We start from the raw sequence: 57671 nt of genomic DNA on the forward strand, positions 1-57671 counted from the left end.
CAATCCATTCCAGTCTGTAAAGCTGTAGTACATGCCGCTGATCGTTGGAATAAGCAGGAAGATGGCGTAAAAGATCAGTGCCGGGGCAGTAAACGCCAGCAGCATGACGTATTTTTTGTAGATTTTAAAAGGCATGGAGTCTCTCCCTCCCGATGTCATTCTGTAGGTTCCCGCTACTTGTTCACTTTGTTATACGATTTCCATGCCTTATCCAGCGCTTTAATGACGTCATCCTGCGAGAGCTGGCCAGCATAATAGGATTGTAGCGATTTGCCTGCCTCATCCTTAACCGCCTGTGGGATGGATGGATCTTGATACGACTTGCCTGCTTTCACATATTCGGTAGCATCATTAACCCAAGGATAGCTTTTGAACGTATGCACTTTGGAGATAGGATTAAATTTCAATGCTTCATAGAACGCGCTGGAATCCTTGTCGTCCAACACATAGTTAACAAAATCGAGTGCGACCTCCTTATTCTTGCTTGTAGAGGATACAGCCAGCGAAGTCGAAGTGGACAGATTGATCAAGGTCGCATTCGGATCGTCATTAATCGGTAGCGGGGCTACTCCAAAGTCCATCTTCGGATCCGATTTTAAAATCGTTTCCGCAAACCACGGCCCCTGAATCCACATCGCCGCTTTACCTGAGGCAAAGGCCGCCGACCCATCATCCCCACCAATTTCCAGCGCCTTATCTGTACCATTACTGTTCACCAGATCAATAATATCGAACATGCTCTTCATTTCCGAGAATGAGCCTTTGTCCTGATTCATCCGTTCGATAAAATCCTTATTCTGTGTGTTCATCATTGCACCTGCAGTGAGCGGCACGAACAACTGTGGAATCCAGGATTCCTTGTAGGACAACAGGAACGGTTTCACATGATTCGCTTTCAGCTTCTCGACGACAGCCTTCATTTCGGTCAACGTTCCCGGCGGCTTCAAATCCAAATCTTTAAATATCTTTTTATTGTACAGATAGCCCCAGGAGATCGTTTCCAAAGGAACCGCTAAAACCTTGCCGTCTTGAGTTGTCACCGAGGGCTTAACGCTGTCCATCAATTTGCTGACAAATGGCTGACCGGACAAATCCTCCAAGTATCCCGCTTTGTAAAACGGTGGAATTTCATTCACCGCATGCAGTGCGAATACGTCCGGTGCATCGTTGGAAGCGAGTCTTGTCTTCAAAATTTGTGCGGCATTGTCAGCAGGCGGCATCTCCAGTTGAACGGTAACGTCGATATTTTTATCTTTCTTCTCTTTGGCTATAAATGCATTAATGTATTTATCGTAGTGTTCTTTCAAACGGGGCTGAGCAATAAACATTTTGAGATTTACGGTTTTGCCGTCTCCACTGGCACCGCTGCTGTCACTGCCTGAAGAATTCGCTCCACATCCGGCCAACAACGTGCCAACCAGCATCGTACTCAATACACCTTTCCACATCTTCATGCAAAATGACCTCCCCTAAGTTGAAAATAACGATTTTGTATACGCTTTCATTATAGGATGGGAGACCACTTCTGCCATTGGACACCGTTAGCATATTGAATTGGATTTTTTTAAACTTCCTTTCTCATTTCACCGGGGGCCATGCCAAAATGCTTTTTAAATACCCGATAAAAATAAGACACATCCTCGTACCCAGCCATCTCTGCAACGGCTTTAATTGAAATCTGTTTATTGGCCAGCCATTCCCGCGCCTTTTCCATTCTCCGTTCTACAATGTAGTCCGTTACATTCTGACCGTACTCCTGCTTAAATACCTTGCTCATATACTCTTTGCTCACAAAAAAGTTTTTTGCCAACTGCTCCAGTGTGATCGGCCCTGCATAGTAACTATCGATATACCGCCGTACCTCCTCCAAATTCAGCTTGTTTTTGTATTTCCGCTGCCGAATCAGCTGATCCAGTTCCTGAACATAGCATGACGATACGAATTCCAGCGCATGTTCTACAGAGGATAGAACAGCCTGCGAAAGCGGAAATCCACCCTTTGCCGTAGAAGTATTCAGCCCGTTATCCGCTGACAGCTCTTTCAGCAGAGAAAGCAGCTCCTGCACCAGCCTGCCCAGCATATGTGGAGTTGGTGCTCCATAACTCTCCAACTCCTGCACAACCTGTCTGCATGTTAAGTTCACCCCGTCACGATTCAGCTCATTAAAATAAAGACGCAGCAGTTGCTTATACCGGGTTAACTTGTGAAAAAACTCATAATCCAGTTCTGTTGCTTCTGGTTGCTGTTCGGCCAACTTGACCTCCAGATCGTTTTTGCATTTGAGCAGCACCGTATTCAGCTCGACAGGATTGACAGGCTTTAGCAAATAATCAACAGCCTTGTAACGGATCGCATGTTTGGCATACGCGAAGTCATCATATCCGCTCACGACAATGATTTTCACATCAGGACATTGGTTATTTAGCGCTTGCAGCAGCTCCACTCCGTCCGCACCTGGCATGTGCATGTCCGTAATCACAATATGGGGAGCTAACTCCCCGACCAGCCTGAATGCTTCATCTCCGTCCTCTGCCTCACCCACCACCACCATTCCAAGCTTTTCCCATGTGCCAAACGTCTTCAAAATATCGCGGTTCCACGGCTCATCGTCAACGATTAATACCTTGATCATACTTTGCCCTCCTCTGCTGAGGTGAATGGAATACGAATAGTGACACATGTACCGACTCCCTGCTCACTATCTATCGTCACTCCGTAATGCGCTCCAAAATTCATCCGTATACGTGAAGACACATTGCTTAATCCAATATGACTGCCCTGCGCCCAAATTGGTTCCTCCGATGCGTTTTCCAGCCTAGCTCGAACTTTTTCCAGCTTGTCGGGGGGCATACCGTTACCATTATCGCTGACCGTAATGCACACATCTTCTTTCATAATCTCCACGCGGATTGCCATTCGCCACGCCCCTGCCTTGCGATCAAGACCATGCTGAAATGCGTTTTCCAACAATGGTTGAAGCGATAGCTTCGGCAAACGAATATCCGTTGCCTGCTCTTCTGTCTCCACCTGAAATACCAATCTTTGCGGAAAACGACGCTGCTGGATGCGCATATAATGTCCCACATGATCGAGCTCTGCGCGCAGAGAGGCCATATCCTGAGGCTCCCGTACCACGTAACGGAACATCTCACTCAGCGAACGAATGACTTCATAGGTATCCTCCGGCTTTTGGGAAAACACCATACTTCCAATCATTTGCAACGTATTTTGCAGAAAATGAGGATGAATCTGCGCCTGGAGCGCTTTCAATTCAGCCGTCTTTTTTTGCAAATTGATACTGTATTCTGTCTGGATATGTTCGCGTATTCGGCCTGCCATCCCATGCAAACTTCTTTCCAGCAACCCAATCTCATCCGGTCGTATACTTGGTTCTCCAACCGGTCCCTTGATCATATCCAGTTCCTGCACCGAACGCGCCAAACGGACAATCGGGCGTGCGGTCCTCCATGCGATGAAAACGGCGATGCAAATGGAAACCAGGATTGAAATTACGCCTACGACAATACCATACAGCATGGTTGAAAAGGCACTGTGGTTAATGGAGGAAGTCGGTATGATTTTGACCAGTTTCAGTCCAACCACATCCAGATCATTGTAGAACACATAATGCTCGGCAGTTTGAAGCATCCCCGGACCCGGCTTAACGTCACGAAGAGCAGCCAGCACTCCTGCAGGAGGAGGCGATTGCCGAGCCTGCACTGGATACATAACTCTGCCATCCCTATCTGTAATCAACACTTGATGCTGATCCCATCGTCCCAGCAGACCCAGCGTCTGATCGAATTGTGACCACAGCACCTCCAATGAAATAGCCCCCGTCTGCTTCTGGTCTTCAAAACGCCGAATACTGCGTGTCAGTGTAAAGCGTTCCGGGTCAGCGGAGCTTGGTCGAATCGAATAATCCTTATTCGCTTGCCACATCTCAGCATACTGCGGGGGAATACCGCCCACTGTCGTAATTTCATTTTGCATACTATTGAAGGTGAACACGGTTTGCGATTGCTTCAAATATAGCTGAATACCGATGACATGACTCCCGGCTGAATAATACACATTCGCCAGCGTATTCAGCATTTTTCGCTGGGCATTAAATTGGCTAGAAAGATTGTCAGGCTCTCGTTCATTCAAATAATCGCTTAGATCAGGGCTGATCTGAATGCTGTAAATCAGATGATTCAGACGATCTAACTGGTCGCTGATATAAATGCCCGTCCATTTCATGTTGGACATGTTCGTCTCGACCACTTCGGTTTCCATAGACGATCTGCTTTTCTCCGCAGCCAGCACCGTGACAGCAATGACCGGCAGCACAGATAGAACAATCATCGTCAAGACTAGCTTGAGCTGAATGCTACGTCGATACGGGGCCATCAGCGCCCGAAACCAGCGGATTGCTCGGGTTGGCATAGCGATGCACTCCTCTATTCAGCCATATGCGAAAACGCCCCGCAATTCGCAGGGGCGCTTCACTTGCCGGATACTACCGGCCGATACTATATAAAATGATTCGTACGTCGGTTTCAGCTCACTATTCATCATTTACGCTTCTTCGATAATTATAACACCCCAAGGCTCCAATTGGAGCATCTGTCCTTGGGTAACCCTCTGCTCTCCGATCAGCTCCTTGCCGTCTCCGTGCGGATATATCACCGAGCCTGCTTGTTCGGAATAGTTAAAATAGTACCGGATCGTTCGCCCCAAATCATTCGTACCGGATTTGACAATGATCGGATAAGAAGCTTCCTGATCTAGTCCCCATACGCCTGCCTTTTTGGCTACAGAGCTTAATAATTCGCGGATGACCGCCGAACTGACGATACAGCCTATGTAGGTCGCCGTGCCCTGACCATAGCGATTTTGCGTAATCGCGGCATATTTGCCCCAATGCGGGTGATTATAATAAGCCAATACTTCCGCAGTCGTTGGGGTAATCAGCTCCATCCACGTATCTACCTGATTGTCCTCTGCTGCCACTTTAAAAGGATTATCCTTAAGCGTCACGTTCTTTGGCTCCACAAACAAGCTGTAATGAATGCCGCAGGCTTCGCTAATCACACCCGGCTGCTGGGAAGTTCTTACCTGCACATGCTCATTCGTAAATCCGCTTCGGGATGTGTAAACTACATGACCGCCTTGTTCGACATAGCGGTTCAGCTTCTCCAGCAGTGTATCTGGCGCAGAATAGAGGCTCGGGACGATCAAGAGATCGTAGTCATCAAACGATTCCGTACCCGGATGGATAATATCCGTCCCGATATTCAGCTTGTACAGCTCGTCATACAAACGGCGTACGATATCGTTGTAATTCAATGGACTGTTCATATTAAACTTGAACCAGCTAATGGATGTCAACGCTTCGTTGCTGACCAGGATGGCTGTTTTATTTTTCTTTTTCAAATTGACCAGATGTGGGGATAATCTCGCAAAATCCTTCCCTATCGTCTGTGCTTCCTCATACACAGGATTCGGTTCAAAATCATGGCTGAGCAGACCTTTCCAGTAGGTTTCGAAGGAATTATGAATGGAATGCCAGTGCCAGTAAGCTACCATATTGGCCCCGGAAGCCAGATGGCTGAACGCTTGCAGTCGCAATTGTCCCGGATAAGGAACCCAGTGTGTAAACGCCTGCGCCTCCGTTTCCAGCACCAGGTAATTATTCTGTTTTGTTGAACGTGCCACATCACCACCAAAGGAAATCTCAATTCCAGTCAGATCATCCTGGGATGGATGGTAAATATCTACACCTGTCACATCAAACGCTTGAGATGCAGCAAAGTGATCCACATCCGGCTGAATCCCAAAGGAATGACCTCTCCACTCAAAATCAAAATTTTGCGTAACGAATTGGTCTTCCCGCTTATATTCATTGACAAGCGCAACCTGCCAGGCCAGGAAATCCGTTACCAGCTTGCGCTGGAATTGGGAAAAGGCTGCGCCCAAGCTTCCATTAATCGTTCCGACCACCGAAGGGAAGTCCTCCCAGCTATTAATGCGATTGCTCCAGTAATCCAAGCCAAATTTGCGGTTCAGCTCATCCAGTGATTCAAACCGCTCCCGCAAATACTTCACAAATTGTAATTGCACATTGGGACCGCTCGTATGGTAATGCTTCGTCTCATTGTCTGTCTGAAAGCCGATGACCGCCGGATGCTGACTCACCCGTCCAATCAGCTTGCGTATAATTCGCTCAGCATGGAACAGGTACACCGGATTCGTAATGTCCATAATCTGGCGAGCTCCGTATTTGCCCGGCCCCTGAGGCGTTGTCGCCAATACATCGGGATGCTCCTTCACCAGCCATGTGGGCACAGCATAGGTCGGCGTGCCCACTATGACCTCAATTCCTGCCTTATGCATGGCGTCCAGCACCCGATACACAGAGGTGAAATCAAACACTCCGTTCTGTGGTTCATGCGTACTCCAAGTAGATTCGGCTATCCGCACCACGTTAATTCCCGCATCCTTCATCATTTGGATATCCTGGTCCAAACGGTCATAAGGCATATATTCATCATAATAGGCAACACCGTACAGCAGCTTTTTCATCGAGTCGTCCTCCTATAAGTTCATGGTAATTGTCATATCCCATTTCGCCTACTCCGTTTTCCATGGGATTTTTTTCGTGTTCAACTTATATAGCTTTGTTTCAAATACCGTGGCTGTTATGCGGCTTTTTCAGGGATGGAACAGATATCGTATTACCAGCAACATCCTGCTTCGTGAGATCCGCCTGCTGTTGATTTTTTTTCGCACTTGCCAGCCAGCCCTCTACGTCTTTTTCCTTAATCTTGTACAGCCATGCGAACAGGCCTGCCGTAATCAATGCTCCCACACCAGGCACTACCGCATAAAGCGCAAATATCCACGTAAGCACCTGTCCAGTCTGCGGTACATTCGGAATATAGCCGGCAAAGGCAAGCGCATAGGCAACAATTCCACTGGCTGCTGCTCCTCCCAGTTTTCCTGCAAACGTTTGGGTAGCAAAAGCGGTTCCGCTGGCACGCACCCCTTTTTTGAATGCGCCATATTCCACGCAATCGGCGGTAAACATCGGTACCATAAGCTGCGGCGCGGAACTGAACAGGCCAAAAAGAACTGCAAATACGCATACTACAATGGGGTTGCTGTAACCGATTGCAAATAAGGACAGGCCTGTAGTAAACAATCCAAGCAAGCTGATGACATTCACTTTCCACTTGCCAAATCTTTTAATAAACGGCGGTAAAATTAATGCGGTGAGCAGCTGCACACCCAAGGAAATGAACATGAGAATTGAAATATAGATAGGATTTTTCAAGTTATATAAGGCAAAGTAGCTGACGACAATCCCTTGCAGATTGGTCATGGACAGTGTCATAAACGACATCAGGTAAAATAAAAGCTGCTTGTTTTGCATGGGATACGTCACAATCTGCTTGAGCGTAACCTTCTCTTCCTTGTTGGAATAACGCTCTTTGACATTAAAGCGAGTAAAGTTCATTAAAATCAAACCTGCTACAGCAACGATTAACGCCAAAATTGGCCAGGAGATCTGATTGGCTACGGCTACCGAAGAGGAGGAGATGACCATAAATGCCAAGAAGACCATCGTCCGACCTCTGGACATTAATAGATCACGTTCATGCGTATTTTTCGTCATCAGTGTAGCCAAGCCAAACCCAGGCGCATCGCTGATCGTGTAACACATTTCCCATACCAGATACGTGACGGCAATATATATCACCTTGACGGTGAGTGACGCATCACTCGGAACGAGAAAAATAAGTACAGTAAGTATTGGCAAAATAATAGAAGCCAGATTCGTCCAGGGTTTGAACAAGCCACCCCTTAGGTTGGCCCGGTCTATGATCACACCGAAGATCGGAGCACTAAGCGCATCCCATATACGGGCTAGTACGAATAAAGTACCAATAATAGAAACAGATATGCCAACATAATCCGTATAAAATAGCATTGCAAAAGAGGCAACCAGACAGAGAATTGCGTTACTCCCCAAAAAGTAAACGTAATATGACACACGTTCTTTCGATGTTGTTTCCATAGCTCCTCCTAATTACAATATGGCATCGCTTTCAAAATCACTACATATAAGCGATTTTTTTTATGTAAAGGCTTATACTAGAACACTTGTAAGCGCTCTTTTATTATAGATAAATGTTAGGTACAATGAGATTGTCTAAGCGGTGTAAAATTTGCCCTAATCGAAGGTGATCTGATGATATTAAATCCTGATGTTGATCCAGCTCTATTCCACGATTGCCAATGGCTACCTATTATTGATTGGAATGTGAAGTTTTTTGGTGCCCATATTCATCGGGTCAAAGCGGATTGGTGCATGCCTGAGGAGTCCCATATCGGTTTTGAAATTGCACTCATTCTAGAAGGTCGTCAGGAAACGATGATGGAGAATAACGTATACTCGGTGGGGGAAGGCGATATTTTAATTATTCCGCCGGGGTTCAAGCATGTGAGTCAGTGTGTATCCCCTGATGGAATGTATTATTTTAGCACCCATTTTAATGTCGATGATCCATTGTTCCGTCAAGAGATGATTAAAAGCAATCAGCTCTTTTTCCCGGCAGGCACTGAAACCAATACCAAGCTGCAGAAAGTTGTCCATAGCTGGATCAGCATGGTGCGGGAGAACGGAGAATATACGACAGCGGACCGCTTTCGCATGCAGATTGCTTTGTTTGAGCTATTCGGGATATTCTCGCAAATGATTTCTACGGGATTGGAGCCGAGAATTGCACCTTCATCCGTTCAATATGCCAAGGCCATTATGGAAGCTATACAATCGAGGTTCAAGCCTTATCGAGAGGATGAATCTGGCGAGCAGACGTTCCGGCTTGAAGATGTGGCGGCTTCCCTTGGAATCAGTCCAGGCTATGCCCAGGAAGTGTTCCGCAAGGTTTACGGCTATTCACCACGTCACTATCTATCGGAAACCAAGCTGCATGAGGCTAAGGTGCTGATCCAGCAGCCCAATCTACCGCTAAACAAGGTAGCTTCCCTACTGGGATACTCCAGTCTGGCTCATTTCAGCAGACAGTTCAAGCGCTGGACAGGCACCAGCCCACTTAAGTACCGCCAGACGTTAAAACCGATTACTGATGAGCAGAGGAGCTAGAATAAGGAAGGATAGCAATGGCTCCACTGCGTTAATATCATATGAAAAAGAGCGCGACACCCTATATTCGGCTGTCGCGCTCTTTCTATTTTATTTTCTAATGAGTTTCATTGCCTTAATAATCTAAATTGATGGTGAAGTTCCTATCCTGCGAATCATAGCCTGATATCTCCTATGTGCTGGTGTACAACATACATCATCCCTATCAGGAATAAGGCCAAGCCCATATAACCGATACCGAATTTCCAGCGTGATGATGCGGGTACTTCGTAATAATTATCATTTTCAAACGGAATGTAGTCAATCCCACACAGCAATCTGAGCTGATACGCATCTGGGGTCGGTAGATGTTCTACACCGTTCAGCCATACATGCTGGACAAGACACTGCTGTGGCAGCAGAAGCGTATGCTCCACATCCAGACTCTCCATATATACCGTTACATATTGCTGCCCCTCCAGATCCGAGTAGGTATTAAAGGATAATCTGCGCGTATGCTCCGGTCCTGGTAGCGGATATCCTTGCTCATACAAATGCTGTACGTTAACCAGCGGCTTCTGTAATAACGACTGAACCTTGACGCCTTCTTTATTGCGTTTGACATATTTTTTGTATAAATCATAGGCAAATAGTGCCCAAATTAAGAAAAATAAAATGGATTTCAAATACACGATGACTACAATCCCACCCAGTAGACCCACCAGCCATAACCAGCGTGTCACTGCTGTAGAAATCCGTCCTCCATCAAGCGGATGAATCGGCAGCAAATTAATCAGGTTCAGGAAAAAACCGATATATGCTAGTGCATACAAAAGTGGACTGTCTGTTGCATACGCTCCTGCGTATACGGCCATAGCCCCAACTGTCCCCAATAACGGGCCGCCCATGGCCACGTAAGCCTCTGTCTGGGCATCCAAAGGCTGTCGTTTCATGGTGATTAACGCACCGAGAAATGGAATAAATAACGGTGTCGACACCGGAAGCCCCTTGCGTTTGGCAGCCAATACATGCCCCAACTCATGCACAAATAACAACAACACGAACCCAACTGCAAATCCCCACGGGTATATGATCGCATACGTGCCAATCGTAAATGCCATAGATATCAGCGCACCGCCAAATTTACTGAATTTTAAAAGGGCAAGTAACGATTTGCCTTTCAGCAGTAGCAATGCTGCTGCACTACCAAGATACCATTTGGATGAGCCGGATTTGGAATCGGTCTTATTGTCTTCTTTTTGCAAACGTATCCGTCTCCTTTCTCTAATACTTCCATTGTATCCTGCAATGTGCAGCTTGTAAAAACTTCTCTAACCCACAGATAAGCGAACTGGGGAAGCCATGTACATTATTCCGCATATTGTAGACATCCTCCAATGTCGGATGGTATATTAGGGCTGGGTTAGATACCCTATTTTGTAAAAGGAGGTTTGCTCACTCATGTGTACTCACTACATGCGTCTCAGATAAAAGGCTAGACTTCTCAATGAAGCTCAACCCGTTTTTCACATGAAGGGTTGAAGCTTGTTTAAGTTACCTTTTTTAAGACCAAATCTGAACAATGAGGTGTGTTTCATATGACTGAAAAGCGTCCCTTGACTAACCCGAATGACGTTAGCGATATATTGGCCCTTGCCCAAAGCAATGGGCTTCACATACAACATGAAGGATTGGAACTCAATGAATCCGGGCTGGATTTCCGAGCCGTATTCGCCAAAGACATCCACGATACCCCTTGGGTTCTACGTACACCGCGACGAGCAGATGTGATTCAATCTGCCGTTTACGAGCATAAGGTGCTTCGGATGATTCGTGATACTCTTCCTATAGCGGTACCTGATTGGCAAATATATAGTCCAAAGCTCATCGCCTATCCTCAGTTGGGGGGAACTCCCGCTGCTACTATTGATATGGAAACAAAAAGCTATGTATGGTTCATCAACCCTGACGCTCTGACGGATAGATTCGTTGCTTCACTCGCTAAAGCCTTAGCCGCGTTGCACCGGATAGATTACCAACGGGCAGCTGATTTCGGTGTTCGCGTAAAGCAGCACGACGAAGTTCGGCAATTAATGGCTCAGCGAATGGAAGAAACACGGCGCGTCTTTGGTGTATCCGAGGAGCTGTGGCAACGATGGCAGACGTGGCTAGCTGACGATAGCTACTGGCCGGCATATTCCGCATTTGTGCACGGCGATCTGCACCCAGGTCATATTCTAGTCTCTTCGAATACAGAGGTTACTGGAATACTAGACTGGACCGAGGCCGAAGTAGCTGATCCGGCAATTGATTTTACGAGTTACTATACTTTATTCGGAGAAGCAGAGCTTGCTCGTTTATTGAAGCTTTATGAGACAGCAGGCGGACGTGTATGGCCGCGTATGAGCGATCATATCGTCGAATTAACTTCAGCTTACCCTGTGCTTATCGCCGAATTCGCCCTTAAGTCTGGTGTGGAAGAGTATATGGATATGGCACGTAATGCGCTGGGAGTTCATGAGCAAGGAGAAGGGTTGCCCGACATATAATATAGCTATAGCCACCTGGCAGGCTTTGGTTCAATGACGGACCAAGACCTGCTTTTTTTCTTCTCTTCTTTTTCCTAAAGTTACGTTCCGCACTCCAGTGTCCTTCACCCGGTCTGTTCTGTTATCATGTAGAAAACGGAATAACTCAGGAAAGGATTACGAACCATGAGTTTTGAACTTACCCGGCGAGCGATCAGACAACTATGCAGTCAATCTGCTTATGACGACGGGGATGCCTATTATCGGGCCAAAAAGGTGGCCTTTACACAAATAGATCATAATGAAGGTGTGTATGAAGCTACAGTCAAAGGAAACGGCTTTTATGCCGTTGCTGCAATGATCCGGCCCAACGGCAGTATCCGCGCGGAATGTACCTGTAGCTCATTTCAGACCACCGGACGTTATTGCAAACATATTGCTGCTGTTCTCCTTAACGCCTATGATATACGACGTGGAAAAAGTCTATCCGTACGCTCCTATGTCTCCAGACTTCATCCCGGCACTGCCCCAGATCCAGCGGGGAGCATGGGTTCAGACGGGATGTACACATCTACAGATGCCCCCAATGAACACACTGCTAGAATTTCACGATCCTCTGGCATCACACAAGGGGATCTCCAGTTGACCGACAGTATGTTAAAACTATTCGGCCGCAAGAGACCGCTTCGCAGCACTCCTACGCTGCTGGATACTCGTGCGATCTTGGATTTTCAATTCGTCATCCGGCCTTTTGCCTACGGTTACCAAAAATATATGTTTGGATTGGAAATGAAGGCTGGACCCAAACGATTATACATCGTTCAGAAAATCCGTCCGTTTCTGGACAGTATCGACCGTGGGAATAGCTACATGTTCACGAAGAGCTTCTCTTACGAGCCTGAGCTGTACCGCTTCCGAGCTGAACATGATGCGATCCTACAGCAATTATCCCAGGTATGCCATCAGGAGCGCATGATTCGGGAAACCTCTGGTACGTATTCAGCCTCCGGCAGTCATATGAGTGGCGAGCGAATGCTTCTCATCCCGCCTGCCGCTTGGGATAGGCTGTTCCCCTTGCTGACAGCAGCACAGGGCGTCTATTTTGAAATTCACGGTAACATGAGCGAAGGTATTCCTCAGTCCGACCTGATGCTTCCGCTGCAATTTGAATTTGATGAGGCCGAATCCACAAGCGAAGGCTACCAGTTAAGCATTCAAGGATTAGATGACTTGACCATCATGGAGGACTACGGTGTCGTCATTGCCGATGGCAAGCTTGTCAAGCAGAAGGATGATTCCTTACGGCGTTTGTCCGAGTTAAAACGAATGGTCGAGGTACATCACAGACGAGCAGTCCAGATCGCACCAGAACAGATGGAAGCTTTTATGGATAAGGTCGTGCCCGGGTTAATGAAGCTCGGACGTGTCCATATGACCCGTTCTGTCTCAGAGCGGGTCGCCCAGCATCCGTTGAAGGCCAAGCTGTATCTGGACCGGGTAAGAGACAAACTACTGGCAGGATTGGAATTCCAATATGGAGACATCATCATCAACCCGTTGGAAACAGATGCACGAACGCCAGGTAACGACCGGATTCTGATACGTGATGGGGAACAGGAGCAACGGATTTTGGAACTGATGGAGCATAGCTCCTTCGCCAGAACAGACAGCGGATATTTTATGGAAGATGAAGATGCGGAGTATGACTTTTTGTACCATACGGTTCCACAACTGGAAAAGTTGCTGGACGTCTATGCCACGGGTGCAGTCAAATCGAAAATCAATAATACGCTGCCTGTCCCAAGAATACGGGCGGAGTGGGATGAACGTACGGATTGGCTTGAATTTAAATTTGATATTGAGGGTATACCGGAATCGGAAATTCGCAAGCTGCTCCAATCGTTGGAAGAAAAACAGAAATATCACCGTCTGCCGAATGGTGCCCTGCTGCCACTGGAAACAGAGGAGTACAAGGAATTAATTCGGTTCATGAACGAAACAGGTATCCGCAAAAGCGATCTGGATGCAGCGCAGATTCGAATCCCGGTCACGCAGGGTCTGTATTTAATTGATCCTCACGATCATGTAAAAAGCCTGACCTTGGGTAAAACCTTTCGCCAGCTGCTAGAAAATATACGCAATCCTGACCATCTCGACTTTCCAGTACCCGTCACGCTTGCCCCTATCTTGAGAGATTATCAGGTCTACGGTTTCCAATGGCTTAAGACCTTAGCACATTACCGTTTTGGAGGTATTTTGGCAGATGATATGGGGCTGGGCAAAACGCTGCAAAGCATTGCCTTCCTCGTTTCAGTATTGCCGGAAATTCGCAGTCAGCAGCTTCCAGCCATGATCGTGTCCCCTGCATCACTGGTGTACAATTGGCGGAATGAACTGGAGAAATTCGCCCCGCATATCCGTGTCACTATTGCAGATGGCAGCCCGGAGGAACGGAGTCGAATTATACGGGATGCTGCCAGCTATGACGTTATTATTACTTCCTATCCGCTACTGCGACGCGATGCGGATGTGTACAGCAAGCCATCGTTTCATACGCTCATTCTGGACGAAGCGCAGGCGTTCAAGAATCATGCTACCCAGACGGCACAGGCCGTTAAGGATGTACAAGCCCGTTACCGCTTTGCCCTGACAGGAACGCCAATCGAGAATACATTGGAAGAACTTTGGTCCATCTTCGACGTTGTATTTCCTGAGCTATTTCCCGGCGGAAAAAGAGCGTTTCACAACCTGCCTCGAAATGTAATTGCCAAGCGGGTTCGTCCGTTCCTGCTGCGCCGTCTGAAGAGTGATGTTCTTAAGGAACTGCCGGAGAAAATCGAAGCCGTGCAGGTATCACGCCTCCTACCAGAGCAAAAAAAGCTGTACACGGCTTATCTGGCCAAGCTCCAGCATGAAACGTTGAAGCATCTTAACGAAGAAGGATTTCAGAAAAACCGGATCAAAATTCTCGCAGGACTGACCCGACTTCGGCAGCTCTGCTGTCATCCGGGCTTATTCATCGAAGGATATACGGGAAGCTCGGCCAAATTTGAACAACTGCTGGAGATTATTACGGAATGTCTCAGCTCCGGGAAGCGGATGCTCATTTTTTCACAGTTCACCACGATGCTTCAAATGGTCGGACGTGAGCTTTCTCGTGAGGGGGTCCCCTACTTTTACCTGGATGGACAGACTCCCGCCCCCGAACGAGTCGAGCTGTGCAGTCGCTTCAACGAAGGAGAACGCGAGCTGTTCCTGATTTCCCTCAAGGCAGGAGGTACGGGTCTGAATCTCACTGGTGCAGATACCGTCATTCTGTATGACCTGTGGTGGAATCCCGCTGTAGAGGAGCAGGCTACCAACCGCGCACACCGAATGGGCCAGAAAAAAGTGGTGCAGGTTATTCGGCTCATCGCCCAAGGTACGGTAGAGGACAAAATGTATGAGCTACAGCAAAAAAAGAAAAATCTGATCGACCAGGTCATTCAGCCGGGGCAAGAAAGCCTTTCAGCACTGACCGAACTGGAAATTCGTGAGCTGCTCATGATCTAAACAGCTCTTCCACGCTTATTTTTACACTAATGACATTCAGATACCAAAAGGTCCAATGAGGGTGGAAATCTTCCCGCATTGGACCTTTTGGTGTTCCGTATGTGATTGTCCAGCTTAAACCGATTCATCCTGTTGGAGTACTCTAGGTTCGATGGGAACCAGATTAGACTCAATCTCGGCGCGCTGAGGCTCATACCATTCAGGCAGCATCAGCTTGTGCCCCAACTCATTCAATTCCTCATCCACCGTAAATCCGGGCGGATCGGTTGCGATCTCGAATAGAATACCGCCTTGCTCGCGGAAGTATACGGCATTGAAGTATTGGCGATCTACAATGCCACTGGTCCCAAAACCATGCTGACGAACCCACTCGTCCCACGCCTGATGCTCAGTATCGTCCTGCGCGCGCCACGCAATATGGTGAACCGTACCGGCGCCGCCGTTCCCCCATGGTACATCTTTGACCGGAATGTCGATCAGGTTGCCTAGATCCCCAGTCGTCTGATAACGGATATAGCCTGCATCTGCGTCTTCTCCGATGGGAGTCATGCCCAGAACATTCTCCAGCACGCCGTGGGTGTGCTTGGAATCCGCACTGTAGAGCACTGCTCCTCCAAAGCCCTTGATCGCTTTATCTGTAGGCACGCCTCCGGCTGTCCACGTATTCACCGGGCCTTCCTCGCGCTCCACCAGTTCCAGATGCAAGCCCTCATTGTCTCGGAACTGGATGAATGACTCGCCAAAACGAGTAGCCTTCGTGAAGGATACCTTTAAGCTGTGCAGACGGTTTTCCCAGTAATCCATTGAGCCCGGCGGCACAACATACGTCGTAATCCCGACCTGTCCGCCTCCAATTTTACCCTTGCGTGTACCCGGAGCCGGAAAAAAGGTAATGATCGTGCCCGGGCTGCCTTTTTCATTCCCAAAATACAAGTGATATACTTCTGGAGCGTCAAAGTTAATTGTCTTTTTGATCAATCTCAAACCAAGCACACCTGCGTAAAAATCAACATTGCCCTGTGGATCGCCTGCAAAGGACGTAATATGGTGAATTCCAGCGGTTTTCAAAGACATCTCAATCACTCCTTAATGAACATGATGATTTACAAATTTCAAAATCCATTGTAGCTAACAAACTGTCCAACCGGCTTGCGATATCCTCTTGCCCGTTGCCCCGATTCGTCCTCTTTCCCCAAGGTGATCATCATTACAGGCACAAATTGCTCGGGGATATTCAATACTTCCTGCACCTTCGCCGGGTCAAAACCGATCATTGGGCAAGTATCCCAGCCTTTGTCCTTGGCAATCAACATAAATTGCATAGCCGACAGGCTGGCATTACGAATCGCTTCTTCTCTCTGGAAGACAGGTCCCCGCTCGCGATAAAACTGAGTTACCGATTCTACGGTGCTATCATATTCCTGCTTGCTCAGAACACCCAAATTCAGGAACCCTTCGTTGAGGTCAGCTACCTTGGTATAAGCCTCTGTATCACCCAGCACTACAATAGTGGCCGAAGCGGTTAATATTTTATACTGCTTACTTGCCTCATCATGCAGCCTTTGTTTGATCTCTGCATCCTGCACTACGATATAACGCGCATGCTGTAAATTAAAAGCCGATGGAGCAAACTTCACCAGCTGAAATATCTCTTCCAGTTCTTTTGCATCTATAGTAACATCAGGAATAAATTTAGAAGCCGATCTTCTCTCTTGAATAACATTCACCAGTTCGCTCATATTCAGTTCCACTCCTTGATATTATTTTCAAATAAATTATCTTTAAATTAAGAATATATCTTTAGTGGTTTTCTGTCAAGTAAAACTATAAAAGTGTTACTAAGGGCTTCACCAGCCCTTTATAGATCCGTAGCCCGTATCCTCATCGTAATCGCTTCGCGTTGCGCTTTGGTTAAGCTTTTGAAGACCAGCTCATACGAATGGTCGATCATGCTGTACAAATCCTCCAACGGAAAGCCATTATCAACCTCTACCGTATTCCAATGCTTTTTATTCAAATGATAGCCTGGCTTAATTGCCTTGTTCTGCTGACGCAGGTTTTCTGCAATGACCGGATCACATTTCAGGGATACGTGGCTAACGCCATCTTTTTCAGTCAGGAGAGCAAACATCTTGCCCCCTACCTTTAGTACCAGGGGATCAGCTCCAAATGGATAATCCTTAACGGCCTCTTTTTGGCTCAGACCATACGCTACAATTTGCTCAAACACCAGCCTTCTCTCCTCTGCTCCAGTTTTTGTTCTATGAACCTACCTATTTGCGCCCTATTATATCACCTTCATTACGCTACATATACACTAAGTCCGTGCTACATTTAGGGGAACTGTGCTAAAGGTAAATCATTATGGATACCGTCACACACTGTTCGGATTGGCTTTATATGGGACAGGAACCTGATATTCTGGTATACTTCCCTGAGAGGCTGTATCGATATATTCGAACGGTACTCTGGTAAGGTGTAATTTAATAAGTATAAGCGTGAGCCTATGGAGGTGAACTCGTTGGATTTTGCTCTGATCCGAAAGGACCGAGACAAAAGAACGGTCGCAAATTGACTCTTTTTTTGCCTTTCGGACCTTTTCAGCAATGTGCTGGAAGGTTTTTTTGTTTTCCAAAACCAAGGTAGGAAAGGATTTGAATGTATCATGACAAACTCGAAGGCGCTTAATGTTTTGCAACTAAAGGAAATGAAACAAAAAGTAAAGGCAGGTACCCTAGGATGCGGTTTCTAGTTGTGGGTGCAGGAGCTATTGGAGGCTATTTTGGGGGACGCCTGGTTCAAAAGGGAGAAGATGTAACCTTTCTCGTGCGCCCTTCCAAAAAGCTTCATTTGGCAGAAAACGGTCTGACGATTCAAAGTGTGCACGGAGATTTTCAGACACCGATCCAGGCTATTACCTACGGTGAAGCTGCTGAGCCATTTGACTGTATTATTCTCGCGGTCAAAGCGTACCATCTGCCTCTATTGCAGCCCGACCTTGCGGCTTATATCGGCAAAGATACCATGATTCTTCCTTTACTTAACGGTTATGAACATTTTGAATCTTTGCGCGAATATTTCGGAGCTGAAAAAGTGCTGGGTGGGCTTTGTTATATCGAAACGACGTTAAATCACAAAGGCACTATCGTTCAGACAAGCCCGTTCCATCGCATTGTTTTTGGGGAATGGGATGGAGCAAATTCAGAGCGTACGCAACTATTATGTAGCCATCTTGATCATGCAGGCTTCACCGTCACACACAGTCATGACATTCAGCGTGAAATTTGGCAGAAGTATATATTTATTGCCAGCATGAGCGGAATCACAACCCTCATGGGTAGCTCCGTCGGAGCTATACTCGCCACACCCGAATCGCGTGCAATCTATGAAAAGCTACTGCATGAGATCGTCACACTCGCACGCAACGCCGATATGCCTATTCATTCAGAAATGGAAGCTCATACGCTAAAAACGATGGATTCCTTAAAGCCTGAGATGATGTCTTCCATGCAACGTGATATGCAGAAAAATCTACCGGTTGAAGCAAGCCATCTGCATGGTGCACTTCTGGCATTGGCTTCTGGCAGTAATGTCTCATATCCGATACTTGAAACGGTGTATGCCCGTTTAAAGGTCTATGAGAGCTTATTGAACACTTCTAACATTTAGATAACTGATGAATACCTGCCGTTGAATACGTAGTAGGTGGCCATCCGAAAAAGCAGATCCTTCTATGATGAAGGATCTGCTTTGAATTTTTCTATGCCTGTCCTCTGCATGCTTGCTCAAGCCCTTGAAGTAATGCTTCCAGCTCCTGTCTAGTTTCAGCATTTGTTATGGTGCCCTCTTGATTCAACTTCAATGTGATATGCGGAATAATGACCTTTCCATTTTCCACAATCTCTGCATTGATCATTTGCAATGTGAGCAACAGCGAAGCATGAGCCAGGTTACCGCCCATAGGGGACGGCGAAGCGCTAATGACCGCTGTAGGCTTATTTACAAATTCACCTGAAGATACGAGCCAGTCCAAGGCATTTTTCAAAGCACCCGGCACACCATTCCCATATTCCGGCGTACAGATCAGCACTCCATCGGCTTGTTTCAATTGCTCCCGTAGCTCTCTTACGGAAGCTGGCCCCTCCTCTACATCCAAGTCAGGATTAAAATGGGGCAGATCCCCCAATCCATCATAAACTATGAATGATATATTTTCAGAAGCCAATCCAATAGTAGCCTTCATAAGCGCGGTATTGGAAGACTTTTGACGAAGGCTCCCCGATATAGCCAATACCTTAATCTTTTGTTCCATCCATCTCATCTCGTTTCTTTTCACTTGATCTAATCTTGATACTCAGTGTACTACAAAAGTTGGCCAGTAAGATGAGATAACGGGTAAAACAATAGATATACTGCCGCAAACAAGTGTGTTGTGATTACTCCGTCTTTTATCGAAAGCGACCGCGAAAAAGTGTCGGACAAATATCTAGTAAATAAACTATTAAATTCGATTTAAATAAATTGGACTGGTTATTTGTGTCGGGATTGGTCCTTTAGGAAAGTCCAATGGATATTTATAATTTATGAAGTTAACAATTCATTACGTTTCATTTCAGTCATACATTTTTATTGAGTGTATTTGGAGGGACAAGCAATGTGGTTTGCATACGCAGTAGGGGCTGCTTTTTTCTTTGGCTTACGAGGCATTCTTTACCAATGGACTTCTCAACGAACAATTAATCGAGATCTAATGTTTATTGGTGTATATATCTCTAGTGCAATTTTAGCTTTAATCATAAACTTATTTGTTAATCAAATATGGAGTAACGAAGTTTGGTTTGGTGTTTTAATGGGCGTCTTCTCTTTTTTGGCCAACACATTTCTGTATAAGGGATATGCTGTGGGGAGGGCTTCAGTCATTGCATTTTTTTCTGGATTGACGCCTGTAATTGTTGTCCTTTTAGCTGCATTACTTTGGGCAGAAAAGCTGAGTCCCGTGCAATTGGTTGGATTCTGTATCATAATCCTTTCTCTGCTCATCATCAGATATAAAAGAGATCTACAGGAAGGTACGTATCAAGGCTGGCAGTTTGGTTTATTGGCGATCATTTTTTATAGCTTTACGGACTTATCATCAAAACAAGCTTTACTAAATGGTGTTTCTATCCTACCACTCCTAACATTGATGTTTGCAACAAGCAGTATATTATTTTCTGGAGCTTTCCTAATTAATTTTAGTGGACAAAGACCTTTTTCAATTCAAGTAGGAATTAATAAACAAAGAGAAATTGTGAACCGTTGGACCCTTTCTAAAACCTTATGCTTAGGAATAGGAGTTGGTCTTGTAAATGTTTTAGCCATGGTACTTAAACTTGCTGCTTTTAATAATGGGGTTACCGGGGTTGTTTCTGCAATTATCGCCTTGAGTGTTGTTGTAGTATTGCTATATGCTCGTTTCTATCTGAAAGAATCAATGAGTAGAACGGAAATGTGCGGTGTAATCATAGCTATAATCGGAATCATAGTTGTAATATGGATGTGAAAATTTAAAGGAAGTAAAACGTACCGTTGGACTCCTCCTGAACGATGATGAGCGTCAGCCAGCTTTTCCATGAATAAAATGAGGAATACCAGGAAATCAAAAAATGCCTGCGGCTTCGCAGGCATTCGTCATGAAAAATCAATGGTCACTACTATGTTCGTATCTGTCGTAAATAGATTAGGTATCCTTCTCTTGCTTGCGTTGTACCCCGATCAGGTCAAGGAAGAAAACAAACAACGGAATACCTACAATCAAGCCCCACACCCCAATCAGATGCTCAGAGAAGATCAATACAACAAAGGTAAAGAAGATCGGTAAATTAGTTTTGGATGACATCAGCTTCGGGTTCAGGAAATAGGCTTCAATCGCATGAATAACTACGATCAGAATAACCAAGTAAATCACATAATTGATTCCCCCGACGCTAAAAGCAATCAGACCGAGCGGGATCAGGGAAATGAATACACCCGCCACTGGCACCAACCCCAACAAGAATATAATGAGCGCGAGGCCGAGCAGATTGGGAAAACCCATAATCCAAAGAGCCGTCGTCGTCAATATACAGTTGATGAGTGAAATCAATAGCTGAGCTTCCAGCACCTTCCCGAATGTACCCAGAAACATGCGTCCAAAATGGCCCACTTCCTTGAAGAACCAACCCAGCTTACTATCCACAAACGTAGCTGTAAAGCGTGTAATATAGGACTTTTCCATCAGGAAGAACAAGCTCAGAATAATTGATACCAGCAGTTGTGTTCCCAGTTGGCTAATTTTCATTACCGCATTCCAGCCAGGCTCAAATAACCGCTGAACATTGAGCGTGTCCATAAATTCAATAATCGTTTCGTTCCATTGGTTACGATCAGGATACATGTAAGCTTGCTGTATCATGAGATACACCTGCTTGACCTGTACGCTGATTAGCGGCACCATTCGGTAAACTCCCCACACGATAATCAGAATCAGCAACCCGTATACCAGTAGCAGCACAATCATAGGCGGCACATTGGCGAACCGCTTGATCAGCTTATTCACACCGTTATATATGCTGCCAATCAAAATCGTAAGCAGCAGTGTTAACAAAATAATATTCATCATGCTTCTTAACATGAAGAGCAGTAAAACGATTATCGCAAGGACGGCTGCCCGCCTGACGCCCGCATGATTCATCCAGTTTCTTACCATTCGTCTTTATTCCCTCTCTCCCACTTGACTGTCACCCTTGCAATCTTCCTCGGCATCAACTTTCTCTCTTTAACAACTTACTGTTAGCAATCAATAGAGAACCTACCATGACTAGGATAGCAATGGACCACCAGAATGTATTTTTAGCATCATCATGGTCCACAATAATGAGCCTGATGACGGCCGTAATCCCAATATAGATGAAATAACGTAATGGAAAATGAAAATTGGTTTTAAAGTACTTAACGATTAATGCAATGAATTCAAAATACAAAAAGAATACAAGCAGTTCTTCCGTGAATTCATAGTAATTTTTGTCGTCTTCTGTAGACAAGAACACATATGAAAATATGGCCCATGTTTCTTTTAGAAGTAAGAAGCTTAAAATCAGCCCGACCAGAAACAGCGAGATATTCAAGATCATTTGCAGAAAACCAGGTAACTTTTCAATATACTTCATTAATGCATTCAATACAGATCCCCTCACTGGTTGTACAGGTTCTTTTATTTATATTATCGGTGCAATACGTGAAAAATGCTACATTACTTTTGCGGTCACCTTAATGAAAGTTTATATTGGCCCCGGCAATGTAACCAATGGAGATAAAGATCAGTGTCCATACCAGAGAACCGGCGCTGGCCACCAGCATATATTTTCGTACAGGCATCGCGCTAATCCCCGACAAATAGCTTGTCGCATGTCTGACTCCTGGAATAAAATAACCGAACAAAATGGTCCACAACCCAAAGCGCGCAAACCACCCTTTTACCTTTGCAAACCGCTTTGGTGTCAGTCCCACCCACTTGCCGTGCTTATCTACCAGCGGCTGACCCAGCTTTTTGCCTAGCGTGTAGCTGATCATCATCCCTGTCATCGCCCCAATGAAACTGACTAATATAGACACGGAATAATTCAGTACCATGATATAGGATAGGTAGCCGACAAACACCATAATAATTTCATCAGGAACGGGTAGCCCTATAATTCCAAGGGCAAGCAGTGCAAAAATAGCAATATATCCGTATTGTGTAATCATGCTGATGGCCCATTCCATAGAGGCGCCACCTCCTGACCGATTATTTTTTGAAGGACGGGAAGGGAATACGGCTAACCATCAGGAACGACAGCACTACCATGAGTGCCAGCAACAATCCCGGCTTCAAATGCTCACTCCATAAAAACATAAAGGACAAAATCACGCCCGCAGCTGTAATGGGCATACCCACAAAGCCTTTGCTAAAAGCCATCAGGTTGAATCTCGCCAACCTCACCGCACCGCATATCACAAACAACACGGCTACAAGCGGTCCTATCCAGTGGGTATCTCCCAGCTTGTACTGCAAGATTAGAAAAGCAGGAGCAACACCAAATGAGACCACATCCGCCAGTGAATCAAGTTGCTTGCCAAAATCACTGGAGCAATGCAGCAGCCTTGCCAGCAAACCGTCCAGTACATCCCATAAAGCAGCCACTACCACGAGGGTAAAGGCGGTCATATATTGCTCATGAATCGTGAAGTATAGGGATAGGACCCCTGCCCCCAGGTTTGCAAGTGTGCAAAGTGAGGGCAACCAATTCCATTTCATACTTGTTAACTCCTTTGCCATAGCTTAGCCTCCGAATATAACGACAAAACGGACGCCGTCCTTGGTATTCTCCGCCATATAGCGGAATTCGTGTAAATCCAGAATTCGTTTAACGATCGATAGCCCGAGTCCTGTCCCACCTGTCTGGCGGCTGCGGGAGAGCTCGGCCCGGTAAAAACGATTCCATATCAGCTCCAACTGATCGTCTGGGATGGTCTCCCCCTTATTTTCAATGGAAAACGTATTGACTTCCCCAGAGCCTTCGATACGAATCGTGATCGAGCTTCCTTCCTCAGCATGCCGTATGGCGTTGACAACAAAGTTGATAATCACCTGTTCCATCCATCCTATATCGGCATGAATCGGCAGCTCATTGGCAGGAATAATGACCACTTCCAGCTGCTTCTCCTTCAACAGATGGAATAGCTTATCCACAACCTCCTCCACCAGCTCGCTCAAAATAAAGGTCGTTTTGCGAAGCTTGAGGGTTCCAGATTCCAATTTGGCAAGGTCCAGCATATCCTTGACCAATCGCTCCATTTTGTCCGCTTCCTCTACAATGACTTTCATATAATGGTCCTGCTTCCCGGCGCTGACTCCATCTTGCAGTCCTTCTGCAAACCCTTTGATAATACTTAGCGGGGTTTTCAGCTCATGAGAAGCATTGGCAAAAAAGTCTTGTTGTACAGCCTCCATTCTCTGCTTCTGTTCCATGTCCTCGACCAATTGCTGATTGGCCTCCTGAAGCTCACGCAAAGCTGTGTCCAGGTTCTGGGACAGGGTATACATGCTGTAGGACAGGCTACCCAGCTCATCATTCTGCCGGATTGGCGTATGGGCTGTAAAATCGAGCTTGGCCATCCGCTTGGCGGTATTATTCAAAGTAATGAGCGGACGGGTTACCATTCGGGAATAGAACAGGGACAAAATCAGAATGAGTGCAAATCCGCCGATCCCCAGATACAGATAAAACCAGCGTAGAGCCTCATTCGTCTCACTGATTTCCTGCAACGATGTCACAGTGAACAAGAGGTCGATCTCGCCTGTGCTCTGACGAACAGGATGGACGATAATGGCATTTCGTACCCCTGTCCAAGGTTCCGTCCACTCTTCCTCCAACACCTCGAAATTTTTAAGCTTCCCCAGATGCTCTTGGGATAAAGGAAACCATTCCTCCAGCGCACTATACAGCAGACCTTGGCGCTGACTCCATGTTTTCAGATCCGGCAGCACAATCTCTGTCACCGTACCGGACAGTCTTACACTGTCATCTGTGCTTGTCTCATCTGAAATTGATCCTATATTTTTGAAACCAAGCTTCTGTATGCCTGATGGATAAATTAAATAGGCAGAGGAGATGCCGTCAGTTCCCAACATCTCACCTTCAACGGTCACCGTGTCACCAGGCTGAATCCGCGCAGCTCTCAGTTCATCTCCGTATTCGCTCATAAACAGAGACAACGATATTTTAACGATTTTACCATCTGCTTTTCTGAGATTGATATGAAACGCATCATCCAGCTTTACTTTGCCGTCCAGCGTTACAATCGCCAACTGGTTTTTATTCTGAAGCATAAAACGAGCTGCCTCACGCGAAACCCTGCCAGACCCCCAAGCTTCCTGGACATAACTTTGACCGAAGCTTTGCAAACGACTTTCCACACGCCCAATCTTCTGTTTCTGATAAAAATTTTCAAAAAACAGCAATTGACTTAAAATCACCATTCCGTAAAAACACAGGAAAAACACAACCGTCATAATGAACAACTTAAAGGTAACTCCCCGTTTGTTCATTCTTCCTCCTCGAACCTGTAGCCTGTACCAAAAACCGTGCGGATATGGCGTGATTCACGGCCCAGCTTACTTCTCAGCTTTTTGATATGCGTATCAACAACTCGTGTGTCCCCTTCAAAGTCGATACCCCACACCCGGTTCAGTATCGCCTCTCGTGAAACAACTATGCCTTTGTTATGTATAAGCAGCCGCAGCAGCTCATACTCCTTGGGCGTCAGCTCAACTTCCGCCTGATCCACTTCAAGCCGATGAGCCATCGTGTTGAGCATAGCACTGCCGAACCGCAAAATATGCGACTCCGGCTGCACATGTCCCTCTACCCGTTTCATCAGCGCGTTCGCGCGAGCAATCAGCACCTTGGGGCTGAAAGGCTTGGTCACGTAGTCATCTGCCCCCAGCTCAAAGCCCAATATTTTATCATCATCACCGGATTTGGCCGTCAGCAAAATAATCGGTACACCTGAATGGCTGCGTACCTGACGGCATACTTCCCAACCATCCAGCTCAGGCATCATAATATCGAGTATAATGAGTTCCGGCTGCACCGAATCAAACCAGAGGAGTGCATCTTTTCCATTGCCTGCTTCATAGACTTCCCAATTATTTTGTTTAAAATAATCCGCAATCACTTCACGAATACGTATTTCATCCTCCACGAGAAGAACTCTTTTATTCAAATCGACTTCCCTCTTTCGGTCATTCTAGGACAACAGCATATCAAAGAGATGTGTACTTTATGTGTTCTCGCCACTTCTTATTTACGGAAACTTCTCATCCGCAAATTTCACCTTGGATAAGGGCAAATTTGTCTTCGCTCAGACCATCTCTTCCCCTACGATCCTACCCTATAATGAGTAGAGATACAAAAAGATTGAACAGGAGGGGTACACATGAGCAATCAAACCATTCAGTGGTTTTCCACTTCCAAAGCTAATGCTTGGCAATCCCAAGCTCATCATTTGACCCAAACCCAAGAGAGTGCCAACCTAACCTTTACAGGAGAAACATATCAGCTTGTAGAAGGCTTTGGCGGCTGTTTTAATGAATTGGGTTATGTGGCCCTGAATCATTTGGACAGCGAAGAGCGGGATCAGGTGCTTCATGCTCTCTTTCACCCGGAGGGCGAGCACAAATTCACGATATGCCGACTTCCTATTGGAGCGAGTGACTACGCGCTGGAATGGTACAGCCATAATGAAACGGACGGCGACATAGAGATGAAGCACTTTTCCATTGAGCGCGATCAGCAATATCTCATTCCTTTTATTCGGGAAGCGTTACAACTCAATCCAGACTTGAAGCTGTTCGCCTCACCCTGGAGTCCGCCGACATGGATGAAATCACCGAAAGCCTACAATTACGGAACGTTGCGCTGGGAAAAGGATATCTTGAAAGCGTATGCATTGTACTTTGTCAAATTTGTTCAGGCATACCGCGAGGCAGGCATTACGATTCATCAGGTTCATGTTCAAAATGAAGTCATTGCTGATCAGAAATTCCCTTCCTGCGTATGGACCGGAGAACAACTACGTGAATTTATTCGCGACTATTTGGGGCCTGCTTTTGAAGAACACGGACTGGATACGGAAATTTGGCTGGGTACTATTAACGCTCCCGATCCGTGGGAGGAATTAATGAAGAAAACTTCAACTGGCTTCGATGAGTATGCCCATACCGTATTGAGTGACCCCGAGGCCTATAAATATATTAAAGGTGTAGGTTATCAGTGGGCAGGTAAAAATGCCATTCAGCGTACCGTAGCCAGCTATCCTGAGCTTCGTTATATGCAGACCGAAAATGAATGCGGAAACGGAGAAAACTCATGGGACTACGCCAAATATGTATATAACCTGTACCAACACTACTTCACCAATGGCGTGAATGCATATATTTACTGGAATATGGTTTTGGAACCACGAGGCAAGAGCACATGGGGCTGGGAGCAAAATTCGATGATCACCGTTGATCCAGCAGATCGAAAACCTATGCTGAACCCGGAATATTACGTTATGAAGCACTTTTCTCATTTTGTATTGCCAGGGGCCAGACGCATTGGAATTCAAGGTTCATGGGCTGGAAATGCGGTTGCTTTTCAAAATACAGACGGACAAAGGGCTTTGGTCATCGCCAACCCGTTCAAGGAATCTCGCGTGCTGAACCTGTCTGTCGGAGAAATAACACACCGTTTGGGGCTGGAGCCGGAGTCCTTTAACACCATCGTTATTCCTTCTTAAACGTCGTAGATTTCTGGAAGCTTCCAGCCTGGCGCACATCATCAGATTGTGATTTCAGTCTATTCGTATCCCATCGTATGCATAGTTTCCAAAATGGATGTATCTCCTTTTGCGTACTGTAGTTATGCATAGTATACTTGGAATAACTACGGACAGGAGGTCGATGAACATCACAACTGTAAAAGACCGGATTGATTTGAAGCTGATTAATTGTGATAAAGAATTGACTCTCGCGGTCATCGGTGGCAAATGGAAGCTGATTATTTTGTGGCATCTTGGTATGGAAGGCACCAAGCGGTTCGGTGAATTGAAGAAGCTGATCCCCCACATTACGCAAAAAATGCTGACCAACCAATTGCGCGAGCTGGAAGAAGATCAACTCATTCTGCGTAAAGTCTATCCTGTCGTCCCTCCACATGTGGAATATTCACTGACGGAGCATGGCGAAAGCCTGATCCCGGTACTGCGAGCGATGTACGATTGGGGATCTAACTATCGCGAGAACGTGATCTGGAAAGAGGAAAAAGAAGAAGCCATTCAGGATGTAACACCCGTGTGATTCAGCTAAACAAGCATTTTGCAATGCAGATATATATTTCTCGTAAAAACGACCCTGGGGTGACTTGGGGTTGTTTTTTTGTAATATAAAGACCATCGTCAAGATAATAAAAGAGACGGATACAAGTATCCGTTTCCATTGCCATTAAAATCCGTTTTCCGCTACATATTCTTGTTTTACGCTTGTATTCATGATTTACATTACATCCGCTGTGACGTATGATTCTTTCATCCCTATTACAGTGAATCCAAGAAGGAGGCCGTTCCAGTATGAGCCTGACGCTTGCCCAGCCCTCAACGCTGCAAACGACGCAATTATGCATTGGTTCCATAGCAATTATCCAATACGACCATCGTCAATTTCCTGATCCTGAACAGTATCAACACCATTGCTGCGGCTTGCTTACTATGTCGTGTAACGGCGCTCAAGGCCTGGCGGAATATAAGCTGCCTGAAATTAAAGGCACTTTTGACCTCGTCCGCTGGGCTTCCGTATTTACTTTGCTCAAAGGTCTCTCCTTGACCGAGGCTGAACAATATATTAAGCACCGCGCTGATCACTGGGGACCTGTTAAAACAGAGCTGGCACTATCTGCCCTATCCGATCTGACTGCCCATGCGAATTCGTACATTCTCTCCCCAACAGCGACCATCCTCCCCCCTCGGATTAGTCGTTCATATCTTATCGAGCATGGACTGGTCTACTATTCATTCTAGATATCGTCCACCACTCCCATTAAGCAATCCACTCTCCAGTTTACGTAAAAAAGCCTGAGACTGCTTACCACAGGCTCAGGCTGCACAACTTCTATTAACCATGTTGGATTATGCTTGTAGCTTCCCCGCGCGAATGTCGTCTGTCATTCCAGCGTAAGGCGCTTGGGAGATTAATTGTTCGTTGTTCACACCTGCATTTTCGATGAATGTAATATCCGCAAACTCAGGAACCACATACTTCGGATAGGTTTCATACTTTTCACGCGATTCTTCCATCAGCGGAATAAAATCGTTTTGGTAGCGTACTGTGATTTCCGGATGCTCATGAACCCATTTAGGGAAGAAAATAATGCCATGCATCCGTTTTTCCTCAGGCATAAAGTTCAGGGAAACGTCTGTCCCTGTCGGTTCGGTCCACGATACTTTATACACATTCTCTACCAGCTTCACCAGATTGACCTTCTGATCACGTACCCAGCGTCCGCCTACCATACCACTATGAATGCGATAATCAATCGTATCCTCATTTTTAATATATATTTCGTACTCCCAACCATTCTCATAGGTGTAAATCATGTGACTGCCGATAAACTTGTCCATCTTGCATCCTTCTTTCCTTATTATGAGTTTATGAATTGAACAAGACACCAAAATAATAAACAATCATTCAAACATGTAAATATCAACATGTTTTATGATACATATAAATTGTAGCGCTGTGATATACTGTTGTCAAATACCCATTGCGAGGAGAACAACGTTGAAACGCACATTAAAATATGCCATTTTGGGCCTGGTTCACAAAGAGGAAATGAGCGGCTACGATATTACGAGCCAATTCAAGCAGGAAATCGGGCAATTTTGGAGTGCCAAGCATAGTCAGATTTATCCCGAGCTCAAAAGGCTGACCGAAGAGGGACTCATTGAATATCGCACCTCCATTACAGGAGCCAAGCTGGAAAAGAAGTTGTACTGTATAACCCCCAAAGGAACCCAAGAGCTAACCGAATGGCTGCTAAGCCCCAAAGAGTTACCGGAAACAGAAAAGGATGAGTTTATGCTCATGCTGTATTTCTCAGCAGCCATCCCCAAGGAAGAAAGCAAGCGCTTGTTCGAGGATCAGATTGCCAAACGTGAAGAAAAGCTGGAATATCTGTACGAAAGTAAAAAATCTCTTCAACGGCTGGACGAAAACCTTCAAGTGCCCGGCTCTAGTCAATTCGGTCATTATTTGGTGCTGAGCCGTGCCATTAATCGGGAAGAAAGCTATATTACATGGCTGAAAGAGACACTATCTCTATTTAAATAGACTTAAAAAACCTTCAATGCCACCTAGATTCGTGGTATTGAAGGTTTGTCCATAACAGGTGCAAACAAAATTCCTCAGTCTGCCGTCGTAATCGAAGAGCCATAATCTTCAATATGGATATCTGTGCTAAACCTTACGGGAATGGTGCTGAAAGTGGTATCCCAATCCTTTTTGACCTTACGCCAAACTTTAGGATGTTGAATTCTCAAGGCTTCTCCGAAACCTCCGACATCAACCTTCAGCTTTTGCATCTTAGCTACGGTTTGTTCAGCTAATGAATTCACTTTCTCCTGAAAAAGACTCTCTTCTTGTCCAAGCACATTGTTGTTACGCAAATTTTCATTCTTTATATGCACCTCCGAGACACGTCCCTCTGAGGTCATTTTTACCTGAAAGAAAATGTCATCCCCCTTAACGATGGCCTTGATCTTGCTTTTCACCGCTTTGATCTCATATGCTATATTTTTTCCAGTCTTCGGATCGCTGCTTTTCAGCACGCCTCCCTTCAGATCGCCTTTGATCCACATAAGCCCCTCAACCTCTGACTCATTCAGATAACCACCGTATGTTTGTGTCTTTCCCTTGATGATTCCCGCACCTGCGAGCTTGATTTCATTCTCCGCCGTAATGACATTAGGTAATATAAAGCTTCTTTCGCCCTTCATGGGCCCGATCACTTTAACCAAAGCCATGGGTTTTATCAACCGTGCGTTCCGTTTTCGGTTTTGGAAAATATCCTTTAGAATATAGGCAGGAATCTGACCAGGGATCTTCTCCTGGAGTGTATTCCCCGCCTTTTCTGTACTAATCAGCAGCAGTACACTCGGCCGAATGTCATTATCCCCCAAGAAAAAGTCCAGCAGCTCATACAACGGAATCTTGCGAAGCAGACTGGAGCTGATAATAACGGTTTTCAAATGTTGCCCAATGGGAGGGCGATTGGTCCGTAAAGAAATTTCTCTTATCATTTCGAAAACAGAATCTCCTGTTTCCGTAATATTAAAAAATTTTTTGGCTTGTGGAGAGGAGGTGTTGGAGCCGCCGCTTTCCTCTGGAATGACAAATTGAAAGGTTCCTGTAATTAACTCCTTTTTTGGATAATCTCCCCCTTCCTGATTAATTTCCTTTTCTTGCGAGGATTCTTCCGCTATATCCAAAGCAATACCTGTCTCCAGATTTAGATCCTCCACTGGGGAACTGCTCCAGCAACCTGAAAGTGTACAGCACATCAGGAGAGCCATCAATCCGAGTAATCCTGACTGGACTCTCTTCATGACCCCACCCCTCTCCAGCGAGAAATAAGCAGCAGGGGCAGTGGAAGTAGCGCGAATAAAGCGAACGCTACATTTCCGATAACCGTTCCAAAAGAAAATAGCTCATTCAAGTTTTTCGGAATTTGGGACAAGAGGTAGATAAACGGAAGCAAAATGAACAACATCTTGGAATAAGAGTTATTCAAAATTTGAGATACTCCGAGCGAAGCACAATAAAAAGCAATACTGAATGTGGCAAAAATCTGCATGATCCAAATGGTCAGCAATAAGGACTCGAACCGTTCCAACAACAGATACTCCACTTCAAAGCTGCGGGCCAAATCTAAAAATGGCCAGGTTCTGCTCAACACCCCTTCCATTGAAAAGGCGCCAATGCACAGGATCAACGTAGCTGTATAAAAAACGACCGCGATCCCAATCGCCAGTCCGATTGCCTTGGTTGCTTTCTCAGGTTTTTCCATCCGACAAAGAATAATCAGCAAGGACTCTGTCCCCGTTAATGTCAGGATTGTAGTCTTGAGCGTTCTAAGCACTGGCATTCCCCCCTCCGACAAGACAGGACGCAAGTTATTCAATTCAAAAATATTTAAACTCAGCAAGCAGATCAGCAAAAAGATAGCCGCCGAAACCGGAAATATCAGTTGACATATCTTTCCTAATGAACCCACTCCCCCCATGCATAGGTACAGAGAGAGCCACATAAAAGGTGCTGAAATCGCCCACGCCGGAGTGCCTTCAAGCAGAAAGAACGACGTTACTTCCTCCACAGATCGGATTTCAAATGCGGCTATACAAACAAAATAAATAACAATCAGCATGCCAATCCCTTTGCCAATGAATTTGCCTGTTATTTGCTGAACATACTGGTAAAAGGTACTTTCTGGAAACCGTGAGCTTAGTTTGACTATAACCCATCCGAACAGAAAAGTGCCCACCCCTGCTAAAATGACAGATATCCACGCATCCGGTGTTTTTGCAGCTTCAGTTGCTACTCTTGGAAGGGTAAGCAACCCGGCAGCCAGCATAAAGCAAACCACAATTGCCGTTGTCTGTAACGTTGTAATCTTATCCGCTTTTTTCCCACGGGCCATCTTGCTCCCTCCTGTGTTGAACTCATCCTTGTCGCTTAGGGTCTTTATGCTTCAAAAGAATGGGTCTGTTTTTCATAAATTGCAACGGTGCTCGTACGAAGTAATCTTTCCAGTCTTTGAACGAACGGGGGGTCGTTAGACTAAGAAACGGAACACCAAAGCTGTGTAATTTAACCATATGAATACTCAGCATCAGAAAAAACATGATCACGCCATACAAGCCAAAGATGGACGCCGTGAACATGGCACCGAAACGAAGAACACGCATGGATATGCCAGCGCTGTATACAGGGGCGGAAAAGGAAGAAATCGCTGTGACTGCCACCACAATGACGAGGATCGGGCTTACAATCCCGGCGTCAACAGCCGCCTGTCCAATAATCAAACCGCCGACGATACCCATCGCTGGACCGATGGGTTTGGGGAGCCGAAGTCCTGCCTCGCGTAAAATTTCAATGGAAATCTCCATAATCAGGGCCTCAATCAACGTCGAAAACGGCACTCCCTGTCTAGCACTGATAATGGAAATGACCAGCTTGGTTGGAATCAGTCCGGGATGAAACGAGATAAAGGAGATATAAAGCGCTGGAGCAAATAACGATATGAAAGTAGCCATAAACCGAAGAAATCGAATCAGCGACCCCGGTAGCCATCGCTCATAATAATCTTCGGGAGACTGGAGCATCATCCCATACGTTACAGGCATAAGAAGCGCAAAAGGTGTACCGTCCAGCAGAATCGCGACACGTCCCTCCAGCAATGCAGCCATGACCCGATCCGGTCTCTCCGTATTTTGAATTTGCAGAAATGGGCTAAGAAAATTATCTTCAATAAGCTGCTCTACATAGCCCGACTCCAGTACCTCATCCATATCAATGGTTTGGACCCGCCGCTTCACCTCATCTACAAGCTCCGGGTCGGCAATGTCTCTGAAATACACTACCATGAGCTGTTTTTCCACTCTTTTGCCGACTTTGAAGGATGACATGGCCAGTTCTGTACTTTCTCCATGCCTGCGCAGCATCGCTGTATTGTCGCTGAGTGTCTCTGTAAAACCAATTCTCGGTCCGCGCAGCACCGATTCCGATATGGGATCCTCCACTCCTCGTGTATTTCCCTTGGGTGTACCCAGCACAAAAGCACCCGGTATGCCCTGAATCACGAGTATGACTGAACCAAACAGCACCTTTTGCAAGGAGAACTGCACCTCTAACGTATACTCCGTCTCCGATACCAGCATGACCTGGTGAACAATCATATCCCGAAGCTCTTTTCCTCGCGGAAGCTCTCCCTTCTCTTGCCCGGAGCTGCCCCAATCCATCAGCGGTTTTAATATATTCTGATCCATGCCAACCTTGTCCGTTAATCCATCCACAAAAAAAAGTGTGCTTACAGCGTTCAGATTTTCCAGAAAAATCGAGCGTTCGTTTACGTCTGCCATATCTGCAACTGCTTGTCTGATTTTTGCTATGTTGGCTTCATAATCTTCGGTAAAGGTCCCCTTTTCCTTCTCTGCCTCACTGACAGATGGATTATGATCTGCCTGCTCCGAACGATCTTCTTCTTCCATAAGCTTTAATCGTTCCATACGTCTGCTCTCTCGACCATCCAGCGCTTTAAGTTGTCGTACTGTCAGAAAAATAATCAAAGGTATGATGAACAAAAAGAAGGCTTCCACCCATATATTCCATTTGGGCGCATGAGTTCCAATGACCTGCCACACGCTGTCTCCTCCTTCACTTCCATAGGATTTGTATATAGATTTACCTGGATTAGAAAAAAGATGCATGAAAGATGAGGCAGATGGAACAAATTTCTTTGCTCATAAAAGGAATAAAAAGGTGAATTTGATAGATGAGCTGTATTGCAAAAATGGAAATCCATGATAATATCTATTCATTCTATGACTAATGTCACAAATTTGTTGAATTCGTGGTCCATTATTCGAATCTAAAGGAGTTGTAGGTATGAAGAATCATTTTTGGAAGAAAGCCGCCGTATTGAGTCTGTTGGCGGTCATTTTGTTAGGAGGAACAGCGATTAGCCCCAAACAGGCACACGCAGGTTATGAGCCTTATATGGGGGAAATTACGATGTACCCATACACGTTCGCTCCTAAGGGCTGGCTAAAATGCGAAGGCCAGCTGTTGCCCATTGCTCAGTATTCAGCATTATACAGTCTGCTGGGCACTAATTTTGGCGGTGATGGAGTGCGTACATTTGCATTGCCTGACTTGCGTGGAGCTTCCCCGTTGCCGAATGTAAACTACTACATCGCAATCGAAGGGGATTACCCGTCCCGCCCATAATATGAACACGCTCAAGTGGTGTGCTATTTAATAAAGAAGAGGTGATAGCGTGCTCGAAGGAAATAACTTCACACGCAACAAGTTAAAACCCTACCGTGTGCTGATTCCACTGCTGCCATTTATCAGCGGTGCGGCTTTGCTCATAGGGACGAATGAAACCAATGCTGCCGGCTGGGAAAATGTAGTGTTTAACAAACCAACAACATCAAGTGGCTACACCCAGCCCTATGATCCCTCCAAGGCTGTGGATGGGTCAATCGAACCGACAAGCCGCTGGTATCAAGCCAGCAACGGTGAAAAATGGATCGAGGTAGATCTGAGAGACTGGTATATCGTAGATCGATACGTTGTTACAGGTATGGGTGTCCATTATGGATGGAACGATGAACGTGATCCATACAGTTTCCGATTGCAGACGAGTAGCAACGGATTTAATTGGGCGACTGTGGATACTGTGCAGAATAATGTGAGCTCTAATTTTCAAAAGAGCATTACTCCTGTAACTACACGATACCTTCGATTATATATTGATCAAGGAAATGCAAGAAACAATCAATGGGCCTCCATCATGGAATTCGCAGCTTATGGGGAACGACTCCCCATTCCACAAGCTCCGGGTCATTTTACAGGTACTAAAAATGGAAATACCGTGGAGTTAAGCTGGGATGCCGTTCCTTATGCAGCCTCATACAAAGTCATGCGAGATAGCGTAACGCTCTATACAGGCAGCTTAACCCAATTCATAGACACTTCAGCATTGCCGCCAGGTGAAGCAGTTTACACGGTTCAGGCCGTGAATGCTAAAGGGGAGAGCACTCCTTCAGAGGTCAAAGTGACCATACTTACCGATGCCGAGAGAGTTGCACAGGCAAAAGCCGCCCTTACTTTAGGCTTCTCTCCTGGAGATACAGTGGATTCGGTATCCCAAAAGCTGACACTGCCACTCACTGGGTTAAATGATACGACGGTGAGCTGGAGTTCGGATACTCCTGACGTCATTACGAACGAAGGCGCTGTAATACGTCCGCGATACGATTTGGGTGACCAAAAAGTAAAACTGACAGCAACGATTGCGAAAGGAACCGCCTCGGATACCCAAACTTTCGAAGTTACCGTTTCAAAGATGACTGCTCAAGATACATTAAATCAAGCAGCAGATGCCCTATCGCTTGGTGATTTGTCTGCGGTACAAGAAAATGTATCACTCCCTCTCTCCGGTTATGGTGGAGTGCAGATCGAATGGTCCTCGTCCAAACCTCTTGTCATTGCAGCAGATGGAACACTCACCAGACCTCCTTATAGTAGTGGAGATACGGACGTTACCCTAACGGCTACCCTGCAACTTGCAGGCTTAACGAAAACAAAGGACTTTACTGCACACGTACTCCGTCTGCCGATGAGCGACACTGAAGCCGTGGACGCAGCATACAGAGCACTGGAACTACCGCTAACGACAGTAACCGGAGACGTATATTTGGCAAAGGATGCGCTGAATGGCGTTCAGGTGTCATGGTCGTCGAGTCAACCTGAGTTCCTGGATCATACTGGACATGTAACCTTCCCAACCTATGTACAGGGCGATCAGACCATCACGCTGGAGGCGGTTGTGTCAAGAGGTGGGGTTGAGCTTCGAAAAACCTTCAGTCTGCTCGTACCTGCATTGCCCGTAAGCGCTGATGAAGCAGTGAATTTGGCGGCAAATACACTGAATCTGGATTACCCGCAAGGGATTAAGGATTCCATCGCCCTGCCTCGTACAGGGGCATTTGATACCCAGATCGACTGGTCCTCGGATCAACCGGATATCCTCAGTGATAGTGGTCAGGTAAATCGGCCTAAATATACAGACGGTGATATGAATGTACAGTTAATTGCTATGATTTCTAAAGGCATAGCTTCTGTCCAAAGAACATTCACGATCACCGTGCTGAAAGCATTGCCGAATACACCTTATGTACGACTGAACGGCAATAATCCAATTGTTTTGGAAACCGGCGACAGCTTCACGGATCCGGGAGCCAGTGTATTGGACAGTGTATACGGCAATATCCTGGTCCCCGATCTTTCAGGGATCGGCAATGTCGATACGAATGTACCTGGTGTATACGTATTGAACTATGCTTATAGCGACAATGGAAGTTGGACCGCAGAACCGGCAGAACGCCGTATAAACGTGTTGCCCCGTGCTGTTGCAGCCGCAGCAGGCGACGAGGATATTGCCTCTGTGATTGTCACAGGCGCTTTACCGAGCGCACGGCTTGAGCTGTATAATGCCCAGCAGGAGCTTATAGCGGAAGGAATCGCTTCGAGTGAGGGAAAATATACATTTACACCTGTACCCGAAGGAGCCAGCTTCTATGTGCTGCAGAACGTAAATGGCATGAAGAGCGCTCCCTCAGGGCTAGTGTATCCGCAAGGATTAACCGCGCAGCGTGTCGCGGATTCCATCACAAGCATACCTGCCCCTACAACAAGTGATACACTGCTTAGGTTGCCTGCCGTACCTAATGGCTTCCGTGTGACCATCAGCAGCAGCAGTCAGCCAGACATTGTGCGTACAGACGGAACTATTGTTCAAGCAGACACCCCTTCCGTTGTCACTGTCATGCTGAATGTCATGAAGGTAAGTGATGGTTCTCATGCTTTGACGCAGGCCATAGAAGTCATCGTCCCTGCCAAAGTAAGTGTGGACACAGGCAAGTCTAATAAAGATAAAAATGAGGATCAGGATCTATCTGCTGGCATACAACAGATAGGATTTTTAGAGCAAGGGAAAACAGTCTCCCTCTTTGTTCCTCCTGCGGCATTCCTGGATGAACAGATCCAACAAGCACTTCGTGAAGGCAAGGCATACGCTGACATTCGTTTGGAGCAGGAAAAGCAAATGAGTCGTGTTCTCCTCACTCATTCTGTACTAAATAAATGGGATCAGCTCGGAGCTTCAGTGATATCCCAATATGGGACGCTGATGGTATCCAGTGACACACTAACCAGCATGGCCGCCTCAGGTCAGCAGGACGTCACCATGTCATTCCAGCAGGCAGATCAGCAATTTCGCGATTGGGCCGAGCAGCAACCCAACCTGAAGCTGATAGGACCGGCTGTAGAAATTAAAGCTAACGTGACAGGGAATTCGTCCATCGTTCTGCCGCTGGATAGCGTATCCTCAAGTGAATTGCAAAATGTTGAACCTCAATTCTCCATTCTTGTGATGTATGAAAATGGTGAACGTGAGATTCTAAAAGGTACTGCTGTGGTGAATTCACAAGGGATTTTGTCGGGTGTGAGTCTGAATACGTCTCGATTAGGTACCTTTGCCGCTGCCGTCTCTACGAACGCGTCTCAGGTTGATCAGACCCGTGTACAAAATGACCCCATCCATTCGTCAGATTCGCAAGAACCAGCTCAGGTATGGCCGGACCTACAAGGTCACTGGGCAGCGAAGTCCCTACAATCTCTTGCAGCCAAAGGCTGGATGCAGGGCTATAAAGACGGCAACATGCGCCCTGAGCGTGCGGTGAGCCGTGCAGAATTTGTAGCCACATTGATCAGGGCTTTAGGAACTACTGGAGACGAGAGCCTGTCTACCTCATTTACAGATATGAAGGGGCACTGGGCTGGATCGGCCGTGGATGCCGCTTACCGTCAGGGATGGATTCAAGGGCTAACTGCTCAGACGTTCGGACCTAATGAGGGCCTTACCCGTGAACAGGCGATGGTGATCCTGTCACACGCGATACAGAATCAGACATCCGTTTCCAGCCCTACTGGACTGCAATCCTATAAGGATGATCAGCAGATTGCTTCCTGGGCTTCCACAGCATTCGAGAAAGCTATAGGCTCGGGTTGGATTAGCGGGTATCCTGATGGAACGCTCAAACCGAAAGCCGCCATTAGCAGAGGCGAGATGGCTGAACTGCTGGTACGAACTTTCAAATAAATCTGCCGAAGACATATAATCTAAATAGACTACACACTAAAGCGCGGCCCCAGGCATTTGGGAACCGCGCTTTTGTTATCAATATTTTATTAAGCTTTGCTTGTGTATTCACCCTTTTCACTTCAAATAAATATATTATGAATATCTGTAAAACGGGGCGATTAACCATCTGTCACCTCTACAGTAGGCAGAATGAGGAGGAGATACTTGAGCATGAAACATAAAAGACCGTTCAAGTTCAGTGGTGCTTCAAAAAAAGATGAGGACTGCAAACCATCAAGAGATATTAGAAGTATCGAAACGCTTCTCAAACTTATTAATGAATTGACCTCGATCATCCCACTTGTATTCGCAAACCCTTCTACGGCTAATGTATCTTTATTGCAACAGATTTTAAGACAATTGCTGTCTCTGGCGAAAAGTTTAAGACTTAGAGGCGGGGCTAGGGCAGATTTACTGGCGGCGTTGGAGCTTGCTATAGTAGCGTTAGAAGCCACGCCTTTCTCTCCGATCAGCGTAGGTACTACATTACAGCAACTGTTGGATGCCCTATTGTCCATCGTTCTACAGGAATCCCTCAGTCCAACTCTTAAAGACAGTTTAATCCGTGCAATCAGAACTGCGGGAACGACGGTTAGCAACGCACTAAGTGAACCGTATTTGTCAGGGGAGCCTGGCCCACAAGGGCCTCCGGGACCTGTGGGGCCTGGTGGTGCGCCTGGTCCAGCAGGTGTGCCGGGCCCTCCAGGACCTGTAGGTGCCGCTGGGCCTGTCGGAGCTGAGGGACCTGCTGGACCTGCTGGGCCTCCGGGAGCTGCTGGACCTGTAGGTGCCGCTGGACCTGCCGGGCCTGCCGGGCCTGTCGGAGCCGCTGGGCCTATCGGGGCCGCCGGACCTGAAGGGCCTGCTGGACCTCCCGGAGGTGTAACAGGCGCTACGGGACCTACCGGCGCTGATGGGCTGCCGGGCGCGGTGGGCGCGGTCGGGCCTGCTGGAGCCACGGGACCGACTGGCGCCGATGGCCTGCCGGGCGCGGTGGGTGCGGCCGGTCCTGCTGGACCCACTGGACCGACCGGGGCCGATGGGCTGCCGGGCGCGGTGGGCGCGGTCGGGCCTGCTGGAGTCACGGGACCGACTGGCGCCGATGGCCTGCCGGGCGCGGTGGGCGCGGTCGGTCCTGCTGGAGCTACGGGACCGACTGGCGCCGATGGGCTGCCGGGCGCAGTTGGCGCGGTCGGACCCGCTGGACCCACTGGACCGACCGGGGCCGATGGCCTGCCGGGCACGGTGGGCACGGCCGGACTCGCCGGAGCCACAGGGGTTACAGGCGTTACTGGAGCCACCGGTTCGGGCGCAATCATCCCATTTGCTTCGGGTGGACCAGCAATTTTGACAACCATTGCCGGCGGACTGGTTGGAACCACAAGTTTAATCGGCTTTGGAAGCTCAGCAACAGGTATTAGTCTCGTAGGCGGTATCATTGATCTCACAGGTACGCTTGTAGGACCAGTCATTAACTTTGCTTTCTCTATTCCACGGGGTGGTGTAATCACATCCATTGCCGGATATTTCAGTACAACTGCTGCTCTAACCCTCTTGGGATCATCCGTTAGCATTACTGCCCAGTTGTTTAGTTCCCCAACACCTAATAACACCTTTATAGCCATTCCCGGAGCTACCGTTACATTGACCCCCCCGCTAACTGACATCGTCGCTTTAGGAACGACTTCTAGTGGTATTGCTACTGGGTTGGCAATACCCGTAACCGCACAAACCCGTCTGCTTATGGTTTTCTCTGCCACAGCTACAGGAATTTCTCTCGTTAATACCGTGGTGGGCTACGCAAGTGCAGGCGTTACCATTACCTAATCCAAAACGAAAAGGGCCCACAGGATTATTCCTGTCGAGCCCTTTTTATTTCCATTCCCTCAAATGAATTAAAGCGTTTCGAGTGATATTTTCACTTCTTCTCCCTCTTCACAGACGGCGAACGTTTTAATTTGCCCGTGATCGGGCTCTTGAACGGTACCCGTCCGCAAATCAATTTTCCAGTCATACAAAGGATCATAAATATAATGTCCCGATACTATCGCCTCTGTAAGAGGACCTCCTTTGGGATGAGGGTTGATATTTTCAACAGCATAGAGCTCATTCTCCGAAGTGCGGAAAACAGCAATTTCAGTCCCTTTGATGTGGATGGTACGTCCTATTCTAGTCGGAAAATCCTTACTGTCACCGACGACAAGCCATTCGGCATTCTTGATCATTTGCTTGATTGCTCCCTTCCTCAGGCATTTTAGATACAATTACACAATAGATGGAGTGACAACTTCAAATAGATTTTTACGTGTATCCTCATCATTGATGATCTTTTTCCACGGGTCTTCGACCTGTTGTAGTGCAAATTCAATACGTTCTACTAAAGCTTGTCGATTAGCGGTATCGTGAACGACAACCTTCTGAATCTCTTCCAAACCGATCCGTTCCACCCACTCCGAAGTACGTTCCAGATATTGCCCTGTTTCCCGATAGAACTGCATCACGGCTCCTACAATATCAATCAGTTCAGCGTCCGTTTTTACTTTACAGAGTGAATCAGCCAACCGTGCTTTAATACCGCCGTTTCCACCGATAAAGATCTCCCAGCCCCCGTCATTGCCTACGATTCCGATATCTTTTGTACATGATTCCGCACAGTTGCGTGGACAGCCATTAACTGCTAATTTGAATTTTGCTGGGAAATCCAGTCGTTCAAATTTCCGTTCCAGCACTTCTCCCATTCCCATCGAATCCTGTGTACCAAAACGGCAAAATTGCGATCCAACACAGGTTTTAACCGTACGAAGTGATTTCGCGTAGGCATATCCTGAAGGCATATCGAGTTCTTCCCACACTTTAGGCAGATCTTCTTTACGGACACCAATCAAATCCAGCCGCTGTCCCCCAGTTACTTTAACGACTTTAACGTTGTATTTAAGAGAAACATCAGCTATTTTCTTCAGATCCTCTGGAGTCGTTACACCGCCGTACATTCTTGGCACCACTGTATACGTTCCGTCTTTTTGAATGTTCGCATGCAATCGCTCATTTACAAAGCGGGAATCTCCCTCATTTTCATAGGTATCTGGGTTAATCATCCCTAAATAATAATTCAGCGCCGGACGGCATTTGGAGCATCCTTCATCATTATGCCAACCCAGTACATTCATCACTTCACGCGTAGTTGTCAGCCCTTTGGTTTTGATCGCTTCCACAATTTCATCCCGGCTCAATGTTGTACAACCACATATTCCTTGCTTGGCTGACGTCTTGAAGCCGTCTCCAAGAACATATTGCAAAATTTGCTCAACAACTGGCTTACATCCACCACAGGAACGCGTAGCTCCGGTACATGCCTTAATTTCATCGACTGTGGTTAGTCCATTTTCATTAATTGCATCCACAATTGCCTTTTTAGTTACACCGTTACAGCCACACACAATTTCGTCATCGGCCATCGTTTCAGCGGATGATGTTTTCGCCCCGTGATTGCTGCATCCAGTACCCATCAGCTGTCCATATATCTCATCTGTCATTGGCGTTTGCTGACGCACATACTTTTGAAGACTAGCAGATTCGCTCACATCGCCGAACAGTACAGTCCCCACAATTTTATTATCACGAAGCAGCACTTTTTTGTATGTGCGCTTCCACTCATCCTTTGCTACAATCACCGTATGTTCAGGCTGGGTTATGAATTCGCCAGCTGAGAAAACATCCACCCCTGAAATTTTGAGCTTGGTTGAAACTACCGATCCTGCATAACCTTCGGTATCCGCGCCTGCCAAATGTTTGGCAATTACACTTCCCTGTTCAAACAGCGGAGCTACCAGACCGTAGCAGACCCCACGGTGTTCAACACATTCCCCTACGGCATATACATCCGGCAAGGATGTTTTCATCAAATCATCGACCACAATCCCACGGTTCGTTTCCATACCACTTTCCACAGCTACCTGGATATTAGGCTTGATTCCGACGGCCATTACCACCAAATCCGCTTCCAGCTCACTTCCATCCGAGAAGCGCAGTCCTTGTACCCGATCTTGACCGTACACCTCCGCAGTTTGCATTTGCATAGCAAACTTGATTCCCTGGCGTTCCAGTTCTGCTTTCAACATCGCAGACGCTTCCCGGTCCAGCTGACGTTCCATCAAATCTTCCATTAAGTGAACGACCGTAACATCCATTCCTAGGTTGACCAAGCCTTTAGCTGCCTCCAGCCCCAATAGACCTCCGCCAATGACAGCAGCCTTTTTATAGGTCTTTGCCGCTTCCAGCATGGCCGAGCAATCGGCGATATCCCGGAAACCAATAACTCCCGGTAGTTCTTTACCCGGAATAGGCAGAATAAACGATTGTGAGCCGGTAGCTACCAAAGCCACGTCGTAGTCAATTTCCAGTCCGTCTTCGGTGCGAATCTTCTTGTGCTTACCGTCGATGCTTTTAACCATTTTTCCTGTATATAAAGTAATTCCTTGATCCGCATACCATTGCAAATCGTTCAGTATAATATCATCTATTGTTTTACTACCTTCCAACACATAAGAGAGCATGATCCTGTTATAGTTCGGATGCGGCTCACTTCCCAGGACTGTAATTTCATATTTATCTGTTAATTTTAAAATTTGTTCGACCGTATTGATACCAGCCATCCCGTTCCCTATAACCACAAGCTTCTTTTTACTGTTTATCATATACCGGTTCCTCCATTCATTCGACGATACTCCCTATCCGACGACATCTCCAACGTTCCTATGAAATTCTGTTTATGCTTCTATTTTAATACAGCAGATAGGTCTATATGTGATTTCAATCACAATGTAGTTAAAATTATGAATATTCAGGGATTTCCCTATTCTATTTCAAGGGATTAAGGTAAGGACCGGAAATCATAGCAGCGTCATCGAATGAATCTTTCCAATTCATGCGTAAATACAACCGTTATAAGGAATACTTTATGAACAACTTGTATCTTAAGGGAGAATGAATTGAATTGCTTGGAGGTAATCATCATGTGGTCTAAAATCATTTCTTATTTTCCTAGCTGGAGTACACTCTTTCAAGCCGGTCTCGCGTTGATTATTCCTTTAGGAATTTATTATATTAACACCTCGATTTATTCGTTTGTCGGCAGTAAAGGAGCCAAATCCAAACATAACGAAGGTCCCATGGATCAGCAGCATGAACCGAGCTCTAAAATTACAGGAAATTATGATTCCGACTTACAGGCAATTCGTGAAGCTATAGGCGAAAATAGTGATGTGCATTTTCGTGAGTTTATGGTGAAGAAATTTCATGCTCGGTCCATGTTAGTCTTCATAGATGGTATGCAGGATGAAAAGCTTATGAGCGAGCAGGTATTAGAGGTCTTGATGTTTGGGGGCCAGCAGGGTCAGGATCAACAGGAACAACCGGAAGGGTTAAGTAACTCTTTTATAAAAGAAAGCCTGATGCCACTTACGCAAATTAGTGAAGTTACCCGTATGGAGGAACTGTACGAGTTCATCCTTTTAGGTCATACCGCCCTATTAATTGAAGGAATGAAGGAAGCGCTACTGGTGGGCCCTCCTAATGGCGCTATTCGCTCCGTCAATGAACCAACCTCTGAAGCATTGCTTCGGGGTCCCAGAATCGGTTTTACGGAAGTATTGAGTGAAAACACTTCGATGCTTCGACGCCAGGGTTTAAATAAAAGTCTGGAAATGAAGAAATTTCAAGTGGGCAGCAGAATCAAAAAAGATCTGGTTATCGCGTATATAAAGGATATTGTGAATCCGGACCTTCTTGAAGAAGTAAGCCGCAGAATATCAAAAATAGACATGGATTTTTTACCTGAATCCGGGTATGTGGAACAACTCATCGAAGACAATTATTTAAGTCCGTTCCAACAGGCTCATAATACAGAGCGTCCTGACCGTGTCATTAATGCTTTGTTGGAGGGAAGAATAGCGATCTTACTGGATGGTACTCCCTTTGCACTTATTGTCCCGGTGACCTTCAGTATGCTGCTTCAATCTCCCGAGGACTATTATGAGCGATGGATTCCGGGGACACTATTACGTCTGCTACGGTTTAGCGGGGCTTTTATAGCGCTTATGGGGCCTGCTCTGTACATTTCTTTTATATCGTTTCATCCCGGTTTAATTCCGACCAAGCTGGTCATTAGCATTATCGGAACCCGTCAAGGCGTCCCTTTCCCATCCGTTATAGAAGTTATGATTTTGGAAATCTCTATCGAAATTCTGCGAGAGGCCGGCATTCGCCTGCCCAAACCCATTGGCCCTGCGATGGGCATTGTGGGAGGCTTGGTTATCGGCGACGCTGCTGTAAATGCGGGCATCGTTAGCCCATTCCTAGTGATTGTGGTTGCGGTTACTGCCATTTCATCGTTTTCGATACCGACATACAGTGCGGGCATTACCTTACGCCTTTTGCGTTTTGTCGGAATGTTCTTTGCAGCAATGCTGGGCATGTTTGGAACCATATTGTTCTTTCTGTTAATTTGTATCCATCTGACGAAGTTGAAAAGCTTTGGTGTACCATATGTAACTCCCTTTTCCCCTATGCGTCCAAGTGACTGGAAGGATCTGTACATCCGAGCCCCTATTTCTCTGATGAAACGAAGACCTGTCATGATGAAAACACAACAACGCAAGCGTAGATCATGATGCCAAATACGAAGGAGGAGCCACTGTGTTTAGACGCTCTGATGATAAAATCACAACGAAGCAAGGGGCTGTATTCCTGACCAATACCGTATTGGGCGCAGGGATATTGACACTGCCGAGAGGTGTAACTGAACAAGTACAAACTCCTGATGCATGGCTTTCTGTCCTCATCGGTGGAGCTATTGTCATCTTCGTCGTCTGGGTTATGGTGAAATTAAGTCAACAGTTTCCCGGAAACACTATATATCAATACTCCAGAAGAATTGTAGGTACTGTTCCGGGAGGATTCTTAAGTGTGCTATTAATTATATACTTTATAATCATAGCTGGATTCGAGATCCGTGTGTTGGCTGAAGTAACCATGTTTTTTCTACTTGAAGGCACACCCATCTGGGCGATTGTGATTCCATTCATCTGGGTAGGGAGTTATTTGGTGTTTGGAGGCATTAATTCCATCGCGCGGCTATACCAGATTATACTTCCGATCAGTCTCTTCTTTCTGCTTCTCTGTTTTGTCTTTAGCTTAAGAATCTTCCAAATTGATCATCTTCGTCCCGTATTGAGTGACGGAATTTTACCCGTCATCAAGGGGCTGAAATCGACTATTCTTGTCTTCTCTGGATGTGAAGTCGTCATGACACTGGTCGCTTTTATGCAGCACCCCGAAAAAGCATTTAAGGCCATGGCAGTGGGTATCGGTATCCCTTTAGTTTTGTATTTTTTGACCGTAGTTATGGTGATCGGCGGGCTATCGGTAGATTCTACTGTGACAAGTACTTGGCCTACTATTAATTTGATGCGCAGTTTTGAGATCCCCGGATTTCTTTTTGAACGTCTGGAGTTTCCACTGCTGGTGATCTGGGTGATGCAAATGTTTTGTAATTTCTGCAGTTTTTTCTTCAATGCAACCTTAGGTGTCTCACAGGTGTTTGGTCTTAAATATCGTTATGCGATTTTCGGTTTAATTCCGCTTATCTTTATCTCCACGATGACTCCTGTTCGTATGATGGAAGTGTTTCGCCTTGGCGATGCGATCGGATACATGGGAATCATATTATTTCTTCTGATTCCGGTATTTCTCTCCATCGTGTTCATGATCAGGAAGAAGGGAATGAAGCAAAATGTCTAGACGATCTATCCTATCCGTGCTGCTTGCCTTCATTCTGCTGGTTACTCAAGTCGGCTGCTGGAGCAGCAAAGAAGTAGAAGAACTAAGCATATATACAGGACTTTCTCTGGATAAGGGGGAGCTAAGTCCATTGGAACAGGATCTGGAGAAGAAAGGCAGCCGCTACTTCAAGAAAAATAAAATTACGGCCAGTGTACAAATCGTTCCCAAAAAATCATCTGGAGGCCCAAGCCAGCAAGGCGGAGGAGGGGGACAAGAGCCAAACTATAACAACATAACTGGCACAGGAGATTCTTTGCTTGAAATCTTCCGCCAACTCTCTCTCCGTTTGGATCGCCCCGTTATTGGTCACCATCTAAAGGTCATGGTGGTTTCCACCGAACTGGCAAAACAACAGACGATGCAGCAATTGATGGATTTTGTGCTTCGTGATAATGATATTCGCCCGAGTTGTTTGGTCTTCTTAAGCAAGGGAAGAGCAGCTAATACTTTAGTTACCAAATATAAGGAAGAAGTCCCATCCATTCATATTCTGTATATGCTTCGTAACCATTTCAGAACCAGCAAGGTAATGAGGGGGGTCAATTTGTCTGAATTGGATGGGATGATGCACTCCAAAAAAAGCTATATACTGCAAAACATCATTGAATCCGATGGGGAATTAGAATTTTCAGGGGCTGGTATTATTAAAGGAGAAACCGGCCACTGGATCGGTACTTTGGGACAACAAGACGTGGAAAGTATTGGATGGATTAAGGGTGATGTTGAGGGCGGAGCTGTCAAAACGTATGACAAGCGAAATGAAGCCATAACTTATGAAATCAAATCGGTAAAGAGCAAAATAACAACTAAAGTGGATGATGGCGATGACATATCTTTTCACGTAAAAATTGAATCCAAAGGACGTTTAATCGAAAACTGGGATGAGAAGGTAGACCCAACTGAGACGCGAAACATGAAAGAAGCTGAGCTAGAGTTTGAAAAACAAGTGACTAGAAGGGTTAAATCTCTTATGCACAAATTACAATCCGAATATAAAGTCGATGTTGCTGGTTTTGGTGATCACTTGAAAATTGAAAAACCACAGGTGTGGAAAAAAGTAAAAGATGATTGGGATTATAAATTCAGTAAAATCCCTGTAACCTTCGATGTTAAGCTAACCATTACGGATTTAGGTTCCTCAGCCGAATAGTCAACATCTACTCAAAATTTGTCCTGGAGTCAAAAAAGAACCCCTCTTCTTTAGAAGAGGGGTTTTCCACCACAGTGGACTATTCCAATTTAATCACTCGTTCTTGGGTCAACTCTAATGGGTCAGCTTAAAAACTCAGATTTCCTCTCTTCACCGTGGGAACGTCTGGCAAAATCGACGAATTGGAATTTGTCCAGTCGATGCCTTGATTCGGTATACTGGAACAATGTGGTGTCTTCCAGATAAACATAGTTACGGACTACAACCACATGAGTATAGTTCTGGAGGTCCATCAGCTTCCGGTCTTCTTCATCTGCATCTTCTACAGAAACGACTTTTTTAGCATAACTGATTGGAAGATGGAGTTCCCCCTCCAGATATTCGTAGATAGATTCACGACTAATTTCCTCGGTAAGCACAGGGACAATGTCTGATCGAAAGTAGTCTTTATCCAGTATGACACATTCACCTTCAATTTCACGCGCACGAATGACTTCCCAGACCAAATACTTGTCTTTGTCAATCTCAAGATGAGTAGCTATGTCATCTGGGACGGGAATCAACTGATTTTTATGAACAATCGTTTGTGATTTACGCCCAATCCGCTCAGACATTTCTTTGAAACTGACCAATCCCCCTATAGGAAAATCCATCCGTCCGATATCCAGAACAAAAGATCCTTTAGCCTTTATTTTATGGATATACCCATTTTGTGCAAGCAAGTGAAGTGCCTTACGCACAGTCTCACGAGAAGTGTTATACTCCCGGGCCAATTCATTTTCAGAGGGCATTTTCGAACCAGGAGCCAATTCGCCTGTCTGGATTCGCCCCGAGTACTCTTGATAAATTTGCAAAAATATATTCTTAGTCAATTTTCATCACCACGTTTATTGTAGCATTCTTTCACTGACCAAGTTACTAAATTAGGCTAGCAGGGATGAATCTGACTTAATTCGTTTTGTCTGATGAAGAATTCAAATGAATTCTCATTAAGACATATTGCAAATCGTTCGCCTCACCTGGCAATTCCTCAATCGATTCAATCATACTCTGCCCTTCGGGAACAATGACCGGTGTAATCATAGGATACCCTGATTTCTGAATCAGCTCACGGTCAAATTCCATCAGTAGCTGGCCCTGCTCCACGGTTTGACCTGTCTCCACATGCATGGTGAATCCTTCTCCCTTCAATGACACCGTGTTGATTCCTACATGTACCAGTATCTGTACACCTGTTGGATGCTCCAAAATCAAGGCATGCTTGCTTTTCACCATGATGTGAATGACTTTTCCACTGAAAGGGGCAAGAATCCGACCATCCCTCGGTTCCACGGCAATACCTTGCCCCATCTGCCGTTCGGCAAAAGCCGGATCAGGAACCTGCTCCAATGGCACAACATGTCCTAGTACCGGAGTCTTTACTTCAAGCACATCCAGTGCAGAATTTTGTTGGTCCGAATTTTTCCGTATGGAGTCATTAGCTGGTGTAGCTGGAGTCTGACGGCGTTTACTTAGCAGTTTCCCATACATGAAGGTTAAAGCGAACGGTACAATCAATACAATTGCCATCCCGATGAAGAATACGCCCCAGTTGTTTGGGAAAATGGATAGGAAGCCTGGAATCCCTCCTACACCAATGGAAGAAGCCAACACATGATTTACGGTGAGCAGTATACCTGCGATACCGGAACCGATCATTCCAAATACAAACGGATATTTATACCGGATATTCACTCCGAATATGGCAGGTTCGGTCACACCCAGAAACGCAGATACGGAGGAGGTAAGAGCCAATCCTTTTCCCTTTTGCTCCTTCAATACCAGCATCATGGCCAGTGCTCCGGCCCCCTGAGCGATATTGGACAGTGCCAGCATCGGCCATAGGAACGTGCCACCCTGCGTACCAATTAATTGCACGTCCACCGCCAGGAAAGTATGGTGCATTCCCGTAATGACCAGCAAGGAGTAAAAGCCTCCATAAATCAAGCCACCCAGCGCAGGAGCCAAATCGAAAACGTATACAAGACCAGACGTAATTGCATTACCAAGCATAAAAGTAACCGGACCGATCACTGTAAAAGCAAGAAATCCTGTAATTAACAATGTAATCGGAGCTACGAGCAACAGCTTAAATGAATCCGCTATCTTCTTATTGAGGAATTTCTCAATTTGTGCGAGCACGTAAGCGGATACCAAAACGGGTAGAACCTGTCCCTGATAACCAATCTTGTTCACGTGCCAGCCAAACAAATCCCATACCGGAACGCTTCCTTTGGTAACGGCATCCGCATAACTGTATGCACTTAGCAGATCCGGATGAACCAGAATCAAGCCTAGTACAATCCCGAGTAAAGGACTACCGCCAAACCGGACAACAGCCGACCATCCAATCAAAGCAGGTAGAAATGTAAAAGCAGTGCTGGCAATGGTATTAATGATTGCTGCAAAGTCGGTCCATTGAGGGTAGACCTGAACCAGAGACATTCCTTCGAAAAAGATTCCATTGCCTGTCAAAATATTATTGATCCCAAGTAATAAACCTGCAGTCACGATCGCGGGCAAAATCGGAATAAAGATATCTGCCAGCGTCTTGATGGCACGCTGAATCGGGTTTTGTTTTTTACTAGCGGCGTTTTTAACATCGTCCTTAGAAGCCCGACTGCCTCCTGTAATGGAGATCATTTCGTCATATACCTTATCCACCAGACCTGGACCTATCACGACCTGATACTGTCCTTGTGAAGAAAATTGGCCTTTGACCAGATCATTTTGTTCGAGTGCTTCTTTATCGACCAGCTTATCATCATAAAGGGCAAATCGCAGACGAGTTACGCAATGCGTAGAGGCCTCTATGTTGTCTTTACCACCAACGGCTTTTATAATGTCTTCCACCTGTGCTCTTTCAATCGCCATCTAGTCCACTCCCTCGACGTTTGCTCATTTTTAAAGCAGCACCCCGGCTTAAAAATAAATGTACTACCGGGGTACTACTAGATGTTTCCATACTATTCACTAAGGTTAACGAACAATCCACATATAGGAAGCATACGGAGTCAAAGAGACCACCTGATTTAGCTGCGGAGCGTGCTGGGTATTACCGATTAAAAGCTCAGCCGCAACCCCTGCTTGATTATCTAATGATGAATAAAATGAATCCGGTATACGGAACTGTACATCCTGCCCACTAAAATTAGAGATGACGACCAAAGTCTCCTGTTCATTGCTGCGTTGATAGGCATAGACCTGAGGATGGGCTTCATCCAAGCGTTGATAATCCCCATCGGTGATGACCTGTACCTTCTTACGCAGATGAATCAGCTTACGATAATGATTGTAGATCGAGTCCGGGTCCTCTAACTGGGACTGAACGTTGATATGTGGATATCGTTCATCTACCTTAATCCAAGGCGTGCCTGTAGTGAAACCTGCATTGCGGGTGTTATCCCACTGCATCGGTGTCCTCGAATTATCACGGGACCGCTCTCGAATGATATTCAATGCTTCCTCTGCACTTTTGCCTTGCTCCTGTAAGATACGATACATATTCAGCGATTCAACATCACGGAATTCTTCAATATCTGACCACTGCGGATTGGGCATTCCAATCTCTTCACCTTGAAATATATAAGGTGTTCCCTGAAGTCCATGTAGCGTGGTGGCCAGTAGCTTGGCGCTTTCCACATGGTATTCACCATCATCCAAAAAGCGAGAGATCGCTCTTGGCTGATCATGATTGTTAAAAAACAATGCACTCCAGCCGCCACCCTGTTGCATGCCAATCTGCCAATCCGAAAATAGCCTTTTCAGCATTTCAAAATCATAAGGCATGAGTTCCCACTTTTGCCCATTAGGATAATCCACCTTCAAATGATGAAAATTAAAGGTCATAGATAATTCTTTTCTCTCTGGATTGGAATAACGGATACAATGATCCAGTGAGGTGGAGGACATCTCCCCTACAGTGACGCTATTATATGTTGAGAATACTTTCTCATGTAATTCATGAAGGTATTCATGCACATGCGGACCATCCGTATAATACTTACGCCCGTCCCCAGGAGCCGTGCTTCCATCATCGTCCGAGAATTGCCGATCCTTGGAGATCAAATTAATGACATCAAGTCGGAAGCCACTAACTCCCTTCTCAGCCCAAAACTCCAGCACATTAATAACTTCTTGGCGAACTTTGGGATTTTCCCAGTTTAAATCCGCCTGCGTCTTATCAAACAGTGTCAAGAAGTATTGGTTTGTCGCCTCGTCATACTGCCAAGCTGGTCCACCAAACTTGGAAATCCAGTTGTTCGGAGGTCCTCCATCGGGTGCTGGGTCACGCCAGATATAATAATCCCTGTACTCATTATCCTTAGAAAGCCGCGCCTGCTGAAACCAGACATGTTCTGTGGAAGAATGGTTAACCACGATGTCGATCATCAAGTGCATCCCACGCGCCCGAATTTCCTGGCTCAATTCTTCAAAATCCTGCATTGTTCCATAATCAGGATTAATCCGGCAATAATCGGCTACATCATACCCGTTATCGCGCTGTGGCGAGACATATACAGGCTGCAACCAGATAATATCAACACCCAGTCCTTGCAGATAATCCAGCTTTTGTGTCAGACCTCTTATATCACCGGTTCCTTTCCCCGTCGTATCGTTAAAGCTTTTGGGATAAACCTGATAGACGACCGATTTGCGCCACCAGTCTTGATCTTGAGGAATTAAAGCCTTGTTCATTGCTTCCATTCATGCTCATTCCTTTCTTACGAAATGAAGTAGCGTAAAAGAATTTAATATAACGCTTTCAACTTCTTGTATATACAAGATTAAATCATGTATATACAAGTTGTCAATATACTTTATGTATTAAGGTAATACCCGTTTTACAGCTAAATGACCAGGAAACTCATCCATTCTGTCCGATTGTATTTCATGACTCTTTCAATAAACTCTATTTCACACGAAAAAGGCTCCTGCTTATAAGTCAGGAACCCATCTTTTAAATCGTGAATACGGTATTTATTTAAATCCATATAGATAGTGCGCTATAAAGGAGCAATAAGGCCATTATGATATTGAAGGAGCGCTCATACTTATTCAAAAAGCGTTGAAACATGGCGCCGAAAATCGCCCAGCACATGACAGCTACAAAACCAATACAGGTCAGGATTAACGAGATCGTTATCATTGTCATATATGACACATCATACGGCATTACAAACGTTGAAATGACCGTAATACCATACAAAATGATTTTTAAATTGATAAATTGCAGCAGCAGTCCCGATTTGAAGGAATATCCTTCATTGTGGTCATTATCCTCCGAAGTAGATTTGCTCTTTGCTATTTTTACTGCCAGGTAAAGCATGTACAGACTACCAAGAACATTCATCCAGATTTTAACCCGAGGCAAGAAATGATATAAAGCTAGATTAAAATAGCAGGCTAACAGCATAATAGCGAAACAGCCTGCTGTTATTCCCAGTAAGAATGGAAAAGCTCTCTTCAAACCTAACCGCCTGGCACTGTCCAATGACATAATATTGTTGGGGCCTGGCGTAAAGCTAGTAACCAGTACATAAGATAAAAATGGAATAAACGGCATGCAACAATCAACTCCAGTGTGTTATAATTGAATAAAATGTGCGTTGAAACGCACATTTGTACTTCATGATTGTACATCATGTTCTTTATATAGCACAATAGGGAGCGGAAAAATGATGGAGAATATTAATTTGATTTTAAGTAAAAATCTAAAGCATCTAAGAAATGAAAGAAAATTGAGTTTAGATAAATTAGCTGACCTGACGGGGATCAGTAAAACGATGCTCGGCCAGATTGAACGCGGAGAATCTAATCCTTCGATTACAACGGTATGGAAAATTGCGAACGGTCTGAAAATATCATTCACTGCCCTGATTAGCGAGCCGCCTGCCGATGCCATAGTCGTTCCTAAAAGCAAAGTACAAGTGCTTGAAGAAAGCAATCACTATCGCTTGTATCCGTTTTTCCCCTATGAAGGAAATAGAAATTTTGAGGTCTATACCGTAGAGATTGAACCAGGCGGGGAACTGAGTTCTGCCCCACACCGTGAGGGTACTGAAGAATTTATTACCGTATTTGAGGGTGAAATGGTGGTAAAAGTTAGCGAAGAAATGTACACGGTGAAAGCTGGAGATTCGATCCGCTTTAAAGCAGACCGTCCACATATATACTATAATTCGGGAGAAACACTGGTACGGATGAATATGATCATTTATTACTCTGTATAGTTCAATTCTTAAAGAGCATACATGTAAAAGCCCTTAAATTAAATGATCCTATTAAAATAAGGAGCTCTTTTAATAGGATCATCGGTACAAATATTAAATGATTAGACCTGTATAGTGTTTAGGAGATTTCAATTTGCTTAATTATTCGTGCTGGATTTCCAGCTACAACTACATTATCTGGAACATCCTTGGTTACTATTGCTCCTGATGCCACTACGACATTATCGCCTATCGTAATACCGGGATTAATAACAGCTCTACCGCCGATCCATACATTGTTACCAATCGTTACAGGCTTTCCATACTCTGCCCCAGCGATTCTTTCAAATGGATCAATGGGATGAGTCGCTGTGTAAATATGCACTCCTGGGGCCAAAAAACAATTATCTCCAATACGCACCTCACAAACATCCAAAATAGTACAGTCGAAGTTGGCATAGAAATTTTCCCCAACATGGATGTTGTATCCATAGTCACAGCGTATGTTGGGTTCCATGTTTATATTTTCACCCGTTGATCCGAAAAGCTCCTTAAGTAACTTTTCACGATAATCGCTATCCGCCTCCGTCGTCTGATTAAAGAGACGTACACATCTTCTCGCATACTCTCTTTCACTTGTTAATTGAGGATCAGCAGCTACATACAGCTCCCCATCCAGCATCTTTTGTTTTTCCGTTTTCATAGACATGTAACAATCTCCTTTATATTTTAATTCATTTCTTTTCTTTCATCCCCACAGGCTGGGCAGCACCCGATATCAAACCAGCCACCATAACGCCAATAAGCACTACAATTAAGGCATGCAGGAGACCCACCTGTTCACCTAAAAGCCCTAATCCCGGAGGACCCACTAGAAAGGCAATATAACCAATTGTGGCTACGGCTCCTACCCGGATAGCTGCACCATGAGGGTCATCTCCTGCAGCTGACAATCCTACAGGAAAACCAAGTGAAGCTCCAAGCCCCCACAGCAAGATACCCAATCCGGCTAAGAGATCATGCTGCCCCCAGATCACTAGAGTAATACCCACAGCAGTCAGGACAGCACTTCCTTTCAACACAGGGACGCGGCCGTATTTATCCAGTATAAATCCACCCGTGAAACGTCCAATGGTCATCGCTGCCACAAATAGCCCATACATATAGGAGCCTGTTAAGGAGTCCACGCCATAACCATCTACCATCGTTAGCGGCAGCCAGTCATTCGCGGCCCCTTCTGCAAACGCCATCCCGAGCACGATGATACCAATCAGTAGGATTCGCCTTTCTTTCCAGACAGCAAGCTGAACCTTGATATTAGATCCAACCTTGTACGTAGAAATAACCTTTTCTTTACCTGTATCGTGGGGCAAATAACGATACAAATACAAAGTTACCGTGGCAATCATGGCAGCCATAGCTCCAAAATGAATCACAACAGGTATGTGTAGTGCAGCTGCTCCAGAACCGATGACAGCCCCTACAAGGGTCCCTAAACTAAACGAACCGTGAAAGGCGGGCAAGAGCGTTTTATTCAACTGATTTTCTACCGCAGAACCTTCGACGTTAAGAGCTACTTCTGCTGTGCCATAGCCACCACCAAAGATGACCAAACCAACAAACACGATGCTCGTGAGCGAAAATGCAGTTCCCAACCCTACAATGACAAAACCAATCACAATCAAAAGCGCACTTCCCAGAATGACCGACCGTCCACCTATACGAGAAATAACATTGCCCGCACTAAGTAATCCCAATAAGGAACCCGCGGCTAATCCAAAAATAATAATCCCCATTTCGGCAGTCGAGACATGCAAAATATCCCGTATGACAGGCGTGCGGGACACCCAGGAAGCAAAAGCTACACCCGGTAAAGCGAATAACAAAAATAAAATATTACGAACTATCCTAGGATTCATGGAGGGTTCTCCTGTCATCGATGAGCTCCTTAGCGAGACTTTTTATAAATCTTTTAATAAGTAGTATTATAATATATTATTCTGATCGCATCCAGCACTTTTTTGTCAAAAATACCTGGGCAGTATGATAAGCTGAGGGCAGCGGCCTCCAGTTTTTAGTGCTTCATCATTATAAGCTTTTTCTCCATCCCCCAGGGCCAGTTTCGTATATGTACCTTACATGAACATCCAATAATAAAAAAGGAATGCTTCCTTGTCCGCTTACTCAGACTAGAAGTATTCCTTTTATTTTTGATATTACGCTTGATGGAGCGCTCCAATGCTAAGGCCAAACGCGGCTTCGTGAATCACTTCTCCTGTCGTTGGATGAGCAAAAACGGTTTGCATGATTTGCTGCTCCGTCAGTTCATTGGCAATCGCCAATGTCAGGCTACTGATTAAAGATGATGCATCTGGACCAATGATCGATCCACCCACAATTTTTTGTGACACATTATCCTTTATCAATTTAATAAAGCCTTCCGATTCATTCATCGTTAATGCTTTCCCATTGCTGGAGAACGAAACTTTGCTTACACTGAAATCCATTCCCTCTTGCTTGCATTGATCCTCTAATATACCAACACTTGCGATTTCGGGTGAAGTGAAGATGACATTGGGAATGGCAGCATAGTGCATACCTTCCGATCCACCCATGATGGCATCAATAGCCGTGATCCCCTGATGGGAGGCGACATGGGCAAGCTGCATAATATCCGTCACATCACCAATGGCATAGATATGTTCGACGTTTGTACGCATATATTCGTTAACAGCAATGCCTTGCCCACGCTCATTGCGCTGGATACCCGCTTGTTCAATATCCAGTCCGTCCAAATTGGGCTCACGTCCGATCGCAACAAGCACTTTCTCGCTAACTAACAAATGCTCACCTTGTTTGTTTTCATAGGTGACAATAGCCTGTCCATCGTCCGCCTGTTGGATTTTAGATACCTTGGATTGGGTATGGATATGAATCCCAGCATTTTCTGCCGAATGTTTAATTTCTTCTGAAATATCACTGTCAACCATGGTCAACAAACGATCCATAAATTCTACCACGTGAACCTCTACGCCGAAATTACGATAAATGAAGGCAAACTCCATACCAATCACACCACCGCCAATAATCGTAATACTTTTTGGTAGTTCAGTAGAGGCAAGGGCATCGGTGCTATTCATTACAAAAGGAAGATTGATGCCGGGAATATTCACTTTGGTAATTTTGGAGCCTGTCGCAATAATGATATCTTTTGCTGTAACCTGGTAATGTCGTTGTCCTTTGACGCTTACTTGTGTGGCAGATAAAAAGGCAGCTTGACCGCGAATAATTTCAATATTATTTTTTTCCATTAAATAATCAATACCCGAAATCAACTTTCCTTTGATCTCATCTTTACGACGAATGACTTGTTTCATATCGACTTGAAGATCTGTTCCCGCATGAATACCAAACAAAGACGATTCCTTGATGTGGTGACAAATCTCAGAAGACTTCACCAGGGATTTAGTTGGAATACAACCTACATTAAGACAGGTGCCACCCAATTCCTCTTTTTCCACCAAGGCCACCTTTATTCCTTTTTTAGCGGCATAAATCGCTGCCACATACCCTCCAGGTCCGGCTCCAATAATTAGCAAATCCACGTTCTTATCCACTATAGGTTGTTCCACCTTGATA

At 45.7% G+C, this 57671-nt stretch carries 46 protein-coding genes (2 of these 46 running past the window's edge); 16 read left to right on the top strand and 30 right to left on the bottom strand.

The window, feature by feature from the left end:
• The 6 genes from MMB75_RS22210 to MMB75_RS22235 all read right to left on the bottom strand — a co-directional run.
• Window positions 1–135: the 5' end (the start) of a carbohydrate ABC transporter permease gene (locus MMB75_RS22210; protein ID WP_016819393.1), read on the bottom strand. The gene continues 750 nt to the left of window position 1, outside the view; only the first 135 of its 885 coding nucleotides appear in the window; it begins with the start codon at window positions 133–135; its stop codon lies beyond the left edge, outside the window.
• Between the two features lie 38 nt (window positions 136–173).
• Window positions 174–1454 carry an ABC transporter substrate-binding protein gene (locus MMB75_RS22215; RefSeq protein ID WP_277510843.1) on the bottom strand — a complete coding sequence of 427 codons (1281 nt, stop codon included), beginning with the start codon at window positions 1452–1454 and terminating at the stop codon, window positions 174–176.
• Between the two features lie 110 nt (window positions 1455–1564).
• Window positions 1565–2632: a response regulator transcription factor gene (locus tag MMB75_RS22220; protein WP_102999231.1), complete on the bottom strand. Its 1068-nt coding sequence runs from the start codon at window positions 2630–2632 to the stop codon at window positions 1565–1567.
• Entirely contained in the window at window positions 2629–4428 is a 1800-nt protein-coding gene (locus tag MMB75_RS22225; RefSeq protein WP_277510848.1) for a sensor histidine kinase, read from the bottom strand. The genes MMB75_RS22220 and MMB75_RS22225 overlap by 4 nt, the downstream gene beginning before the upstream one ends.
• A gap of 132 nt (window positions 4429–4560) precedes the next feature.
• Window positions 4561–6567 carry a beta-galactosidase gene (locus MMB75_RS22230; protein WP_277510850.1) on the bottom strand — a complete coding sequence of 669 codons (2007 nt, stop codon included), beginning with the start codon at window positions 6565–6567 and terminating at the stop codon, window positions 4561–4563.
• Between the two features lie 100 nt (window positions 6568–6667).
• The gene (locus tag MMB75_RS22235; RefSeq protein WP_277510853.1) at window positions 6668–8062 is read right to left on the bottom strand and encodes a glycoside-pentoside-hexuronide (GPH):cation symporter; all 1395 of its coding nucleotides are present in this window, start codon (window positions 8060–8062) and stop codon (window positions 6668–6670) included.
• 174 nt (window positions 8063–8236) lie between these two features.
• On the opposite strand from MMB75_RS22235, the gene MMB75_RS22240 reads away from it, so the two are divergent.
• On the top strand, window positions 8237–9151 hold the full coding sequence (locus MMB75_RS22240; RefSeq protein WP_016819399.1) for an AraC family transcriptional regulator: 915 nt from the start codon (window positions 8237–8239) through the stop codon (window positions 9149–9151).
• Window positions 9152–9306: 155 nt separating this feature from the next.
• Here the strand turns inward: MMB75_RS22240 and MMB75_RS22245 are convergent, their stop codons facing one another.
• Window positions 9307–10395 carry a site-2 protease family protein gene (locus MMB75_RS22245; RefSeq protein WP_016819400.1) on the bottom strand — a complete coding sequence of 363 codons (1089 nt, stop codon included), beginning with the start codon at window positions 10393–10395 and terminating at the stop codon, window positions 9307–9309.
• Between the two features lie 333 nt (window positions 10396–10728).
• Between MMB75_RS22245 and MMB75_RS22250 the strand changes: the two genes are divergently transcribed.
• Window positions 10729–11679 (top strand): macrolide 2'-phosphotransferase, encoded by a 951-nt coding sequence (locus MMB75_RS22250; protein ID WP_016819401.1) that lies wholly within the window; start codon window positions 10729–10731, stop codon window positions 11677–11679.
• A 165-nt stretch (window positions 11680–11844) separates the two neighbouring features.
• The gene (locus MMB75_RS22255; protein ID WP_277510861.1) at window positions 11845–15210 is read left to right on the top strand and encodes a DEAD/DEAH box helicase; all 3366 of its coding nucleotides are present in this window, start codon (window positions 11845–11847) and stop codon (window positions 15208–15210) included.
• Between the two features lie 114 nt (window positions 15211–15324).
• On the opposite strand, the gene MMB75_RS22260 is transcribed toward MMB75_RS22255, so the two are convergent.
• The 3 genes from MMB75_RS22260 to MMB75_RS22270 form a co-directional block, all read right to left on the bottom strand.
• Window positions 15325–16284 carry a ring-cleaving dioxygenase gene (locus tag MMB75_RS22260; protein ID WP_277510863.1) on the bottom strand — a complete coding sequence of 320 codons (960 nt, stop codon included), beginning with the start codon at window positions 16282–16284 and terminating at the stop codon, window positions 15325–15327.
• Between the two features lie 38 nt (window positions 16285–16322).
• The gene (locus tag MMB75_RS22265) at window positions 16323–16949 is read right to left on the bottom strand and encodes a nitroreductase family protein (protein ID WP_019686089.1); all 627 of its coding nucleotides are present in this window, start codon (window positions 16947–16949) and stop codon (window positions 16323–16325) included.
• A gap of 119 nt (window positions 16950–17068) precedes the next feature.
• Window positions 17069–17440: an MmcQ/YjbR family DNA-binding protein gene (locus MMB75_RS22270; RefSeq protein ID WP_103042166.1), complete on the bottom strand. Its 372-nt coding sequence runs from the start codon at window positions 17438–17440 to the stop codon at window positions 17069–17071.
• 509 nt (window positions 17441–17949) lie between these two features.
• Between MMB75_RS22270 and MMB75_RS22275 the strand changes: the two genes are divergently transcribed.
• Window positions 17950–18879 (top strand): ketopantoate reductase family protein, encoded by a 930-nt coding sequence (locus MMB75_RS22275; RefSeq protein WP_103042165.1) that lies wholly within the window; start codon window positions 17950–17952, stop codon window positions 18877–18879.
• A gap of 91 nt (window positions 18880–18970) precedes the next feature.
• Here the strand turns inward: MMB75_RS22275 and MMB75_RS22280 are convergent, their stop codons facing one another.
• A complete protein-coding gene (locus MMB75_RS22280) occupies window positions 18971–19531 on the bottom strand; it encodes an NADPH-dependent FMN reductase (RefSeq protein ID WP_113050195.1) in 561 nt (186 codons plus the stop codon).
• 333 nt (window positions 19532–19864) lie between these two features.
• On the opposite strand from MMB75_RS22280, the gene MMB75_RS22285 reads away from it, so the two are divergent.
• Window positions 19865–20752: an EamA family transporter gene (locus MMB75_RS22285; RefSeq protein ID WP_277510872.1), complete on the top strand. Its 888-nt coding sequence runs from the start codon at window positions 19865–19867 to the stop codon at window positions 20750–20752.
• Window positions 20753–20929: 177 nt separating this feature from the next.
• Here MMB75_RS22285 and MMB75_RS22290 read toward each other — a convergent pair whose 3' ends face one another.
• The 6 genes from MMB75_RS22290 to MMB75_RS22315 all read right to left on the bottom strand — a co-directional run bounded on the left by MMB75_RS22290 (window position 20930) and on the right by MMB75_RS22315 (window position 25995).
• On the bottom strand, window positions 20930–21937 hold the full coding sequence (locus tag MMB75_RS22290; protein ID WP_013369319.1) for an AI-2E family transporter: 1008 nt from the start codon (window positions 21935–21937) through the stop codon (window positions 20930–20932).
• Window positions 21938–21992: 55 nt separating this feature from the next.
• Window positions 21993–22409 carry a phosphate-starvation-inducible protein PsiE gene (gene psiE, locus MMB75_RS22295; RefSeq protein ID WP_016819410.1) on the bottom strand — a complete coding sequence of 139 codons (417 nt, stop codon included), beginning with the start codon at window positions 22407–22409 and terminating at the stop codon, window positions 21993–21995.
• An 88-nt stretch (window positions 22410–22497) separates the two neighbouring features.
• Window positions 22498–22992: a DedA family protein gene (locus MMB75_RS22300; protein ID WP_277510879.1), complete on the bottom strand. Its 495-nt coding sequence runs from the start codon at window positions 22990–22992 to the stop codon at window positions 22498–22500.
• 22 nt (window positions 22993–23014) lie between these two features.
• Window positions 23015–23524, bottom strand: coding sequence for a CDP-diacylglycerol--serine O-phosphatidyltransferase (pssA, locus tag MMB75_RS22305; protein ID WP_045245152.1), 510 nt, complete (start codon window positions 23522–23524; stop codon window positions 23015–23017).
• 24 nt (window positions 23525–23548) lie between these two features.
• Window positions 23549–25318, bottom strand: a complete 1770-nt coding sequence (locus MMB75_RS22310; protein ID WP_257126657.1) for a sensor histidine kinase — start codon at window positions 25316–25318, stop codon at window positions 23549–23551.
• Window positions 25315–25995: a response regulator transcription factor gene (locus MMB75_RS22315; RefSeq protein ID WP_016819414.1), complete on the bottom strand. Its 681-nt coding sequence runs from the start codon at window positions 25993–25995 to the stop codon at window positions 25315–25317. Before MMB75_RS22315 ends, MMB75_RS22310 begins: the two co-directional genes overlap by 4 nt.
• 213 nt (window positions 25996–26208) lie before the next feature.
• Between MMB75_RS22315 and MMB75_RS22320 the strand changes: the two genes are divergently transcribed.
• The 3 genes from MMB75_RS22320 to MMB75_RS22330 all read left to right on the top strand — a co-directional run bounded on the left by MMB75_RS22320 (window position 26209) and on the right by MMB75_RS22330 (window position 28827).
• Window positions 26209–27552 carry a glycoside hydrolase family 30 protein gene (locus MMB75_RS22320; RefSeq protein WP_017425752.1) on the top strand — a complete coding sequence of 448 codons (1344 nt, stop codon included), beginning with the start codon at window positions 26209–26211 and terminating at the stop codon, window positions 27550–27552.
• A gap of 163 nt (window positions 27553–27715) precedes the next feature.
• Window positions 27716–28111 carry a winged helix-turn-helix transcriptional regulator gene (locus MMB75_RS22325; protein WP_016819416.1) on the top strand — a complete coding sequence of 132 codons (396 nt, stop codon included), beginning with the start codon at window positions 27716–27718 and terminating at the stop codon, window positions 28109–28111.
• 269 nt (window positions 28112–28380) lie between these two features.
• Entirely contained in the window at window positions 28381–28827 is a 447-nt protein-coding gene (locus tag MMB75_RS22330) for a hypothetical protein (RefSeq protein ID WP_242210495.1), read from the top strand.
• Window positions 28828–28935: 108 nt separating this feature from the next.
• Here MMB75_RS22330 and MMB75_RS22335 read toward each other — a convergent pair whose 3' ends face one another.
• Window positions 28936–29427: a phenolic acid decarboxylase gene (locus MMB75_RS22335; RefSeq protein WP_016819418.1), complete on the bottom strand. Its 492-nt coding sequence runs from the start codon at window positions 29425–29427 to the stop codon at window positions 28936–28938.
• 160 nt (window positions 29428–29587) lie between these two features.
• Between MMB75_RS22335 and MMB75_RS22340 the strand changes: the two genes are divergently transcribed.
• Window positions 29588–30136, top strand: coding sequence for a PadR family transcriptional regulator (locus MMB75_RS22340; protein ID WP_013369310.1), 549 nt, complete (start codon window positions 29588–29590; stop codon window positions 30134–30136).
• Between the two features lie 74 nt (window positions 30137–30210).
• On the opposite strand, the gene MMB75_RS22345 is transcribed toward MMB75_RS22340, so the two are convergent.
• Genes MMB75_RS22345 through MMB75_RS22355 form a run of 3 tightly spaced genes read right to left on the bottom strand, consistent with a single transcriptional unit; the run spans window position 30211 to window position 34224 of the window.
• Window positions 30211–31410 carry a Ger(x)C family spore germination protein gene (locus MMB75_RS22345; protein ID WP_277510888.1) on the bottom strand — a complete coding sequence of 400 codons (1200 nt, stop codon included), beginning with the start codon at window positions 31408–31410 and terminating at the stop codon, window positions 30211–30213.
• On the bottom strand, window positions 31407–32501 hold the full coding sequence (locus MMB75_RS22350; RefSeq protein WP_090891249.1) for a GerAB/ArcD/ProY family transporter: 1095 nt from the start codon (window positions 32499–32501) through the stop codon (window positions 31407–31409). Before MMB75_RS22350 ends, MMB75_RS22345 begins: the two co-directional genes overlap by 4 nt.
• A gap of 22 nt (window positions 32502–32523) precedes the next feature.
• Window positions 32524–34224, bottom strand: coding sequence for a spore germination protein (locus tag MMB75_RS22355; RefSeq protein WP_153794565.1), 1701 nt, complete (start codon window positions 34222–34224; stop codon window positions 32524–32526).
• A 244-nt stretch (window positions 34225–34468) separates the two neighbouring features.
• Here MMB75_RS22355 and MMB75_RS22360 point away from each other — a divergent pair, with 244 nt between their 5' ends.
• The 3 genes from MMB75_RS22360 to MMB75_RS22370 all read left to right on the top strand — a co-directional run bounded on the left by MMB75_RS22360 (window position 34469) and on the right by MMB75_RS22370 (window position 40619).
• Complete coding sequence (locus MMB75_RS22360; protein ID WP_016819423.1) at window positions 34469–34810, top strand: phage tail protein; 342 nt, start codon at window positions 34469–34471, stop codon at window positions 34808–34810.
• 49 nt (window positions 34811–34859) lie between these two features.
• Entirely contained in the window at window positions 34860–38750 is a 3891-nt protein-coding gene (locus MMB75_RS22365) for an immunoglobulin-like domain-containing protein (protein WP_277510895.1), read from the top strand.
• A 213-nt stretch (window positions 38751–38963) separates the two neighbouring features.
• On the top strand, window positions 38964–40619 hold the full coding sequence (locus MMB75_RS22370; protein WP_277510898.1) for an exosporium glycoprotein BclB-related protein: 1656 nt from the start codon (window positions 38964–38966) through the stop codon (window positions 40617–40619).
• 68 nt (window positions 40620–40687) lie between these two features.
• Here the strand turns inward: MMB75_RS22370 and nirD are convergent, their stop codons facing one another.
• Together nirD and nirB are read right to left on the bottom strand one after the other, a co-directional pair.
• Window positions 40688–41017 carry a nitrite reductase small subunit NirD gene (nirD, locus tag MMB75_RS22375; protein ID WP_045245163.1) on the bottom strand — a complete coding sequence of 110 codons (330 nt, stop codon included), beginning with the start codon at window positions 41015–41017 and terminating at the stop codon, window positions 40688–40690.
• 39 nt (window positions 41018–41056) lie between these two features.
• Complete coding sequence (gene nirB / locus MMB75_RS22380) at window positions 41057–43486, bottom strand: nitrite reductase large subunit NirB (protein WP_045245164.1); 2430 nt, start codon at window positions 43484–43486, stop codon at window positions 41057–41059.
• 318 nt (window positions 43487–43804) lie between these two features.
• On the opposite strand from nirB, the gene MMB75_RS22385 reads away from it, so the two are divergent.
• From MMB75_RS22385 to MMB75_RS22395, 3 genes are read left to right on the top strand one after another with little or no spacing between them, the layout of a single operon-like run.
• Window positions 43805–45460 carry a spore germination protein gene (locus MMB75_RS22385; protein WP_045245165.1) on the top strand — a complete coding sequence of 552 codons (1656 nt, stop codon included), beginning with the start codon at window positions 43805–43807 and terminating at the stop codon, window positions 45458–45460.
• A gap of 25 nt (window positions 45461–45485) precedes the next feature.
• Window positions 45486–46589 carry a GerAB/ArcD/ProY family transporter gene (locus MMB75_RS22390; protein ID WP_025363962.1) on the top strand — a complete coding sequence of 368 codons (1104 nt, stop codon included), beginning with the start codon at window positions 45486–45488 and terminating at the stop codon, window positions 46587–46589.
• The gene (locus tag MMB75_RS22395) at window positions 46582–47781 is read left to right on the top strand and encodes a Ger(x)C family spore germination protein (RefSeq protein WP_045245166.1); all 1200 of its coding nucleotides are present in this window, start codon (window positions 46582–46584) and stop codon (window positions 47779–47781) included. Before MMB75_RS22390 ends, MMB75_RS22395 begins: the two co-directional genes overlap by 8 nt.
• Window positions 47782–47903: 122 nt before the next feature.
• On the opposite strand, the gene treR is transcribed toward MMB75_RS22395, so the two are convergent.
• The 4 genes from treR to MMB75_RS22415 form a co-directional block, all read right to left on the bottom strand.
• Window positions 47904–48653 carry a trehalose operon repressor gene (gene treR / locus MMB75_RS22400; RefSeq protein WP_025363960.1) on the bottom strand — a complete coding sequence of 250 codons (750 nt, stop codon included), beginning with the start codon at window positions 48651–48653 and terminating at the stop codon, window positions 47904–47906.
• Between the two features lie 76 nt (window positions 48654–48729).
• Window positions 48730–50694, bottom strand: coding sequence for a PTS system trehalose-specific EIIBC component (gene treP, locus MMB75_RS22405; RefSeq protein WP_045245167.1), 1965 nt, complete (start codon window positions 50692–50694; stop codon window positions 48730–48732).
• Window positions 50695–50799: 105 nt separating this feature from the next.
• Window positions 50800–52527 (bottom strand): alpha,alpha-phosphotrehalase, encoded by a 1728-nt coding sequence (treC, locus tag MMB75_RS22410; RefSeq protein ID WP_045245168.1) that lies wholly within the window; start codon window positions 52525–52527, stop codon window positions 50800–50802.
• Between the two features lie 277 nt (window positions 52528–52804).
• Complete coding sequence (locus tag MMB75_RS22415) at window positions 52805–53386, bottom strand: LysE family transporter (protein ID WP_016818396.1); 582 nt, start codon at window positions 53384–53386, stop codon at window positions 52805–52807.
• Between the two features lie 112 nt (window positions 53387–53498).
• Here MMB75_RS22415 and MMB75_RS22420 point away from each other — a divergent pair, with 112 nt between their 5' ends.
• The gene (locus MMB75_RS22420) at window positions 53499–54053 is read left to right on the top strand and encodes a helix-turn-helix domain-containing protein (RefSeq protein ID WP_017428683.1); all 555 of its coding nucleotides are present in this window, start codon (window positions 53499–53501) and stop codon (window positions 54051–54053) included.
• 118 nt (window positions 54054–54171) lie between these two features.
• Here the strand turns inward: MMB75_RS22420 and MMB75_RS22425 are convergent, their stop codons facing one another.
• The 3 genes from MMB75_RS22425 to lpdA all read right to left on the bottom strand — a co-directional run.
• The gene (locus MMB75_RS22425) at window positions 54172–54741 is read right to left on the bottom strand and encodes a maltose acetyltransferase domain-containing protein (protein ID WP_016818394.1); all 570 of its coding nucleotides are present in this window, start codon (window positions 54739–54741) and stop codon (window positions 54172–54174) included.
• Window positions 54742–54766: 25 nt separating this feature from the next.
• On the bottom strand, window positions 54767–55951 hold the full coding sequence (locus MMB75_RS22430) for an MFS transporter (protein WP_017428684.1): 1185 nt from the start codon (window positions 55949–55951) through the stop codon (window positions 54767–54769).
• A 297-nt stretch (window positions 55952–56248) separates the two neighbouring features.
• Window positions 56249–57671 carry the 3' portion of a dihydrolipoyl dehydrogenase gene (lpdA, locus tag MMB75_RS22435; protein ID WP_277510921.1) on the bottom strand. The gene runs 263 nt beyond the window's last position, so the window shows 1423 of its 1686 coding nt (coding positions 264–1686); its start codon lies off the right edge, out of view; it ends in the stop codon at window positions 56249–56251.

Origin of the sequence: Paenibacillus sp. P2(2022), assembly GCF_029522175.1 — a bacterium.
Lineage (GTDB): Bacteria > Bacillota > Bacilli > Paenibacillales > Paenibacillaceae > Paenibacillus > Paenibacillus polymyxa.

Coding starts and splice junctions, on each gene's coding strand:
- MMB75_RS22215 (WP_277510843.1), bottom strand. CDS start 1,454: ATGAAGATGTGGAAAGGTGTATTGAGTACGATGCTGGTTGGCACGTTG.
- MMB75_RS22220 (WP_102999231.1), bottom strand. CDS start 2,632: ATGATCAAGGTATTAATCGTTGACGATGAGCCGTGGAACCGCGATATT.
- MMB75_RS22225 (WP_277510848.1), bottom strand. CDS start 4,428: ATGCCAACCCGAGCAATCCGCTGGTTTCGGGCGCTGATGGCCCCGTAT.
- MMB75_RS22230 (WP_277510850.1), bottom strand. CDS start 6,567: ATGAAAAAGCTGCTGTACGGTGTTGCCTATTATGATGAATATATGCCT.
- MMB75_RS22235 (WP_277510853.1), bottom strand. CDS start 8,062: ATGGAAACAACATCGAAAGAACGTGTGTCATATTACGTTTACTTTTTG.
- MMB75_RS22240 (WP_016819399.1), top strand. CDS start 8,237: ATGATATTAAATCCTGATGTTGATCCAGCTCTATTCCACGATTGCCAA.
- MMB75_RS22250 (WP_016819401.1), top strand. CDS start 10,729: ATGACTGAAAAGCGTCCCTTGACTAACCCGAATGACGTTAGCGATATA.
- MMB75_RS22255 (WP_277510861.1), top strand. CDS start 11,845: ATGAGTTTTGAACTTACCCGGCGAGCGATCAGACAACTATGCAGTCAA.
- MMB75_RS22260 (WP_277510863.1), bottom strand. CDS start 16,284: ATGTCTTTGAAAACCGCTGGAATTCACCATATTACGTCCTTTGCAGGC.
- MMB75_RS22265 (WP_019686089.1), bottom strand. CDS start 16,949: ATGAGCGAACTGGTGAATGTTATTCAAGAGAGAAGATCGGCTTCTAAA.
- MMB75_RS22275 (WP_103042165.1), top strand. CDS start 17,950: ATGCGGTTTCTAGTTGTGGGTGCAGGAGCTATTGGAGGCTATTTTGGG.
- MMB75_RS22280 (WP_113050195.1), bottom strand. CDS start 19,531: ATGAGATGGATGGAACAAAAGATTAAGGTATTGGCTATATCGGGGAGC.
- MMB75_RS22285 (WP_277510872.1), top strand. CDS start 19,865: ATGTGGTTTGCATACGCAGTAGGGGCTGCTTTTTTCTTTGGCTTACGA.
- MMB75_RS22290 (WP_013369319.1), bottom strand. CDS start 21,937: ATGGTAAGAAACTGGATGAATCATGCGGGCGTCAGGCGGGCAGCCGTC.
- MMB75_RS22300 (WP_277510879.1), bottom strand. CDS start 22,992: ATGGAATGGGCCATCAGCATGATTACACAATACGGATATATTGCTATT.
- pssA (WP_045245152.1), bottom strand. CDS start 23,524: ATGAAATGGAATTGGTTGCCCTCACTTTGCACACTTGCAAACCTGGGG.
- MMB75_RS22310 (WP_257126657.1), bottom strand. CDS start 25,318: ATGAACAAACGGGGAGTTACCTTTAAGTTGTTCATTATGACGGTTGTG.
- MMB75_RS22320 (WP_017425752.1), top strand. CDS start 26,209: ATGAGCAATCAAACCATTCAGTGGTTTTCCACTTCCAAAGCTAATGCT.
- MMB75_RS22325 (WP_016819416.1), top strand. CDS start 27,716: ATGAACATCACAACTGTAAAAGACCGGATTGATTTGAAGCTGATTAAT.
- MMB75_RS22330 (WP_242210495.1), top strand. CDS start 28,381: ATGAGCCTGACGCTTGCCCAGCCCTCAACGCTGCAAACGACGCAATTA.
- MMB75_RS22335 (WP_016819418.1), bottom strand. CDS start 29,427: ATGGACAAGTTTATCGGCAGTCACATGATTTACACCTATGAGAATGGT.
- MMB75_RS22345 (WP_277510888.1), bottom strand. CDS start 31,410: ATGAAGAGAGTCCAGTCAGGATTACTCGGATTGATGGCTCTCCTGATG.
- MMB75_RS22350 (WP_090891249.1), bottom strand. CDS start 32,501: ATGGCCCGTGGGAAAAAAGCGGATAAGATTACAACGTTACAGACAACG.
- MMB75_RS22360 (WP_016819423.1), top strand. CDS start 34,469: ATGAAGAATCATTTTTGGAAGAAAGCCGCCGTATTGAGTCTGTTGGCG.
- MMB75_RS22370 (WP_277510898.1), top strand. CDS start 38,964: ATGAAACATAAAAGACCGTTCAAGTTCAGTGGTGCTTCAAAAAAAGAT.
- nirD (WP_045245163.1), bottom strand. CDS start 41,017: ATGATCAAGAATGCCGAATGGCTTGTCGTCGGTGACAGTAAGGATTTT.
- nirB (WP_045245164.1), bottom strand. CDS start 43,486: ATGATAAACAGTAAAAAGAAGCTTGTGGTTATAGGGAACGGGATGGCT.
- MMB75_RS22385 (WP_045245165.1), top strand. CDS start 43,805: ATGTGGTCTAAAATCATTTCTTATTTTCCTAGCTGGAGTACACTCTTT.
- MMB75_RS22395 (WP_045245166.1), top strand. CDS start 46,582: ATGTCTAGACGATCTATCCTATCCGTGCTGCTTGCCTTCATTCTGCTG.
- treP (WP_045245167.1), bottom strand. CDS start 50,694: ATGGCGATTGAAAGAGCACAGGTGGAAGACATTATAAAAGCCGTTGGT.
- treC (WP_045245168.1), bottom strand. CDS start 52,527: ATGGAAGCAATGAACAAGGCTTTAATTCCTCAAGATCAAGACTGGTGG.
- MMB75_RS22415 (WP_016818396.1), bottom strand. CDS start 53,386: ATGCCGTTTATTCCATTTTTATCTTATGTACTGGTTACTAGCTTTACG.
- MMB75_RS22420 (WP_017428683.1), top strand. CDS start 53,499: ATGATGGAGAATATTAATTTGATTTTAAGTAAAAATCTAAAGCATCTA.
- MMB75_RS22425 (WP_016818394.1), bottom strand. CDS start 54,741: ATGTCTATGAAAACGGAAAAACAAAAGATGCTGGATGGGGAGCTGTAT.
- MMB75_RS22430 (WP_017428684.1), bottom strand. CDS start 55,951: ATGAATCCTAGGATAGTTCGTAATATTTTATTTTTGTTATTCGCTTTA.